Here is a 55,445-nt window from a genome sequence, read left to right as displayed (position 1 = left end):
CGTCGTGCTCTTCCCACGCTAACGCGCGTTTCACCGCTTTCTTCCAGCCGCTGTAGCGGAAATTACGCTCGGTGGTTTCAATACCCGGGCGGAACTCACGTTCAATCACCGCTTTCTCCTGCAGCTCGTCGAGATTTTGCCAGAAGCCGACCGCCAGACCTGCCAGATAGGCGGCGCCCAGCGCCGTGACTTCACGCACTTCCGGGCGTTCCACGCGGGTGCCGAGAATATCGGACTGGAACTGCATCAGGAAGTTGTTGGCGACCGCGCCGCCGTCCACGCGCAGGGCGTGCAGACGAATACCGGAGTCGGCCTGCATCGCTTCCAGAACGTCACGCGTCTGATAGGCGATAGATTCCAGCGTGGCGCGGATAATATGGTTGGCGTTCACCCCGCGGGTCAGGCCGAAAATCGCGCCGCGCGCATACGGATCCCAGTACGGCGCGCCAAGACCGGTAAAGGCCGGCACCACATACACGCCGTTGGTGTCTTTCACCTTAGTGGCGAAGTATTCAGAATCGAAGGCATCGTTGATGAGTTTCATTTCATCACGCAGCCACTGAATCGACGCTCCGGCCATAAACACCGCGCCTTCCAGCGCGTAGTTCACTTCGCCGGTCGGGCCGCAGGCGATGGTGGTCAGCAGGCCGTGGGTTGAGGTCACCGCCTTTTCACCGGTGTTCATCAACATGAAGCAGCCGGTACCGTAGGTGTTTTTCGCCATCCCTTCTTTCACACACAGCTGGCCAAACAGCGCCGCCTGCTGGTCGCCGGCGATGCCGGAGATAGGAATACGGGTACCGCCTTTACCGCCGATGTTGGTCTGGCCGTACACTTCAGAAGACTTACGTACTTCCGGTAGCATGGCGCGCGGGATATCCAGCGCGTCGAGCATTTTGTCGTCCCAGTCCAGTTCATGGATGTTGAACAACATGGTACGCGAGGCGTTGGTGTAGTCGGTGACGTGCACGCGCCCCTGGGTCATTTTCCAGATAAGCCAGGTATCAACGGTACCGAACAGCAGCTCGCCGCGCTTGGCGCGCTCGCGGGCGCCTTCGACATGGTCAAGGATCCACTTCACTTTGGTACCGGAGAAGTACGGGTCCACCACCAGGCCGGTGGCTTTGCGGATGTACTCTTCCATGCCGTCGCGCTTGAGCTGCTCGCAAATATCCGCGGTGCGGCGGCACTGCCAGACGATAGCGTTGTAAATAGGCTTGCCGGTCTCACGCTCCCATACGATGGCGGTTTCACGCTGGTTGGTGATGCCGATGGCGGCAATTTCGTCGGAGTTGATATCGGCTTTTGCCAACACTTCGACCAGCGTAGAGCTCTGCGAGGCCCAAATCTCCATCGGGTCGTGCTCAACCCAGCCTGGCTTCGGATAAATTTGTTCGAATTCACGCTGTGACACGCTGACGATATTGGCGTCGTGATCCATCACGACGGCGCGGGAGCTGGTAGTGCCCTGGTCGAGCGCAACGATATATTTTTTCTCGGTCATAATTGGTGTCCCGTAGTCAGATTACAGCGAAGCTTTTTGTTGCGACGCGGAAGAAGCGGATTCTTTTTCTTCCTCGACGCAGGTGTCGCAAGGCAGATGGCGGCCAATGAATTTGCGGTAGCTGAATGCGCCCAGCGCCGCGCCGACCACCGGTGCGCACAGCGGCACCAGGAAATAAGGAATATCTTTGCCGCCGGTGAAGGCGACGTTGCCCCAGCCTGCCAGCCAGGCGAAGGCTTTCGGTCCGATATCACGCGCCGGGTTCATCGCGAAGCCGGTCAGCGGGCCCATGGAGGCGCCGATAACGGCAATCAGCAGGCCAATCAGCAGCGGCGCCAGCGGGCCGCGCGGCACGCCGTTGCCGTCGTCGGTCAGCGCTAAAATCACGCCCATCAGGATAGCGGTAATCACCATTTCTACCGCGAAGGCCTGCACAAAATTGATATGCGGGTTAGGGTAGGTCGAGAAGATACCGGCGAGCTCAAGGCTTTCCACGCTGCCGCGTACCATATTGTGGGTGTGTTCGAAATCGAAGAAAAGATTGTAATAAAGCCCGTAAACTAATGCCGCAGCGCAAAAGGCGCCAGCGAATTGCGAAATAATAAAAGGAACAACTTTGCGCCCATCAAAGCAGGCGAATAACCATAAGGCGATGGTGACCGCCGGATTAAGGTGCGCACCGGATACGCCCGCGGTCAGGTAGATAGCCATAGCCACCCCCAGACCCCAGATGATGCTGATTTCCCACTGACCGAAGCTGGCTCCTGCGACTTTGAGCGCAGCTACGCACCCAACGCCGAAAAAGATCAACAACCCGGTACCGAGAAACTCTGCGATGCACTGGCCTTTTAATGTTGATGTCTGGCTCATAATCGGATCCTGAAGCGAAGTGATTATTGTAAGTATGTTGGTCGTGGACGACCACGGTGCCTTGTAGGCATAGTGTTAATTTATCGTTAACGAGCATAAACGAGAAATATCGAAATTTAAATTTGTGTCCCTCGTCAAGAAAATGAGCGTTTTCGCGCCATAAACGCGTGTTGCGGCACATTTACCCACCTTTTTCTGCGTATTCTGTTATCTCATTGATTAACAATCGCCAGAGAAGTTCGGGGCAATTGCCGCGAACGCACCAGGTAAAGACTGAAAAGTGTTGCAAACCGCAATCTGCGCGGGTTGTCGCTGGACAGGTGAGGCGGGGATTCATACAATCGACGACAACACCGCTATTGTGCGCTAATTCGTTAAGGCGGGACCGCGTATACGAAACACGAGTTTCTATCAACGCCTTGCAAGATCAGGAGAGGTATGACGATGTCATTAGAAGTGTTTGAGAAATTAGAATCTAAAGTTCAGCAGGCGATTGATACCATCACTCTGTTGCAGATGGAAATCGAAGAGCTGAAAGAAAAGAACACCACGCTGGCGCAGGAAGTGCAGAGCGCGCAGCACGGTCGTGAAGAGCTGGAGCGTGAAAATAGCCAGCTGAGAGAACAACAGCAGGGCTGGCAGGATCGTCTGCAGGCGCTGCTGGGCCGCATGGAAGAAGTCTAATCGCTTCTCGCCCCTTCCCGTCCGGGAGGGGGTTTTCTTTATCCTCCGCTTTATATCTCCAGGTTATAGCCAATCTTTTTTTATTCTTTAATCATTGATTCGCTTTCTGGCACGCTTAGTTCATCACAACACGACATAAAGAGAGCGGTGCGATGAATAAGTGGGGCGTAGGGTTAACTCTGTTGCTGGCATCCGCCAGCGTGCTGGCAAAAGATTATCAGCTGTTAAACGTATCGTACGATCCGACGCGCGAGCTGTACGAACAGTATAATAAAGCGTTTAGCGCGCACTGGAAGCAGGAAACCGGCGATAACGTGGTGATTCGTCAGTCGCATGGCGGCTCCGGCAAACAGGCGACGTCAGTTATCAACGGGATTGAAGCGGATGTCGTCACCCTGGCGCTGGCCTACGACGTAGACGCCATTGCTGAACGTGGCCGTATCGATAAAAACTGGCTGAAGCGCCTGCCGGATAACTCCGCGCCGTATACCTCAACCATCGTGTTCCTCGTCCGTAAGGGCAACCCAAAACAGATCCATGACTGGAACGACCTGATTAAACCTGGCGTGTCGGTCATCACCCCGAACCCGAAAAGCTCCGGCGGCGCCCGCTGGAACTACCTGGCGGCATGGGGCTACGCCCTGCATCAGAATCACGGCGATCAAGCTAAAGCGCAGGAGTTCGTGAAGGCGCTGTATAAAAACGTGGAAGTGCTGGATTCCGGCGCGCGCGGTTCCACCAACACCTTCGTCGAACGCGGGATCGGCGATGTGCTGATTGCCTGGGAGAACGAAGCGCTGCTGGCGACGAAAGAGCTGGGCAAGGACAAGTTTGAAATCGTGACGCCGAGCGAGTCTATTCTGGCCGAGCCGACGGTTTCCGTCGTCGATAAAGTGGTGGATAAGAAAGGCACTCGTCAGGTGGCGGAAGCGTACCTGAAATATCTCTACTCGCCGGAAGGCCAGGAGATTGCGGCGAAGAACTTCTATCGTCCGCGCGATCCTGATGTGGCGAAGAAATATGCCAACGAGTTCCCGAAATTGAAGCTGTTTACCATCGATCAGGAGTTCGGCGGCTGGACGAAAGCGCAGAAGGAGCACTTCTCCAACGGCGGTACCTTCGACCAGATTAGCCAGCGTTAATCCTCTTGTCCCTGCTGGCGCTACGCTTAGCAGGGATACAGTTCTGCGCCATTTGGTATCCCGGGTAAGGCGACAGCCGCCACCCGGGATAACTCCCCGCCCGCCATCTGTTTTTATTTAGTCATCAAATTACGTTACTCTTCCGGTTCAGGCTTAACAGGGAACAATAATGAGAAGAGTAAGATACCTTTTATGGGCGCTGCTGGTGGTTATTCTGGCGGCGCTGGCTGGCGGCTACTATTGGCTGCATTCCGGCAACCCGAACGCGTTACGTCATATTGTCCTGCAGCAGTGCGTACCCAATCAGCAGCAACATCAAAATCCGTCGCCGTGCGCGGAAGTGAACCTGAAAGGCGGCTACGTGTTGTTTAAAGATCGCAACGGCCCGCTGCAATATCTGCTGATGCCGACCTACCGTATTAACGGTACCGAAAGTCCGCTGCTGTTGGATCCGCTGACGCCGAATTTCTTCTGGCAGGCGTGGCAGGGGCGCGAAATTATGAGCCAGCGCCGCGGCGCGCCAATTGATGATAACGCGGTATCGCTGGCTATTAACTCGCGCAGCGGGCGCACGCAAAACCACTTCCATATTCATATCTCCTGCCTGCGTCCCGATGTCCGCGCGCAGTTAGATAATGATGCGGCGACAATTAGCAGCCGCTGGCTACCCTTGCCGGGCGGTCTGCAGGGCCATCAATATCTGGCGCGTCGGGTAACGGAAACCGAGCTGGCTCAGCGCAGCCCGTTCCTGATGCTGGCGGAAGAGGTACCGGAAGCGCGCGAACATATGGGGCGTTATGCGTTAGCGATGGCGCGTCAAAGCGACGGCTCGCTGGTGCTGTTGGCGACAGAACGTAACCTGCTGACTTTCAACCGTGCTTCGGCGGAAGAAATTCAGGATCATAGCTGCGCAATTCTTAACACAAACCACTAGTTCTGGCGTTTACCTGTCTTTCCTGTCGTCGTATTCTTGCTGAAAAAAACGACAGGAGACAGGCATGTCGCTCTGGCTAACCCACCCGCTGTTCCTCCCTTCGCTTATCGTCGGCATCACCATTGTGCTCTGGGCGACTTCACTGTTACCGGAATTTATCACCGCGCTGCTGTTCTTCGCGGCGGCGATGATGACCAAAATCGCTCCGCCGGAGGTGATCTTCGGCGGTTTTGCTTCCTCGGCGTTCTGGCTAGTGTTCAGCGGCTTTGTGTTGGGGAGCGCCATCCGTAAGACCGGACTGGCGGATAGAGCGGCGCAGGCGCTATCGGCGCGGCTCACCGACTCCTGGCCGCGGATGGTCGGCAGCGTCGTATTACTGAGTTATGCGTTGGCGTTCGTGATGCCGTCAAACATGGGGCGCATCGCGCTGTTGATGCCGATCGTGGCGGCGATGGCCCGGCGCGCGGGGATCGCCGACGGCACGCGCGGCTGGTACGGCCTGGCGCTGGCGGTGGGCTTTGGCACCTTCCAGCTTTCTGCGACCATTTTGCCCGCTAACGTGCCGAATCTGGTGATGAGCGGGGCGGCAGAAGGCTCTTACGGGATCCATCTGAATTACGTTCCCTATTTACTGCTGCATACGCCGGTGCTTGGCTGGCTGAAAGGGGCGGTGCTGGTGGCGTTGATCTGCTGGCTGTTTCCCGGCAAGCCGCATCCGCCGCGCGAGCTGGCGTCGCTGGCGCCAATGAGCCGCGATGAAAAGCGTCTGGCGTGGCTACTGGCGGTGGTGTTGACGTTATGGGTGACAGAGAGCTGGCACGGTGTCGGCCCGGCGTGGACCGGCCTGGCGGCAGCGGTGGCCACGCTGCTGCCGCGAGTGGGATTTATCAGCGGCGAGGAGTTCGCCAGCGGGGTGAATATGCGCACCTGCATTTATGTTGCCGGCATTTTGGGACTGGCGATTACCGTGACCCAAACCGGGATTGGCGGCGCGGTGGGTAACGCGCTGCTGCAGGTGATGCCGCTGGATAAAGATAATCCGTTCACCAGCTTCCTGGCGCTGACCGGAATTACCAGCGCGCTGAACTTTATTATGACCGCTAACGGCGTCCCGGCGCTGTATACGACTTTTGCGCAGAGCTTTGCCGACGCGACCGGCTTTCCGCTGCTGAGCGTGATTATGATTCAGGTGCTGGGTTATTCCACGCCGCTGCTGCCGTACCAGGCGTCGCCGATCGTGGTGGCGATGGGATTAGGTAAAGTCCCGGCGAGAGCGGGGATGTTGCTATGTCTGGCGCTGGCGGCGGTGAGCTATTTGATTTTGCTGCCGTTGGATTATGCGTGGTATCAGCTATTGGGGAAATTGTAGCGATAATATAAAACCCGGCTCGCGCTGCGCTAAGCCGGGTTATTACTCGTGCGAATTTGTCAGCAACCCCGGCGGCGTTTCACCACCGGGAAAGCGAATTACGCTTTTTTCGCCGCTTCTGCAGCTTTAACGATCACCGCGAAAGCGTCTGCTTTCAGGGATGCGCCGCCAACCAGCGCGCCGTCGATGTCCGGCTGGGTGAACAGCTCTGCGGCGTTGCCGGCGTTAACGGAACCGCCGTACTGGATGATGACCTGCTCAGCGATTTTAGCGTCAGCTTTAGCAATGTGGTCACGGATAAATTTGTGCACCGCCTGAGCCTGCGCTGGGGTAGCGGATTTACCGGTACCGATGGCCCATACGGGTTCGTAAGCGATAACCACGCCTTCAAAAGCGGCTGCGCCCTGAGTTTTCAGCACGGCGTCGATCTGACGCGCGCAAACTTCTTCAGTTTTGCCCGCTTCGTTTTCAGCTTCGGTTTCACCGATGCACAGAACCGGCGTCAGACCCTGCTCTTTCAGTACAGCGAATTTCTTCGCGATCAGTTCGTCGGATTCTTTGTGGTAGGTACGGCGTTCGGAGTGGCCGATGATGATGTACTGCGCGCCGATATCTTTCAGCATTTCAGCGGAGGTTTCACCGGTGAATGCGCCGGACAGGTTCACGTCAACGTTCTGCGCGCCCAGGTGGATGTGGCTGCCTTCTGCCGCACGCTTAGCCAGGTCGAGATACATTTCCGGCGGCGCGATTGCCACTGCACAGCCGCTTACGCCGGCCAGTTCAGTACGCAGGTTAGCAACCAGTTCGTTTACCATGTGGCGGCTGCCGTTCAGTTTCCAGTTACCCATCACTAAAGGATGTCGCATTTTAATTCTCCACGCTACTAAGCGAATTAAGGAATATAGCCGCCCCAGAGGGCAGCATGGTCTGTGAAACAGTATAGAGACTCGTCACTGGAAAGGCTTTGCTTTTTGTCATTTATTGTTGTCTTCCAGCGTTTCAGATAGCGCCAGCTTAATCGGTTCAATGGCGAAAGTTAGCCCCTTTTCCCCGTGATCTGCCACCACATAGCGCACCGCGCCTTCGGTTTCGGTGTAGTAGCGTTTGCCTTTGCCGGCGGTCAGCAGTTTTTGCAGCTTTTGCTGGCTCTGCAGTGGGCTTAGGGTCGGCACAAAGGCGCGAAGAATGGCGCTCATATACTCCTGCGCTTTCGCTTTCGCCGCCTTTTGTTCCGGCCCCTGAATCGGCAGCCAGGTTATCTGCATTGATTTAATCTTCAGCGTGCCGCGCTCCAGCGCGGTAGAGGCATACAGATTCTCGTTAATCTTGGTGGCGGCGCGGGTCAGGTTGGCTTTATCGCGGCTGGAGGCGATAGAACGGAACTCGTTTAGCGGCAATTTCGGATTATCGGCATTAAATTTCTCGCGGAACTCGCTGATGCTGACATCAAAAATCGGCGCGCTGGGTAGCAAATAAGGGGCGGTGGCGGCGGATTCCGTTTCTGCGGACAACGCCATCGGGCCGACAGATAACGCTGTCAGCCCAATTAAACTTAAGATTGCCCACTTCTTCATGCCCATCTTTCCTTTTTTTGCCTGCCGACGATTAAAACGGGAACCGTCACGCTTGTCAAAAAGTGACGCCTTCAGGGTAAACTACGCGAATGATGATGATAAGGAATAAAACATGACCCTACAGCAGTGGTTATTCTCAATTAAAGGCCGTATTGGCCGCCGGGATTTCTGGATTTGGATCGTTATCTGGGTGTTGACCATGAGCGCGCTGTTTACCCTCGCGGGCAGCAATTTGCTGAGTTTACAGACCGCGGCGTTTATTCTCGTCTGCCTGCTCTGGCCGACGGCGGCAGTCGTGGTGAAGCGTCTGCACGATCGCGGGAGATCCGGCCTCTGGGCGCTGCTGATGATTCTGGCGTGGATGCTGCTGGCGGGCAACTGGGCGATGTTGCCGCAGGTCTGGCAGTGGGGCGTTGGGCGCTTTGTACCGACGCTGATTATCGTCATGATGTTGATCGACCTGGGCGCGTTCGTCGGCACCCAGGGCGAAAATAAGTTTGGCAAAGAGACGCAGGATGTCCGCTGGAAAGCGGACGCCTGATTACCAGTAGTGCTCTGCCGTCATATGGCCCGGTCGGCGACGCAGATGTTTGGTCATCTGCCGGGTCTCTTTCAGCAACTGCTGGGTATCACGCACCATCTGCGGGTTACCGCACAGCATCACGTGGCTGGTATCGGCGGTCATAGCCAGGCCGACCGCCTCTTCCAGCGCGCCGGTTTCAATCAGAAACGGCACCCGGCCCGTCAGCGAACCTTCCGCTGTCTCGCGGCTAACCACGGTCTGGATACGTAATTTGCCGGCGTAGCGCTGCTCCAGTTCGCGCATTTGCGGTAAATAGCTGAGGTCGGCGGCGTAGCGCGCCGCATGCACCAGCACCAGGTTCTTGAAGCGATCCAGGTCTTTTCCTTCTTCCAGAATCGACAGATAGGGGCCGATGGCTGTGCCGGTGGCGAGCATCCACAACGTGTCGCAGTCTGGCACCTCTTCCAGCACGAAGAAACCGGCGGCTTCGCTGACAATCTGAACGTCGTCGCCGGGTTTCAGCGCGGCCAGTCGCGGGCTGAGTTTACCCTCCGGAACGGTGACCAGGTAGAACTCGAGATCGGGATTGCTGGGGGCGTTGACATAGGAGTAGGCGCGCTGCACGCGCTCGCCGTCAACATCCAGGCCCAATTTAGCAAACTGCCCTGCGGTGAACGGCTCAACGGGCGCGTGAATGGTGAGGCTAAACAGTGCATCGGTCCAGTTTTGCACTTTTACAACTTTACCTGTAACCCAGTTTGCCATTGCGTCTCTCCTTTCAATCTCGTCAGTCTATCTTCACCGCGACGGGAGAAGATTTCCAGCCCGAAAAGGCTGGAAAGCTCGATTGATCAAATGTTTTACAGGATGTGTTGCTGGACGTCCGGGTCTTTTCGGTCGAGGTAATGAATCGACTGAATACGGCGGATAGTCCGCGATTTACCGCGGATCAGCAGCGTTTCGGTGGTCGCCATATTGCCCTTGCGGGTAATGCCGTCCAGTAGATCGCCTTTGGTAATCCCGGTGGCGGAGAAGATGACGTTATCGCTGCGCGCCATCTCATCAAGACGCAGCACTTTGCCCGCTTCGATGCCCATGGTTTTGCAGCGCGCCAGTTCGTTTTCACCGATACGGCGGTTCTCTTCGCTGTCGCCCTTCACGTGGTGACGAGCCAGCAGGCGGCCCTGCATATCGCCGTCCAGCGCGCGGATCACCGCCGCCGAAACCACGCCTTCCGGCGCGCCGCCGATGCCGTACAGCACGTCGACTTCGCTATCCGGCATACAGGTCAGGATAGAGGCCGCCACGTCGCCATCGGGGATCGCGAACACGCGCACGCCCAACTGCTGCAGTTGCGCAATGACCGCGTCGTGGCGGGGTTTTGCCAGCACGGTGACGGTCAGCTCGTCGAGCGGTTTATTCAACGCGCGGGCGATGTTGCGCAGGTTCTCTTCCAGCGGCAGATTGAGATCGATGGCGCCTTTAGCGCCGGGGCCGACAATCAGCTTTTCCATATACATATCCGGCGCGTTGAGGAAGCAGCCTTTATCGCCAACCGCCATCACCGCCAGCGCGTTGGCCTGGCCCATGGCCGTCATGCGGGTACCTTCAATCGGATCGACGGCGATATCTACCGCGTCGCCTTTGCCGGTACCCACTTTTTCGCCGATATAGAGCATCGGCGCTTCATCGATTTCGCCCTCGCCGATGACGATGGTGCCGTCGATATTGACGAGGTTAAGCATAATGCGCATGGCGTTAACCGCTGCGCCGTCGGCGGTATTTTTATCGCCGCGGCCCAGCCATTTATAGCCCGCCAGCGCGGCGGCTTCGGTGACACGCGAAAATTCGATGGCCAGTTCTCGTTTCATAATCCACTCGTTGTGTAGAAAAGTTGCCCGTAGCGCGGCAAGAAGGACGCGCTACGCGTTGGAATAGCGTTCGGTTTCCGGCATCCAGCGCTCAATCAGCGCCTGTGCCTGCAGCGGATAGCGTTCGTGAATATGGCGAGCAATACGCTGAACATCGGGGATCATGGCCTGATCGCGCAGCAAGTCCGCTACTTTAAATTCGGCGTTGCCGGTCTGGCGGGTGCCGAGAAGCTCGCCGGGGCCGCGGATTTCCAGGTCTTTCTGGGCGATGACGAAACCGTCGTTGCTGTCGCGCAGCACCTGCAGGCGCTTCTGCGCCGTTTTGGAAAGCGGCGATTTATAGAGTAGCACGCAGTGGGAGGCGACGGCGCCGCGCCCGACGCGCCCGCGTAGCTGGTGCAGCTGCGCCAGACCCAGACGCTCCGGGTTTTCGATAATCATCAGGCTTGAGTTAGGGACGTCGACGCCGACTTCAATCACCGTGGTGGCGACCAGCAGGTGCATCTCGCCCTGCTTGAAGGCCTGCATCACTGCCTGCTTTTCCGCTGGTTTCATCCGCCCGTGGACGAGGCCGATATTAAGTTCCGGCAGCGCCAGTTTGAGCTCTTCCCAGGTGGCTTCCGCCGCCTGGGCTTCCAGCAGATCGGACTCTTCAATCAGCGTACAGACCCAATAGGCCTGACGACCTTCCTGGGTGCAGGCGTTGCGCACGCGGTCGATAATGTCGCTGCGGCGGGTATCCGGGATAGCGACGGTCGTTACCGGGGTACGACCCGGCGGCAGCTCGTCGATAACCGAGGTATCGAGATCGGCATAGGCGGTCATCGCCAGGGTGCGTGGAATCGGCGTAGCGGTCATGATCAGCTGATGCGGGTGGAAGCCCTGCTGCTGGCCCTTTTCCCACAGCGCCAGGCGTTGATGAACGCCAAAACGGTGCTGTTCGTCGATAATCACTAGCGCCAGGCCGTTAAACTGTACCTGCTCCTGGAAAATGGCGTGGGTGCCGACAATCATCTGCACTTCGCCGTTGGCGATGGCCTCCTGCTGCGCCTGGCGCGCTTTGCCTTTCTGCTTGCCCGCCAGCCAGCCGACTTCAATGCCCAGCGGCGCGAACCAGCTGCGGAAATTATTGGCGTGCTGCTCGGCGAGCAGTTCGGTCGGCGCCATCAGCGCCACCTGTTTGCTATGGGCGATAGCGCGCAAGGCGGCCAGCGCGGCGACCAGCGTTTTGCCGGATCCGACGTCGCCCTGCACCAGGCGCATCATCGGCACGTCCAGCGCCATATCGCGCTCGATCTCAGCGGTGACGCGCGCCTGCGCGCCCGTTGGTTTAAAGGGCAGGGAAGCCAGAAGCTGGGTTTTCAGCGTGTCGTTGGCGCTGAGGGGCAGAGCATGATAGCGCTGGGCGCCGGCGCGGAGCGCCAGCATGCTGAGATTATGCGCTAACAACTCTTCCAGGATAAGACGCTGCTGTGCCGGATGTTTACCGCTCTCCAGCTCGCTGAGCTGTAGCGACGGCGGCGGGCGATGCAGCGTGCGTAGCGCCTCCGGCAGGCTCATCATCCCCTGCGCCAGCTCCGGCGGCAGCAGTTCGCTAATCGCGCAGGTGTCCAGCAGCTCAAGCGCCTGATCGGTGAGTTTGCGCAGCGTCGCCTGCTTAATGCCTTCAGTGGTCGGGTAGACCGGAGTCAGGGTTTCCTGCAGCTCCGGGGTACTCATATCGCCCTGCACGCGATATTCCGGGTGGATCATCTCGGCGCCAAACTTGCCGCGTTTAGCTTCGCCGTAGGCCAGCACGCGACGACCGGTCGCCAGGCTGTTTTTCATCGCCGCGTTGAAGTTGAAAAAACGCATGGTCAGGATGCCGGAACCGTCACTTATCTGACAGGTCATCATCCGGCGGCCGCCGAAGGTGATATTGCTGTTGAGCACTTCCCCCTCTACGGTTGCGTAGACTCCCGGCAGCAGTTCGCCGATTTGGTACAGGTGAGTCCGGTCTTCATAGCGCAGTGGCAGATGAAGTAGCAGGTCCTGAACCGTATGCAGACCGATTTTCGCCAGTTTGCTGCTCTGTGCGGCGCCAACGCCGGTCAGCGAGTTGAGCGGGACGGCATCTAACAGGCGGCCTGACATCGGATTTACCTCGCCGCCTGCATCGTTGCCCACCACGAGGCATCGGCTTCTACTTCGCCCTGCTCGTTGACGTGGGGATAAGGCAGACCTTTTTGTTTGGCGACGCGCGCCAGCACCGGGTAACCGCCTTCAAATAACAGCCGCTGCTGCTCTTCAGGCGGCAGCATGCTATTGGCGCGTTGGTACATTCCGGCGTTCTGCCGCTGACGCTGCGCTTCGTAAAGGATCAGCGCGGAGGCGACGGAGACGTTCAGCGACTGCACCATACCGACCATAGGGATAATGATGTCCTGGTCTGCCAGCGCCAGTGCTTCTTGGGTGATGCCGGTTTTCTCTTGGCCCATCAGGATACAGGTCGGGCGCGTATAGTCGATTTCGCGAAAATCGATGGCTTTGTCGGAAAGGTGCGTCGCGAGGATTTGCATGCCCCGGCCTTTTAAGTGGCTGACGGCATCGCCGATAGTGCGGTGCGTTTTCACCTGCACCCAACTATTGCTGCCGGCTGCGGCAGAGGCCATGGTGCGCATACGGCTGCCAGGCCAGATGGCGTGTACTTCGTGTACGCCGATGGCGTCTGCGGTGCGGATGACCGCAGAGACGTTATGGGGTTTATGGACCTGCTCCATGCAGACCGTCAGATCAGGCTGACGCCTGGCGAGCATCTCGCAGATACGCGCATAACGCTGTGAATTCATTCTACTTAATCCTTCGAACTGCCTCGGCGTTAGCTGCACTCACTCACCCCAGTCACGTACTTCAGTACCTTCCTGGGGATTCGATTTTTGTAAAAGCTAATTTCGGTTACGAGTGACTTTAATCACGTCCGGCATGACGCGAATTTTGCGCATGATATTCGCCAGATGCACGCGGTCGCGCGCGGTCAGGCGGATAAAGGCGCTGTAAACGCGGCCATCTTTTTCTTCCGTATTCAGGCTCTGAATATTGGAAGACGCGGTGTTGATTGCGGCCGTCAGGTTAGCCAGCGCGCCCTGGTGGTTGAACATATCCACCTTAATTTCGGCGATAAATTCCTGCGCAGTTTCTTTATCCCATTCGACCGCCATAAACTTCTCAGGCTCTTTCTGGTAGCCGCGGATGTTACGACAGGATTCATGGTGGATAACCAACCCTTTGCCTGGGCTGACGTGGGCGATGATCGGGTCCCCCGGAATCGGACGACAGCACTTGGCGAAAGTAATCAGCACGCCATCGGCGCCCTTGATCGGCAGATGGCCGTGATTCGACGCGTTGGCCGGCACCGGTGCGGCAGAGGCTTCGCCCTGCTGCAGATTTTTAGCTACCACGACGCTCATTGCGTTACCGAGACCGATTTCCGCCAGCAGATCGTCAAGCGTGGCCAGCTTCATGCGGTCAAGTTCGCGCTGGATGTTCTCCTGCGGGATCTCTGCCAGCTTGCGGCTGCCGCCTAACGCGTGGTTGAGCAATCGGCGGCCAAGGCTGACCGAATCGTCGCGCTTAAGGTTCTTCAGCAGTTGGCGGATTTTGGCGCGCGCTTTCGAGCTAACGACAAAGTTCAGCCATGCGGCATTCGGGCGTGCGCCCGGCGCGGTAATGATTTCGACAGTCTGACCGCTGGAGAGCGGCTGCGACAGCGGATAGGGCTGGCGGTCGACGCGCGCGCCGACGCAGGCATGGCCGATATCGGTATGCACCGCGTAGGCGAAGTCCACCGGCGTGGCGCCGGCAGGCAGTTCGACAATGCGCCCTTCCGGGGTGAAAACGTAAATCTCATCCGGGAACAGATCGGATTTAACGCTCTCGATAAATTCAAACGAACTACCGGCGCTCTGCTGCAGTTCCAGCAGGCTTTGCATCCAGCGCTGGGCGCGGATTTGCGCGGTCGTGCTGCTTTCGCCGCCGTGCTCTTTATAAGCCCAGTGCGCCGCTACCCCCATCTCCGCCATCTGGTCCATATCTTCGGTACGGATTTGCACCTCGACCGGGACGCCGTGGGGGCCAATCATCGAGGTGTGCAAAGATTGATAGCCGTTCGCTTTTGGAATGGCGATGTAATCTTTGAAACGACCTGGACGCGGCTTGTAGAGGCTGTGCATTTGGCCCAGCACGCGATAGCAGATATCGGGATCGTGAACGATAACGCGGAAGGCGTAGATGTCCATGATCGAGTGAAAACGCTGCTCTTTGAGCACCATTTTGCAATAAATGGAGTACAGATGCTTTTCGCGACCGCTAACGCGGCAGGGGATCCCCGCTTCCTGTAAACGCCCTTCGATCTCAGAGAGGATCTTCTGAATCATCTCTTTTCGGTTGCCGCGCGCCGCTTTGACCACTTCTTTAATGACGCGGTAGCGGTTAGGGTACAGCGCTTCAAAGCCCAGCTCTTCGAGCTCGGTTTTGATGTGATGGATACCTAAACGGTGCGCCAGCGGGCTATAAATTTCCAGCGTTTCGCGGGCGATGCGGCGGCGTTTATCCGGGCGTAGTGAGCCCAAGGTGCGCATGTTGTGGGTGCGGTCGGCAAGCTTGATGAGGATGACGCGGATATCCTGCACCATCGCCATGATCATTTTGCGGAAGTTTTCGGCTTGCGCCTCTTTCTTATCGCGGAACTTGAGCTTATCAAGTTTCGACACCCCCTCTACCAGTTCGGCGACGCTTTTACCAAAAAGCTGTTCCATGTCCTGGTAGGTGGCAGGGGTATCTTCAATCACATCATGCAGCAGCGCGGCCATCAGCGTTTCGTAGTCGAGTTTCATCTCGGCCAGAATGCAGGCCACCGCTACCGGGTGCGTGATATAGGGTTCACCGCTTGAACGTGTCTGACCCTCGTGAGCGTCACGTGCAACGAGATACGCCTGCCGAAGGCGCTTGATTTGCTCTTCCGGCAGGTAGTTTTGAATCAGCTGATTCAGGCTTTCAAACAGATACAAGGGCGACCCGCTGTGTGATTAACGACGACCTTCAGCAATCGCGGTAACGGCTTGTAATTCAGCGGCTTCCTGCTCTTGCTGTTCCTGGCGCTCACGTACGTCGAGGATCTGGTTGTTGATCAGACCTTCTTCGATTTCGCGCAGTGCGATAACGGTGGTTTTATCGTTTTCTTCCGGTACCAGCGGATCCTTTCCGCCTACCTGCATCTGACGAGCGCGACGCGCGGCGACCAGTACCAGGTCAAAACGGTTACCAATTTTCTCTACAGCGTCCTGAACAGTTACGCGTGCCATACTTAAAATGCTCCACAGGTGAAGAAATGACTGGGCATGATACTGAATGTGGGTTCAGTCTGCCAATAGTTTGGTGATTAAAGCGCCATGTCGCTGCTTTTGGCGGCTCATGCGCAGACGTTCAGCGCGGATAATGTTTTTCAGATCGCCTAAAGCGGTATCAAAATCATCATTCACAATAAGGTAATCATATTCCGCGTAATGGCTCATTTCTGCAACTGCCTGCGCCATACGTTTTGCGATGACTTCTTCGCTGTCCTGACCGCGGCCGCGCAGGCGGCGGTCAAGCTCGTCTTTTGACGGCGGCAGAATAAAGATACTGCGCGCGCCGGGCATTTTATTACGAATTTGCTGGGCGCCCTGCCAGTCGATATCGAGGAAAACATCGACGCCAGTCGCCAGAACCTGCTCAATAGCTTCACGAGAGGTCCCGTAATAATTGCCAAAAACCTCAGCGTGCTCAAGGAAAGCGTCTTCGCTAATCATCGACCTGAATTTATCGTGATCCACAAAGAAATAGTGTTCACCGTGAACTTCACCCGGGCGCGGATTGCGCGTGGTATGCGACACAGAAACCTGGGAGTCGTACAACGGTTGGGTCTTCAATAAAGCCTGAATCAGGCTGGATTTACCCGCGCCGCTAGGGGCGGAAACAATATAAAGCGTGCCTTGAGCCATGAGTGTCTTTTGTATGTGATTGTCGAAAGAGATGCTACATACGAGCCTATTATACACGCCGCCGCTGCGTGACGCAGTCATTGTCACACTTTTTGCCGCTGTTTCTTTCATTTTGCCTGCCGCTTTCCTGATTTCTTAAGCAGTTGCAGCAACGATGCGTAAATCCTGGAAAGCCGCTCGCAGCGTAATGATTTGCCTGTCGCCGCGGCTTCGGTCTTTAGCGCACGATGCCGCAAGGTAAAACAAGGAGGTAAAGGCATGTGCAAATGGCTGATAGCGGCAGCGTTATGGATGGCGGCGGCACTGGCAACGGCGGCCTGCCCGGCGTGGTCTTCGCAACGAGCCGGGCAGGAGATAGACCGCCTGAGCCTGCAGATTGCCGACTGGAAAGCGGCCTACTGGCAGCAGGGCAGTAGCGGAGTCAGCGACGAAGTCTACGACATGCTTTCGGCCCGGTTGGCGCAGTGGCGGCGCTGCTTCGGTGAGGAGACGCCGACTGAAGACGATCTGCCGCCGCCGCGCGGCGAAGTCAAGCACCCCATCGCGCATACCGGCGTGCGCAAGCTGCCTGACGCCATGAGCGTCGGGCGCTGGATGCGCGATAAAACAGACCTGTGGCTACAACCAAAAGTCGACGGTGTAGCGGTGACGCTGGTATATCGCGGCGGCAGGTTAATACGGGCGATTAGCCGCGGTGACGGTCTGGCAGGGGAAGACTGGACGGCAAAAGTGCGCCAGATCCCCGGCGTACCGCAAACTACCGCAGGAGCGCTGGCAAACAGTGTGTTACAGGGAGAAATTTTTCAGCTGCAAGAGGGGCATATACAAAAACAGGCGGGCGGTATGAATTCACGGGCGAAAGTGGCCGGGATACTGATGCGCAAAGCGTCGTCGGCTGAGCTGAAAACGCTGGGGCTGTTTATCTGGGCCTGGCCTGATGGCCCGGCCCAGATGCCTTCTCGTCTGGCGCTGCTTGCCGCTGGCGGGTTTCCTCTGGCGCAGCGCTATTCCCATCCGGTTAAAGATTGGCAGCAGGCTGCCGCCTGGCGGGAGCGCTGGTTTAGCTCGCCGCTGCCCTTTGTCACCGACGGCATTGTGATCCGTGCGGAAAAAGAACCCGCCGGGGGCAGTTGGCTTCCAGGACAGGGGTTCTGGGTGGCGGCCTGGAAATATCTACCGTTTTCGCAGGTGGCGGAAGTGACCACTATCCAGTTTGCCATCGGGCGTAGCGGTAAAATAGCCGTTGTGGCGCATCTCGAACCGGTAAAACTGGACGACAAGCTGGTGCGGCGGGTCAATATTGGTTCGGTGTCCCGCTGGCGGCAGTTAGACATCGTCGCCGGAGACCAGGTGTTAATAAGCCTGGCCGGACAGGGGATCCCGCGTCTGGATAGCGTGGTCTGGCGGGCCAGCCAACGCGATGCGCCACAACCGCCTTCGCCTCGCTTTCATTCCTTAACTTGTTATTTTGCGACGCCCGAGTGCGCCGGGCAGTTTCTCTCCCGCCTTGTTTGGCTATCGTCTAAGCCAGTTCTGGATATTGCAGGCGCAGGAGAGGCGCTTTGGCGCACATTAATGGAAGATCGCCACATGACACATCTTTTCTCATGGTTGGCTTTGACGCCTGAACAACTACAGAGCATGCCAGGAATTAGCGGCGAGCGCGGCCTGCGTCTGTGGCATCAGTTCAATTTGACCCGTGAGCAGCCGTTTATTCGTTGGGTGTTGGCGCTGGGGGTACCGATACCTCAGGCCGCGCAGGCAAGCGTTGCGGCAGAAAACTGGCGGCAGCTGCGGGAGCGCAATGAGTCTCAGTGGCGACGATTACCGGGAGTGGGGCAGGAAAGGGCACGCCAGCTGGTCGTCTTTTTGCAAAACCCGGATATTGCCGCGCTGGCGCAGTGGCTCAGCGGGCAACGTATCCCGGGTTTCTGAGGAATTAATGAGCGTCGTGCTTGTAGTAGAAGACCGGCAGGCCGAGCTTCCAGCGCAGGGCGAGCATACGCGCGGTAAAGCCGAAGAGCAGCGTGGCGATGACCACTACGTCGTGGCTGCTGACGTAGTGCTGTAATGCGATATAGAGCACCGCGGCGGCAAAAGAGATGCCAGCGTACAGTTCTTTCTGAAACACCAGCGGGATACGCTTACAGAACATATCGCGTAGCACGCCGCCAAAGACGCCGGTGATCACAGCGGCAATAGACGCGATTATTGGCCCTTCGCCCATATCCAGCGCGATTTGCGCGCCGATAATCGAGAACACGATCAGGCCCAGGGCATCCAGCACCAGGAACAGGCGGCGCAGGTGCGGCATCACCGGCGCGGCGATGGTAGTGAGAACGGCGGCAACCGCCACAATGATGACGTATTCCGGATGCTTCACCCAACCGAGCGGATAATGGCCGAGCAGGATGTCCCGCACGGAGCCCCCGCCGAGCGCGGTGGCGGTAGCGATAATAATTACCCCAAAAGTGTCCATCCGGCGACGCCCGGCCGCTAAGGCGCCGGTCATCGCTTCCGCCGTAATACCAATCAGATAAAGAACATGAAGCAGCATAAATCCCCCACAATGTTGGGCAAAGGGTAGCGATTTGTGCGGCAGATCACGATTGAGTTTTTCTAAAGTGAGCTGATTTTCATGAAAAAAGCTAATGATGAATGATTGATATGGTCAATCACTGTGGGGCGTTTGGCTTTTGCTTTTCAAAAATGAATAAGAAAAAGTAATGCTGGCCCGCGGGGCAGGCCAGCCGGGGAAGAGATTACTCGATGTTTTGGATCTGCTCGCGCATCTGCTCGATCAGCACCTTCAGCTCAATCGCTGAATTGGTCACTTCGGCATTGATGGATTTGGAGGCCAGAGTGTTCGACTCGCGGTTGAATTCCTGCATCATGAAGTCGAGGCGGCGACCGACGGCTTCTTTCTTCTTCAGAATGTTGTAGGTCTCTTTAACGTGCGCTTCCAGGCGATCGAGCTCTTCGGCGACGTCAATACGCTGCGCCATCAACACCAGCTCTTGCTCGAGGCGGTTGTTTTCCAGCTGCACTTCGGCGTCTTCAAGCTTGGCGACCAGGCGCTCGCGCTGCCACTGCAGGATTTCTGGCATATGGGCGCGGACTTTGCTGACTTCGGCGCTGACGCCTTCCAGACGCTGTTCGATCAGCGTTTTCAGTGCCTGACCTTCGGTTTCACGGGCGACGATAAAGTCGTCCAGCGCGCCGTTCAGGGCGTTGAGGATTTCAGCGGCAATCGCATCAAGGTCCTGTTCTTGCGCCGCCATCACTCCAGGCCAGCGCAGGATATCAACTGGGTTGATCTCGCCTTCATCGCTCTGCATTTTTACCCAGTTCGCGGCGTTCACCAGCTGCTTGGCCAGGTTTTCGTTAAGAATCAGCTCACCCTGGGCGCTGGGATCCTGCTCAAAACGCAGGGTACATTCGATTTTGCCGCGAGTCAGGCGAGAGCGGATGCGCTCGCGAACCACGGGTTCCAGGCTCCGGAACTGTTCCGGCAGGCGGAAGTAGGTTTCCAGATAGCGTTGGTTTACCGAGCGCAGTTCCCACGCGGCGCTACCCCAGTCACCCTTGATTTCACGCCGGGCATAGGCGGTCATACTGCGGATCATAGACGTTCCTGTTTTTTAAGGAGAGTGGGGAGGATTATAGCTTTCGAGGCCCTTTCAGGATAGGAATAAGCGCGCATTATCCACATTGTCAGGCGCGCGTCGTCGCGATGCAACTTGGCCGAATTTGTGTATAATGCGCAGCCACATTCGTTTCAAGCCGGAGAGTAATCATGCGTCCAGCAGGCCGTAGCGCTAATCAGGTGCGTCCAGTAACCCTGACCCGTAACTATACAAAACACGCTGAAGGCTCCGTGCTGGTCGAATTTGGCGACACCAAAGTGCTGTGCACCGCCTCCATCGACGAAGGCGTGCCGCGCTTCCTGAAAGGTCAGGGCCAGGGCTGGATCACCGCCGAATATGGCATGCTGCCGCGTTCCACCCATACCCGTAACGCTCGCGAAGCCGCAAAAGGCAAGCAGGGCGGCCGCACTATGGAAATCCAGCGTCTGATCGCTCGCGCGTTGCGCGCCGCGGTGGATCTGAAAGCGCTGGGCGAGTTCACCATTACGCTCGATTGCGACGTGCTGCAGGCCGATGGCGGTACCCGTACCGCATCCATTACCGGTGCCTGCGTTGCGCTGGCCGATGCGCTGAACAAGCTGGTGGCTGCCGGTAAACTGAAAACCAACCCGATGAAGGGCATGGTGGCTGCCGTTTCCGTTGGTATCGTTAATGGCGAAGCCATTTGCGATCTGGAGTACGTGGAAGATTCCGCCGCGGAAACCGATATGAATGTGGTCATGACCGAAGACGGCCGCATTATTGAGGTGCAGGGCACGGCGGAAGGCGAGCCGTTCACCCATGAAGAGCTCCTCACTCTCCTGGCGTTAGCGCGAGGGGGAATCGAATCCATTATTGCGACGCAGAAAGCGGCGTTAGAAAATTAATGATTAAGGCGACTGAGAAGTCGCCTTTTTTTTGCGCTTTATCCCTCATGACACCTGCGAAGGATAGGGCGCGTAGTCCGACAATGATGACAGTACTAAAAGGAGCGAATCCATGAAGCCGTATCAGCGCCAGTTTATTGAGTTTGCGCTTAGCAAGCAGGTTCTTAAATTTGGCGAATTTACGCTGAAATCCGGGCGTAAGAGCCCTTATTTCTTCAACGCCGGCCTGTTTAATACCGGGCGCGATCTGGCTCTGCTGGGCCGTTTCTACGCCGAGGCGCTGGTGGATTCCGGGATCGAGTTCGACCTGCTGTTCGGCCCGGCTTATAAAGGTATCCCTATCGCCACCACCACCGCCGTCGCGCTGGCTGAACATCATGACCGTGACCTGCCGTACTGCTTCAACCGTAAAGAAGCGAAGACCCACGGTGAAGGCGGCAACCTGGTCGGTAGCCCGCTACAGGGCCGCGTGATGCTGGTGGACGACGTGATTACCGCCGGTACCGCCATTCGTGAATCAATGGAAATTATTCAGGCTAATGGCGCGGAGCTGGCTGGCGTACTCATTTCGCTTGATCGCCAGGAACGCGGCCGCGGCGAGATCTCTGCGATTCAGGAAGTGGAACGTGATTATGGCTGCAAAGTGATTTCTATTGTCACTCTGAAAGATCTTATCGCCTATCTGGAAGAAAAGCCTGAGATGGCTGAACATTTGGCATCGGTACGCGCTTACCGCGAAGCCTACGGCGTCTAATGATGAGCCCGGCAGCCAGCGGCTGCCGGTATAGCCAGAGCACGCTGAGAATGTGAATGATGAGTCATGCAGCCTTGCGGCTGCATATAAAGCTTTACTGCAGTTGCGCCGCGACCAGCGGCCAGCGGGCATCGAAATCATCCGTTGGGCGGTACTTGAACTCGCTACGCACAAAACGCGACAGCATGCCTTCGCAAAATGCCAGCAGCTGGCTTGCCAGTAGCGTCTCGTCGAGGGTGTAGCCCTCTCCCTCTCGCATTTTCTTTTCACGCATCACCTGACGTAATTGAACTTCGATGCGTTCAAATAGCTGGTTAATACGGCCCTGCAGACGGTCCTGTTCGAACATTAAGGCGTGGCCGGTGAGGATACGCGTCAGCCCAGGATTACGCTCGCCAAACCCAAGAATCAGCAGAACAATCAGGCGCAGACGAGCCGTGGTGTCCTTTTCATCTTTCAAAATCAAATTGATGCGCGTAATCAGACTGTCTTCAATGAACTCGATCAGGCTGTCAAACATGCGGGTTTTACTGGGAAAATGACGGTATAACGCCGCTTCGGAAACACCGACGGAGGCCGCCAGCTTCGCCGTGGTAATACGTTGGCTACCATCGCTGGATTCAAGCATCAGCGCCAGAGACTGAAGTATTTCTTCGCGACGATTCCTTTTCGCAGTTTGTTTTTCTGCCATGTTTTAAAATACCCCTGAAAATAAGCACTTGTCAGGCAGGCATCCACAAAGCGACCGCAAACCTTAGTTTGCGGTGATGTTATTGCATTATGCGCTTTGGGATGCGGGTTCCGTATAGCCGGGCTTATTTGCGCCCTGAGTGGCCGAAGCCGCCTTCGCCGCGGTCGGTGGCGTCAAACTCTTCCACCAGATTAAATTCCGCCTGTACCACCGGCACAAAGACCATCTGCGCGATGCGCTCGCCTGGTTCGATAGTAAAGCTCTGTTGGCCGCGGTTCCACACGGAAACCATCAGCTGCCCCTGGTAGTCGGAGTCGATAAGGCCGACCAGGTTGCCCAGCACCACGCCATGTTTATGGCCCAGACCAGAACGCGGCAGAATCACCGCCGCCAGAGACGGATCGGCGATATGAATCGCAAGGCCTGTTGGCAACAGGGTAGTTGCGCCCGGCGCCAGCTCTACGGCGTCGTCAAGACAGGCGCGCAGGTCAAGTCCGGCCGAGCCGGAGGTGGCATAAGTCGGCAATGGGAACTGCTTGCCAACACGCGGGTCCAGAATCTTAACGTCGATTTTTTTCATCATAACGGGTAACGATCTCGTCGAGTAATAATTGGCCCAGGAATTCCTTGCGCTCAAGTGGTAAGCGCTTATCCCCATCCTGCCAGAAAAGGTGTAATGCGTTGTTATCGCTATTAAAACCTTGATTTGGCTGAGAAACATCATTGGCGCAAATCAGGTCGAGATTTTTGCGGGCACGTTTTTGCCGGGCGTATTCTTCCACATTATTCGTTTCGGCGGCAAATCCAACAACGTACGGGCGGTGATTTTTTAGTGCGGCCACCCCGGCGACGATATCCGGATTTTTGACCATTTTTATTGTTAATTCATCACCTTGTTTTTTGATTTTTTCGTCGGCGACAATCGCTGCGCGGTAGTCGGCAACGGCGGCGCAGCCGATGAAAACATGCTGCTGTTGCACGCCATTCTGCACCGCAGCTTCCATTTCCAGCGCGGTACCCACATCTATACGTTGCACAAACGGCGGCGTCGGCAGCGACACCGGGCCGCTAACCAGCGTGACGTTCGCACCGCGTTGTGCGGCGGCGGCGGCAATCGCGAAGCCCATTTTGCCGGAGCTATGGTTGGTGATGTAGCGCACTGGGTCCAGCGGCTCGCGGGTTGGGCCCGCGGTAATCATGATGTTGAGATGTTGCAAATCTTTGACAGGCGAGAAATGCTGCGCCGCCATCTCCACGATAGTCAGCGGATCGAGCATGCGGCCCGGGCCAACGTCACCGCAGGCCTGGCTGCCGCTATCCGGGCCCCATACCAATAGGCCGCGTGAGGCAATAGTGGCAAGGTTGTGCTGGGTGGCGGCGGCGCGATACATCTGTTGGTTCATCGCCGGGACGACGGCCACCGGCGAGGGCGTAGCCAGGCAAATCGTGGAGACCAGATCGTTCGCCATACCGGCGGCGACGCGGGCGATTAAATCGGCGGTTGCCGGGGCAAGGATAACCAGATCGGCCCACTTGCCCAGTTCAATATGGCCCATTGCCGCTTCGGCAGCCGGATCCAGCAGGCTATCGGAGACCGGATAACCGGAAACCGCCTGCAGGCTCAACGGGGTAATAAAGGCCTTGGCGGCTTCCGTCATGGCGACGCGAACATCCGCGCCGCGTTCTCGCAGTCGGCGCACCAGTTCCGGCGTTTTATAGGCGGCGATGCCGCCGCTCACGCCAAGAACGATTTTTTTACCAGCCAGACTCATCATGATTTTGTCCTGTTGAAATACACCAGAATCCGCGCATCTTATCATAATCCCTGTGGCATCGTGCGTATGCCGGGCACTCACTTTGCGAGCGGCTACGCAGGCCCTGAAATCACCGGTCGGCAGCGCGGAAAGGGTATGCCAGGATGGGTGATGGACGGATAAGGAGACAGGGTAATGGATATACAGGAATCATTGATGCCACGGGAAAAAATGCTGCGCGACGGCATTGAAACGTTGAGTGACGTTGAGCTGCTGGCGTTGTTTCTGCGTACCGGTACACGTACCCAGGATGTGCTGGCTTTTTCACACAGCTTGCTACAGCGCTTCGGTTCGCTGTACGGACTGTTATCGGCTGAGATAGAACAATTTGCAGATATCGACGGTATCGGTATAGCAAAATATGCGCAACTTAAAGGTATTGCCGAGCTGGCGCGGCGCTATTTTAGCCTGCGGATGAGAGAAGAACCGTCGCTGGTGACGCCGCTCATGACGCGAGAATTTTTACAAAGCCAGCTCGCCGATGAAGAGCGGGAGATCTTTATGGCGATCTTTTTAGATAATCAGAACCGGGTATTGAAACATAGCCGCCTTTTTTCTGGTACTCTTAGCCACGTAGAGGTGCATCCGCGAGAAATTGTACGCGAAGCAATCAAAGTGAACGCCGCCGCGGTGATCCTTGCCCATAATCATCCTTCAGGTAGTCCTGAACCGAGTAAGTCGGATAAGTTGATGACCGACAGGGTGGTTAAGTGTTGTAGATTCATGGAGATACGCGTGCTTGATCATCTGATTATTGGCCGCGGCGCGTACGTCTCTTTTGCCGAACGTGGCTGGATTTAGCCCCGATCATGCGATCTATCGGGATCTTTGTCTGTTCGGGACTTGAGCACACCGCCGAGTCAGCGTATACTACGCCACCTTTGAGAATCTCGGGTTTGGCATTTGGGCCTGGCAATCGAGAGTTCAATAGAACTATGCGATGACCGGGCTGTAAAGCCTGACGAGGCGCCAATACCCCATACGAAGCTCGAGCTAATTTGATTTTTGGAGAATAGACATGTCCCGAGTCTGCCAAGTTACTGGCAAGCGTCCGGTGACCGGTAACAACCGTTCCCACGCACTGAACGCGACTAAACGCCGTTTCCTGCCGAACCTGCACTCTCACCGTTTCTGGGTTGAGAGCGAGAAGCGTTTTGTCACCCTGCGCGTATCTGCTAAAGGTATGCGTGTAATCGATAAGAAAGGCATCGATACAGTTCTGTCTGAACTGCGTGCCCGTGGCGAAAAGTACTAAGTACTTAGAGGAAATAAATCATGGCTAAAGGTATTCGTGAGAAAATCAAGCTGGTTTCTTCCGCTGGTACTGGTCACTTCTATACCACCACGAAGAACAAGCGTACCAAACCGGAAAAAATGGAACTGAAAAAGTACGATCCGGTTGTACGTCAGCACGTTATCTACAAAGAAGCTAAAATCAAATAATTTTAGTCTCCTTGTACTAAAACCCCGCCCCGGCGGGGTTTTTTGTTTTATGCTTCATCCTTCGAGCTACAGGTGCGTTGGCTGCATGTGTACAGCCTGGCCGCTTGCTTCGTTAAGCCTCCCGGCCACTCTTCCCGTCGCCTCCCTGTCACCCGAAACTGTGTGGTTAAGAGGAAAAAAATGCCTGAATTACCTGAAGTCGAAACCAGCCGTCGCGGCATTGAGCCACATCTGGTAGGCGCTAACATCCTGCATGCCGTGGTACGCAACGGGCGTCTGCGTTGGCCGGTATCCGAAGAGATTTACCGCCTGAGCGACGAACCGGTGCTGAGCGTGCGCCGACGCGCCAAATACCTGCTGCTGGAGCTGCGCCACGGCTGGATCATTATTCATCTTGGTATGTCCGGTAGCCTGCGCATCCTCAGTGAAGAGCAGCCGGCTGAAAAACACGACCACGTCGACCTGGTGCTGAGTAACGGTAAAGTGCTGCGCTATACCGATCCCCGCCGCTTTGGCGCCTGGCTATGGACCAAAGAGCTGGATGGTCATCCGGTGCTGGCGCATCTCGGCCCGGAACCGCTAAGCGATGAATTCAACGCCGACTATCTTCAGCAGCGTTGCGCGAAGAAGAAAACCGCCATCAAACCCTGGCTGATGGATAACAAGCTGGTGGTGGGCGTGGGGAATATCTACGCCAGCGAATCACTGTTTTCCGCCGGGATCCATCCCGATCGGCTGGCCTCGTCGCTCTCGTATCAAGAATGCGAGTGGTTAGTGAAGATGATTAAGCTGGTGCTGCTACGCTCAATTGAGCAAGGTGGAACGACGCTGAAGGATTTCCTGCAAAGCGACGGTAAACCGGGATATTTCGCCCAGGAGCTACAGGTTTATGGCCGCAAAGGCGAGCCGTGCCGGATCTGCGGTACGCCGATTATCGCCAGCAAACACGCTCAGCGCGCGACCTTTTATTGTCGCCAGTGTCAGAAGTAGTGGAGAGGGTTGGGGATTATGCCAGGCCGGGTAAGCTGGTAGCCCCGCTACGTGCAGCGCGAGCGGGGCAGGAAATGCCTACTTCAGCTTATTTAACAACGCCTGATGTACGTTAGGCGGCAGGAAGTGGGAGACGTCGCCCTGGTGGCGCGCCACTTCCTTAACCAGCGATGAAGAGATAAACGACCACTCTTTGCACGGCATCAGGAACACGCTTTCCAGCGTGGGCATCAGATGGCGGTTCATGTGCGCCAGCTGCATTTCATATTCGAAATCCGCCACTGCCCGCAGGCCGCGGATTAAAATATTCGCCTGCTGCGCGCGGGCGAAATTGGCCATCAAATCGCTAAAGCCAATCACCTCAACGTTGACCAGATGCGCCGTTGCCTGCTCCGCCAGCGCAATTCGTTCATCGAGGCTGAACATCGGTTTTTTGCTCGGGCTGGCGGCGATAGCCAGCAAAACCTTATCAAACATGCCTGCGGCGCGGGTGACGATATCGATATGGCCGTTGGTGATAGGGTCAAAGGTGCCCGGATAGATCGCTTTTGTGCCCATAATTACACTTTCTCCGAGTAGCCGCGGCTCAGTGCCCACAGCTCGGTGTATTTATTAAACGTGTATTGCGCATTGACTACCGCCAGCAGCCAACCCTGTTTTCCATCCAGCACGCCGCCGCGCAGCAGCAGCGTTTTGACGAAGGCGCCCAGCGTATGGCTGAAAATCCCCGCCATCGAGGTCTTCTTGCCCTTCTGATGGCGCTCAAGCGCCCAGGCCGCGGCATAAGCGAGCTGTTTCTGCTGGAAGCCGGAGAAATCGCGGCAGGTCAGGTGCAGCAGATCGCCGCTGAGCGGCACCACTTCGGCCCCAAGGCTATCCAAAGATTCATGCACCAGATTATCGTTATAGCGGTAACGCGCGCGTTCGTACAGGCGCATCACCCGATCGGGATACCAGCCGCTGTGGCGCATAAAGCGTCCGAGGAAGTAGTTACGCCGGGCGATACTGTAGATAACGCCGCGCTGCGGCGCGTCCAGTACCTTGAGGATAGCCTCTTTTAATTCCGGCGTAACGCGCTCGTCGGTATCAATCATCAGCACCCAGTCGTGGGTGGCGTAGTCTTGCGCGCGCTGGCGCTGAATGCCGTAGCCTTGCCAGTCGGTATTGCTATAGACCTGGGCGCCGAGGCTACGGGCCAGTTCGACGGTATTGTCGGTACTGCCGGAGTCCAGTACCACCACTTCATCCGCCCAGCTTACCGATGCCAGGCAATCGGCGAGCAGGTCGGCGGCGTTTTTGGCGATCATCACGACGGAGAGTCGGGTCGACATTAGTGGCTCCGCTGCGGCAGGTAGGGTTGCAGTAACTGTAGCAGACGCGACAGCGCGCCCTGGTTTTGATGCAGCACTTCCACCGCGTGGCGGCCGTACCACAGTCGATAATCTTCGTCGGTCAGCAGGGTAGAAACCTCTCTGACCAGCGAGTCGGCGTCCGTGACGGTGATCAGGCCATCGTCCTGCTGCAGCTTGGCGCAGATATCTTTAAAGTTGAAGGTGTGCGGGCCCATCAGCACCGGAATAGCATGGGCGGCGGGTTCGAGCGGATTATGCCCGCCGCGTTCTACCAGGCTGCCGCCGACGAATGCCAGGTCGGCAATGCCGTAGAGCAGCATCAGTTCGCCCATGGTATCGCCAATCACCACCTGGGTGCTGTTAGACGGAATTTCACCGGTGCTGCGCATGGTGAAGCTCATACCGGCCTTTTGCACCATATCGCGAGCGTCGCCGAAGCGTTCCGGATGGCGCGGCACGAGGATAAGCAGCAGGTCGGGGAAGGTTTCCAGCAGTTTTTTATGCGCCTGCAGGATGATTTGTTCTTCGCCATCGTGGGTACTGGTGGCTATCCACACTTTACGGTGCGGCGCCCACTGGCGACGCAGGGTAACGGCGCGGGCCGCCAGTTCAGGGGTGACGGAGATATCGAATTTCAAGCTGCCGGTGACCGCCAGTTGGTTACGTTTAAGGCCGAGCGCGAGGAAGCGGTTGCCGTCTTCTTCATTCTGCGCGGCGATAAGCGTGATACGGCTGAGCAGGCGGCGCATGAAGCCGCCGAGTTTGGCATAGCCTTTCGCGGAACGTTCTGACAGGCGCGCGTTGGCGATCACCAGCGGAATTTTACGCTTATGTAGCGCGCTGACCATATTCGGCCACAGCTCGGTTTCCATCACGATGACCAGTTTCGGCTGCACGCTGTTGAGGAAACGGTTCATGGCGCAGGGGAGGTCATACGGCAGATAGACGTGGTGAACATCTTTGCCAAAAGCGGACATGGCGCGTTCAGAACCGGTCGGCGTCATGGTCGTGACGGTGATCGGCAGTGACGGATAACGATGGCGTAGCGCGCGCACCAGCGGGATAGCCGCCAGCGTTTCACCGACGGAAACGGAGTGCAGCAGAATGCCATCCGGCACTACCTTGTTTTGACAGAAGCCATAACGTTCAGCCCAGCGTTTACGGTAGGCCGGCGCCTTACGGCTGCGCAGCAGCAGTCGCAGCCATACCAGCGGCTGAATGAGGTAGAGTAGGGTGGTATAAAGCAATTCCAAACTATTTATCCGTTTTAGGTTTTTTGCGGGCAAATTCTAAGCATTTAACCCGCGTAAAGCTATCTCTTTGGCGGAAACCGAGGGATTTCGGCCTATGCGGCGTTGAGATAGCGCTTAATGCGCAAATAGCGGCGTCCCAGACGCCAGCGTAAACGGAACGTGCAGGCGTTAGTCCAGATCAGGCGCCAGATGCCGCGTTCGAAGAATTCTTTGATGATAATATGCTTTTTCGACTCATCTTTCATGCAGTCGAAGGTATGAATAATCCCCAACCCCTCTTTGGCTATCTGCCAGCGGCAGGCGGAAATATGCCGTACCTTGTCCGGATAGCGTTGGTTGATGGCGCTGAGCATCTCGAGGATCTTCATATAATGGCGCGCTGAGCGCATCAGCGTATCGTCGTTGTCTGGCTTATGCGACACCGATTCCGAGTGAATGTAATAGTCGTAAAATTGCTCGCTGGTGTACTGCACGCGTTCGGCGGCCAGCAATGCTTCCGTCGTCCAGGGAATATCCTGATGGCGCAGGCCCGGCTCAAAGTGGAAATGGTGCTGGTTAATAAAATCACGGCGATAGATGTTCAGCCAGGTGACGTGCAGGAACTTACGCGAGTCGAGCGCCTGCTTTAGCCAGACGTAACCCGGCAGGACGCCAGTGGACTGCAGGCGTTCCGGCGGGAAAATTGGGTGGATATCGTCGCGGCTTTCGTACACATAGCGGCCATTACAGGTCGCGACATCGAGATTGCCCTTCTCGGCCATTTCCAGCAGCGTGCGGTACATGCCGGGATAGAACTTATCGTCAATATCCGGGAAGGCGAGGTATTTACCCCTTGCCGCCGCCATACCGGTATTACGCGCTACCGAGACGCCCTGATTCTCCTGCTCCAGCACGGTCACGTTCTGCAGCCTGTCTTTCCATTGGTCGATAACCGCCAGGCTACCGTCGGTAGAACCGTCGTTCACCAGGATCAGCTCATAGCTTGCCAACTGCTGTTGTTCGAGGCATTCAAAGAATTGCGCAAGGAATTTTTCACCGTTATACACGGCGGCCACGATGCTCAATAAAGGCGTTTGACTCATAACTCATTCGATCCTGGTTAAAAAACGACGTCAGGCGCTGCGCAGCTGACGGTACTGTTGGCAAATCGACTCTACGCTGAATTTTTCCAGCGCGGCGGAATCAATGGCCGGCGGGCTATGGTAAATGCTTTGCATCGTCTGGGCTAGCGCAGAACTGTTGAGATCGGCCAGACCGCGGGACAGTTCGCCGCTGAGGATCTCGCTGACCCCGCCAGGACAGCGGGTGCTGGCAACCGGCGTATTCAGCAGTAGCGCTTCAACAATGACGTTGCCAAACCCTTCGCTGTCGGAGCTGAGCGTTAGCATTCGCGCATGTTTAATCCACGGCAGCGGGTTGGGCTGAAAGCCTTTAAACAGCACCCGATCGCCGACCTGCAGCTGCTGCGCCAGTTGACGAAGCCGCTGTTCCTGCTCCGGTTTGCCCTGCCCGAGCAGCACCAGCGGCGCCTCGATACCGCTTTGCGCGTAGGCTTCAATCAGCCGGTCATGGCGCTTACCGGGATGGAAGCGGCCGACGTGGATAATATAGTCCCCTTGAGGAATATCGGCCGGCGCCTCTGCCGCCGCGCGAATGGCGGCGATATCGAACGGGTTATAGATGGTTTTAAGCTGTGCCGGGCGCAGTGCGAACTGCTCGACCAAATCCTTTCCAACCGCATCGGAAACGGTCACCACGTTGCGCCCCTGGTATACCCGCTTGATTTTTTGCTGCTTCATCCAGCGGTCAAAACCGCTGCGATGGCCAAGATAAGAGGTAGAGAAAACGCCGTGCAGACAGAACCAGACGTTTCGCCCCTGCAATGCCCGGCTGCGGGCGACGATGCGATCGGTTTTGTGCAGATTCGACAGTACCAGATCGAAGCGACCATGCTGTTCTGCTTGTTCAATCGCGCGATCAAGCTGGCGCGCGCGGCGGGAGAGTTCCGTTAGCTTGCGCCACGGTTTGCGGCAGCGGTCGGCGATAATCTGATAATCGAGCCCTTCCGGCAGCGGATAATCGCAGACGTCGCGCAGCGAAAACAGCGATACCTGTTCGCCCTGGCTAAGAAAATGTTCCGCCAGCGTGAGCACGACTTTTTCCGCGCCGCCGCCCGGCAGACCGTCGATAACAAACAATATACGCATCGTTATTTCACCAGATCCTGATAGAGGGAAAGCAGCTGCGTCGACAGTCGCTCGCTAGTGCAATCCATAATACGTTCGCGGGCGCGTGCGCCTTCAGCGGAGCCCAGCGCGCGCGCGGGCAGCGCCATAACAGCCTGCTGTAACGCGGCAATATCCAGCGCGTCGCAAACGTAGCCGTTATCGCCCTCGGTGATGAACTCCGCGCCGCCGCAGCCGGTGGTGGTGATAACCGGCAGACCGCAGGCCATCGCCTCAAGGATCACATTCGGGAACGGGTCGTATAGCGTTGGCAGCAGTAGACCATCGGCCATCTGATAGAACGGTAGCGTTTCGGACTGCATGCCGAAGAAGCGCACGCGATCTTCGCAGTTCAGCGATTTTGCTAGCTGTTGATAGCGGTTCTGTTCTTTATCTTTGCCGACCACCAACAGATAACGGTCGGTGGGGGCGATGGCGCGGATTGCCGCATCCAGCCCTTTTCGTTCAAATCCGGAACCGACATAAATCAGGCAGCTTGCCTGCAGCGGTAGCTGCCATTTGGCGCGTAAAGCGGCAAAGGTTTCTTCGCCTGGCGGCAGAAACCGCTGGTTATCAATAGCGTTGTAGATGACGTGGATTTTGTCAGCCGGCAGGCCGAAGTCTTCAATGATTTCCTGCTTAATCATCTCTGCATTGCAAATCACCCCGCGCAGGTGCGCGTCCTGATACATCTCGCGTTCCGCCTGCATCACATAACGGTGGTAGCGGTCGGCGAACAGCAGGCGGCTTTTCCAGGCCGGTAAAATGCGCGAGCGCTGCTGCAGCCAGCGGCGATGGACGCCGTCGCCGGCGCGGTAGAGATCGCAACCCGGAATACGCTCATGGCTTTGCACCAGGTCGAATGATTCACTCTGCCAGAGCGCGCGCGCGGCGTTGGCGAAACCGCGTTCCCGGCTGATGCGCCCCCATTTGCGCGGGTTGCAGATGTGAATATGCCAGTCCGGTTTGACAGGCCCTTGCCACTCGCGGGTGATGACGTTCAGTTCCAGATTACTGCTGTCGAGGGCTTCCAGCGCGCGGGAGACAAAGCGCTCCGCGCCGCCGTCAGGGCGATACTTTTGCCGTACCAGAGCCAGCCGGAATTTACTCATGCCAGTACCTTTTTCGCCGCCGCGATGACCGCGTCGGTAGGGATTAAATCAAGATAGCGTTCTTCGGTGTTGGTGTTGATGTCGTCAGGGTCGGGCAGCGGGCCGAAGTCGCCTGCCCAAATAACCTCGCCTTTCGCCTGCCACGGCCGCCAGAAGGTCAGCTTTGATGGGCCAAATAACGCGACGAGCGGCGTACCCAGGGCTGCCGCCATATGCATCGGCACCGAATCTACGCCGATAAACAGGCGGGCGTGATCGATAACCGCGGCCAGCTGGCGGAGCGTCAACTGGCCGGCTAACGAGTGCAGTCGCGCCTGCGGGCAGCCGCTGATGATGTTCTCTACCATCTGCTTTTCTTTGGCGTCAGGGCCAGAGGTAAGCACCACCGCGTAGCCTTCTGCTGACAGAGCATTAATCAGCGCGCTCATGCGCTCTTCGCGCCAGCATTTAAAGAACCAGCGCGAAGTCGGCTGAATCACGATGTAATTTTCCTGGAAGCCATCCGGCAGCAGCGCGCGGCTGGCGGCCCAGTCAGATTCGCTGTAGCCCATCCGCGCCGGCGCATCGTTTATCTCAAGCCCCAGCGGCGCCAGAATAGAGAGGTTTTGCTGCACCGTATGCAGCTGATTGTGCTGCTGGGTAGAAGCAAGCGCGGTGTGGCAGTATCGCCAGAACGGATGACGGCGCTTAGGGAAATCGAAACCGATGCGCGTCGGCGCGCCGGTTAATTTGCTAATGATCGCGCTGGGCCATTGATCGGCAAGGTTGAGCACCATGTCGTAGCGCTGCTGGCGCAGGCTGCGAATGAGCTGCCATTCCATCTTAAGCTGATGCCGCTTGCCCTGCTTTTTCCAGCTGCGATCGATCGCGTAAATCTGGTTAATCTCCGGGTTTGCCGCCAGCATATCCCTGGTCTCAGCATACAGCAGTACATCGACGCGAGCGGCGGGATACTGCTGTTTTAACGCGTTTACAAGCGGGGTGATCAGCAACATGTCGCCGTGGTGGCGCAGCTTAATGACCAGGATCCGCGCCGGGTTCTGCTGGCCGGGGGAGAGGGTTTCAGGCGTCATACTCTGTTCTTCATCCAGGATAAGGGTTCCGATTCTAGGGGATCGCGTAGATTGAGAGAAGCGTTGTATTGCTCTACCATGGACCGATACGTATGGCCTGAGGACGTTTTCGTGCACAATCCCGCATTTCTCATCACGATTGATACAGAGGGTGATAACCTCTGGCAAAAACATGACAGCATCACCACGGAGAATGCGCGCTATCTTCCGCGTTTTCAGCAGCTTTGCGAAAAGTATGGCTTCAAACCGGTCTATTTGACCAATTATGAAATGGCCATCGACCCTTTTTATATCGAATTTGCTAAAGATGTGATTGCGCGCGGCACCGCGGAAATCGGTATGCATCTGCACGCCTGGAACAGCCCGCCAACCGAGCCGCTGACCGCGGATGACTGGCGTCATAAGCCTTATCTCATCGAGTACAGCGATGCCGCCATGCGTGAAAAGGTCGACTATATGACCCATCTACTGGAAGATACCTTCCAGACCAAAATGGTGAGCCATCGCGCCGGGCGCTGGGCGTTTGACGAGCGCTACGCGCGCCTGCTGGTGGAGTACGGTTATCAGGTGGATTGCTCGGTGACGCCGCGGGTGAACTGGAAAACCGCTAAGGGCGCGCCGCAGGGCGATGGCGGTACGGATTATCGCCGCTTCCCGCAACATGCTTATTTTCTCGATGAAAATGATATCAGCCGCGAAGGGCATTCCCCGCTGCTGGAAGTGCCTATGAGCATTCAATACAAACACTCAGCATGGATGAATAGCGTTAAGCAAGGCTACGATAGGCTACGCGGCAAAGTCCGTTCGCCGTCCGTACACTGGCTGCGTCCGATGGGCGGCAACGTCGAAACCATGAAAAAAGTAGTTCAGCAGACGCTGGCGCAGGGTAATGATTATGTTGAGTATATGCTGCATTCATCGGAGTATATGCCAGGCGGTAGCCCGACCTTTAAGAATGAACAAGATATTGAACGTTTATATGCCGATCTGGAAGCGTTCTTTAGCTGGCTTGCGCCGCAGGTCCGCGGAATGTCTTTAGCAGAATATTATAATTTCAAGAGAAATCTTACATAAAACAATCATTACTGATAGAGGTGCGGCGTTAATCTGGTGTAATATCATCAGTCTAATGAATAATTAACGCCTGAATTATTAAGATACTGAGGTTTTATGAAGATAGCAACCGTACTACGCTCTGGCGGTGATTATAACCAAAGCCATGTGCAGTGGTTATACAAACAATTGCCAGCAGACATCGAGAAAGTGTGCTTTACCGATTTAACTATTCCTGGCGTTAACACCATTAAACTAACTGAAGATTTGCCAGGTTGGTGGTCAAAAATCGAGATGTTTAATCCGGATTCGGTTGCCGAAGATATTTTTTATCTCGATTTAGATGTCGTCGTTGTCGGCGATATTAGCGATATTCTGGCAAATAAACAGCTGACCATGCTGAGTGATTTTTTCTTTCCTCAGAAAACGAAAAACTCCGCCATCATGCGCGTTCCGCATGAGGAAAAGTACAAGGTCTGGGAAGCGTTTAAGCGCTATCCTGAGCTATTCATGACGCGCTATCAGAGCGGTGGCGACCAGGAGTTTATCAGCAAAATCTATCCACACGCCGCTATTTGGCAGGACATTTTACCCGGACAGATCGTTAGCTATAAAAAGCATGTCATTCATAAGAAGAAGAATGAACATGCCACCGGTGATGGCACCGTGCCTGCGGGGACGCGAATTGTCTGTTTCCATGGAAAACCACGTCCTTGGGACTGCGGTGAAGCCTGGGTGCCACCATTTGAGAAAGCTTAATTATTTATGAGTAAAGTGATGTCGCCTGTGACAATATTGCTTCTGGCAATATTGTCATGTGTTTTTGTGATGCCGGAGAAAATCATGGGTAGGAATCTTTTTTACCTGTCTTCGGTGATTACCTTAATTTATGCCGTAATTAACAGAAAGCGTCTTACTTTTAAAAAAGAGGAGATATTTCTGTCTCTGACGTTATTGATGTTAGGGGCCTCACAGCTTATTTGGTCATATCGCTTTCCGGGTAATCCGTCTGAAATTTATATGGCTGATGTTAGCTATCCTCGCTCAGGCGCTTATTTGATGATCGGCTCGGTGATGATGCTACTCTTGCCAGCGGTATTACGGACAACAGTAATACAATATGGCAAAAGCTTGAGTTACGCATTAGTCGCGGGCTTTTCAGTATTGACGTTGTACGCTTTACATTACCATTTTTTTGTTTCCGGCGATCGTCTGAGAATCGATAACTCCGCAACTCTAAGCGCCTATCTTTATACGATATACTCGTTATTGACGCTGTATGCTTTAGCTTGCGTCAATATCCGCTATCGCAACTATATTGCCAGCGGTGTGATATTTTTCTCGCTGTGGATTATTTTCCTGACCGAAACTCGCTCGGCGCTGCTTATTTATCCGGCGGTACTGCTCTATGCCCTACTGACCGGTAACGTGATGTCGAAGAAAAAATCAGCGTTGGCGTGCCTGATGCTGTTAGTTGCTGGCCTGGCAGTGATTGAGTTGGCGTTTCCCTCGCTGAAAGATCGGGCGAGTGAAGCGGTCACCGAGATCTCGGATTATCAAAGCGATAACAATACCTCGATGGGTTCCCGGCTCAGTATGTGGCATACCGGGATCTATGAAATTATTGCTCATCCCGGTGGCGTAAGCTCGCAGCAGCGTTTCCAGATCCTCTCGCAATTGATGTATGAGAAAGAGCAGGGGAATCCCGAGGGGTTGCGCAACATTGTTTATCATCTTCATAATGATTTGATCGAAACCATGTCGCTACAGGGCGTTATTGGCGGCCTCTTCCTGCTGGCGTTGTATGGCGCGATGCTGCTCTATGTTTACAGAAAGGCGACGCTGAAATGCGCATTGGCGTTTATTGGCGCGCCGGTGATTCTTTTTGGCTGCGTCGATACTCTGTTTATCCACGACAGATTTATCATTATGTTTATTGTGGCGTTAGCCGTTTTCACGGCGTTATCGCCGGAAAAGTCTGCGGAAGAATCGTGATGGAATGATGAAGTGGCCGTTCAGGCCACTTCATGTAGCGCTTGAGATAACGGCATTTTAGGAAATACCTGTTCAGGAATTGCGCTATTAAGGGAAAGATTAATTACCGTAATACCCTTTGCCTGTAAATGACGGCTGGCGAGTTCAAAGGCGGGGAAAACCATACCATCTACTTTATCTGCGAGATAGGATGGGAGCTTATTGTCGCCGTTTTCATAAAATCGCGGTTGCTCAAAATTATTCATATCCAGACCGGCAATAATAATTCTGTTGAATCCCAGCCAGGCGATAATCTGCAGCGCCCAGTAAGCCACCGTTCCCGCATCAAATATCCCTTTGCGAATATCGGTTGAGAAACCAATATGGCTTAAGTGCTGGTGCAAAAGCGCACTTGGGGAGCGGCTAAAGGCCGTTGCGATATCGTTTCCGGGGATCTTCGGCTGGTAAATCTTATAACAGGCATCTTCAATCAGGGCGAGTCGACACTGAATATTGTTGAGCCCGATGCGCTCAATGATTTTGGCAATACCGTGGGTAGTGGTAAAAAAGAGGATTCGCGGATTACTGACAATACCGGCGATAACCTCGGGTTTACGATCAAAAAACTCCATATCAACGATCAGATACAGAGAAAACCCTAGCTTTCCTTCGAGAAAGTAAGCGCCGTTGACGCCCATTACCGGCAACGATGACGGGATAATCGAAAAATCGACATCGTTGATCGATGGGCCGGTCGCGGTGAGCAGCATTGGCCCGGAGAAAGCGTTTTTTAATTCACTTAGGCTACACAGCGGTACCGATTCGCCCTTGTATTGTAAGGCACAAATTTCACCGCTTTCCGCCCGGCGGATCTTTACCCACGGCCACAGGTTTTCATTGTGGCGATAGGCGCGCGGGCGGGTATAGCGATAAATTTGCTTGAATAGCGATCCCATTAAACCAATCCCTGTGCTTGCAACAGTTGCTGAACATGCTCAGCGGTAATATCGCCGGTGCTGCTACCGTGCGGCGGGCGGACAATATGCTGGTTTTTACCATATCCGCCAATCAGTCCCGGATCGGTTGGGCCGTAGAGCGTGAAATTGGGTTTATCGAGCGCCGCGGTCAGATGGCTCAACCCGGTGTCGACGGAAACCACGCCGCGTGCGCCAGCCAGAATCTGCGCAACCTGCTCAAGGCTCATGCGCGGTAGTACATCGACGTTATCGCGTCCTTCCGCCAGCCGTTTTGCCCGCGCCTCTTCGTGCGGCGCGCCCCACGGCAGCTTAATACGTACGCCGCTACCTGCCAGTAGATCGAGAAGCGCTTGCCAGCATGCTTCCGGCCAGTGTTTATCATCGCGGGTGGTGGCGTGCAGGAAGACCAGATACGGCTCTGTTGCCGGTGCGTCAGGGCGAATAAAGTGGCGCGCGATGGCGTAATCACCCTGCGCTTGCGGCCTGGCATAGCCCAGGCTTTTGGCGAACAGTTCGCGCGTACGCTCTACTGCGTGCTGCTCGACAGCAATATGGTGGCGACGGTTATAAAACAGGCTTGCCAGCGGCTCGCGGGCGGACTGCCAGTCCATGCCATGTTTGACGCCGTGCGCCAGACGCGTTACCAGCGCGGCGCTTTTCACCAGCCCCTGCGCATCAATAATGGCATCGTAGTTGACGGCCTTTACGGCATCGCGAAAAGCCTTTCTTTCCGCTTTGATAGGCGCGGAAAACCAGGCTTTGCGCCAGCGGCGAATCGCCACCGGAATCACCCGCTCGACGGCGGCATGCCATGAAGGGATCTGCGCGAAGCCTTCTTCAACCACCCAGTCAAAGCGGATACCGGGGATGGCCTGCGCGGCGTCGGTTAGCGCGGGCAGCGTGTGTAGCACGTCGCCCATGGACGAGGTTTTTACGATCAATACCCGCATCCGCTACGCTTCCTCGTGCTCGGTTTTTTCCGCTAACAGTTCGTTCAGCTCTTGCAGGACGCGTTCTGGAGTGATGTCGATCAGGCTTTGATGATAGCCCTCAGCGGCATCGCCTTTGCGCACCTTGTGGTAGCCGCTAATCAGGCGAATAACCCGCGCTTTATGCGACAGGGGCGGGGTAAAGTCCGGGCTGCTCGGGCCGTAAAGCGCCACCAACGGGCGGTCCAGCGCGGCGGCGACGTGCATCAACCCCGAATCGTTGCTGACCACGGCCTGACAGGCGGCAATCAGAATCACGGCCTGTTCCAGCTGGGTTTCGCCAGCCAGGTTACGACACCAGGCCTGCTGCTCGCTGCTAAGCGCGGCGATGATCTCTTTGCCGGCATCGTTATCTTTCGCCGAGCCGAAGAGCGCAATCTGATAACCATCGTCAATGAGCTTTTTCGCCAGCGCGGCGTAGTGGTAATGCGGCCAGCGTTTGGCAGGGCCGAACTCTGCGCCGGGGCAGAAGCCGATAATGGGCCGATCGTTTGAAAGATTAAAGGCGTTGCAGGCCTGTGATTTTTCGCCGTCGTTGACCTGCAGCTGCGGCCATAGCAGCGGCTGCGGAAGGTCTTTAGCGCAGCGCATGACGCCGTTGTCGTAGGCCAGCGCCACGTAGCGCTCCACCATCAGCGGCCAGGCGTCTTTATCCAGCACGCGGGCGTCGTTAAGCAGGCCATAGCGCATCTCGCCGCGCCAGCCGGTGCGCAGCGGGATGTTGGCAAAGAATGGCACCAATGCCGATTTAAACGAGTTCGGCAGCACGTAAGCGCGATCGTAGCGACGATCGCGCAGACTGTGGCCGAGTTTGCGGCGTTCGCCGATAGCCAGCGCGCCGTGGCCGAGCGGCATGGCGATCGCTTCGTTGACTTCCGGCATGCGCGATAACAACGGACGGCACCATGCCGGCGCCATCACGTCGATAATCGCCTGGGGATAGCGCGCCCTGAGCGTACGATAAAGACTTTGCGACATCATCATGTCGCCCACCCAAGACGGGCCTATCACCAATATTTTCATGCTTGTTTCTTACGCGTCGCGGTTGAGCCAGGCCATATATTCCGTTACGCCTTCGGCAACGGTTTTGAACGGTTTGTCATAGCCCGCTTTACGCAGGTTAGTCAGGTCGGCCTGCGTGAATGCCTGATAGCGGCCTTTCAATTTGTCCGGGAACGGGATGTATTCAATGCTGCCTTTCTTATGGTACGCCAGGGTCGCATCGGCGACGGCCTGGAAAGATTCCGCGCGGCCGGTACCGAGGTTGAAGATACCGGAAACGCCATTTTCCCAGAACCACAGGTTCACCGCGGCGACGTCGCCGACATAGACGAAGTCGCGTTTGAAGCCGTCGCTGCCTTCGAACAGTTTCGGACTTTCGCCATTATTCAGCTGGGTATTGAGGTGGAAGGCCACGCTCGCCATGCTGCCTTTGTGCCCTTCGCGCGGCCCATAGACGTTGAAATAACGGAACCCGACGATCTGCGAATCCGCTTCCGGCAGGATCTGACGGACGTATTCGTCGAACAGGAATTTAGAGTAGCCGTAGACGTTCAGCGGTTTTTCAAATTCGCGGGACTCGATAAAGTCGCTGGTGCGCCCGCCGTAGGTGGCGGCGGAAGAGGCGTACAGGAACGGGATTTCGCGCTCCAGGCAGTAGTGCAGCACCTCTTTGGAGTACTGATAGTTGTTATCCATCACATACTTGCCGTCCCACTCGGTAGTGGAAGAGCAGGCGCCTTCGTGAAATACCGCTTCAATCTCGCCAAACTCTTCGCCGGCCATAATCTGGATCAGAAAATCTTCTTTATCCATGTAGTCAGCGATGTCCAGATCCACCAGGTTTACGAATTTGGTGCCGTCTTTCAGATTGTCTACAACCAGAATATCGGTGATGCCTTTGTCATTCAGGGCTTTAACGATGTTGCTGCCGATAAAGCCTGCGCCGCCGGTTACGATGATCATAACTGTACCTTTGAAGTAGAAAGCCCGGAAACAATCCGGACATGAATACTCCTATCATATCACTACATCCGAAAGGCTTCAGCCATTCGCCGAAAAGGTGCTGGCCGTGCGTGATTTATGCTGCAAATTATTCATTCAGGCATGCATCATCTCGTATCAACGTATAGCTTTGGGTAATATGTGCCAAATTTTGCCGAATCTGGAGAGTTGCAATGCGTGGTGATTTCTACAAACAGTTAACCAATGACCTGGATACCGCGCGCGCGGAAGGGTTGTTTAAAGAAGAGCGTATCATTACTTCGGCTCAGCAGGCGGACATCACCGTCGGCGACAGCCACGTCATTAACTTCTGCGCCAACAACTATCTGGGCCTGGCGAACCACCCGGAACTGATTGCCGCGGCGAAATCCGGCATGGACAGCCACGGCTTCGGGATGGCCTCGGTGCGCTTCATCTGCGGTACCCAGGACACACATAAGCAGCTCGAGAAGAAGCTGGCGGATTTCCTCGGTATGGAAGACGCGATTCTCTACTCCTCTTGCTTTGATGCCAACGGCGGCCTGTTTGAAACGCTGCTGGGGCCGGAAGATGCCATTATCTCTGATGCACTGAACCACGCGTCGATCATCGACGGCGTGCGCCTGTGTAAAGCTAAGCGTTTCCGCTATGCCAACAACGATATGCAGGAGCTGGAAGCGCGTCTGAAAGAAGCGCGCGAAGCCGGCGCTCGCCACGTGCTGATCGCTACCGATGGCGTTTTCTCGATGGACGGCGTGATCGCCAACCTGAAAGGCGTCTGCGACCTGGCGGATAAATATGATGCGCTGGTGATGGTCGATGATTCTCACGCCGTGGGCTTTGTCGGCGAAAACGGCCGCGGTTCCCATGAATATTGCGACGTGATGGGCCGCGTCGACATCATCACCGGCACGTTGGGTAAAGCGCTGGGCGGCGCGTCAGGCGGTTACACCGCCGCGCGCAAAGAAGTCGTTGAGTGGCTGCGCCAGCGTTCTCGTCCCTATCTGTTCTCCAACTCCCTGGCGCCGGCCATTGTCGCCGCTTCCATCAAGGTGCTGGAGATGGTGGAAGCGGGCAGCGAACTGCGCGATCGCCTGTGGGCTAACGCGCGCCTGTTCCGCGAAAAAATGACCGCAGCAGGCTTTACCCTGGCAGGCGCCGACCACGCGATTATCCCGGTGATGCTCGGTGAAGCTACCGTCGCCCAGGAGTTCGCGCGCGAATTGCAAAAAGAAGGTATTTACGTCACCGGTTTCTTCTATCCGGTGGTTCCAAAAGGCCAGGCGCGTATTCGCACCCAGATGTCGGCGGCGCATACCCCTGAACAAATTGAACGTGCGGTGGAAGCCTTTACCCGCATCGGCAAACAACTGGGCGTCATCGCCTAATAAGGGTGTGAGATGAAAGCGTTATCCAAACTGAAAGCGGAAGAAGGCATCTGGATGACCGACGTACCGGAACCGGAAGTCGGCCATAACGATCTGCTGATTAAAATCCGTAAGACCGCGATTTGCGGTACCGACGTACACATCTATAACTGGGACGAATGGTCGCAGAAAACCATCCCGGTACCAATGGTGGTGGGGCATGAGTATGTCGGCGAAGTCGTGGGTATCGGTCAGGAAGTTCGCGGCTTTAAGCTTGGCGATCGCGTTTCCGGCGAAGGGCATATCACCTGCGGACACTGCCGTAACTGTCGCGGCGGTCGCACGCATCTGTGCCGTAATACCATCGGCGTGGGGGTAAACCGCCCGGGCTGTTTCGCTGAATATCTGGTGATCCCGGCCTTCAACGCTTTCAAAATCCCGGACAATATCTCTGACGATCTGGCATCCATCTTCGACCCGTTCGGCAACGCTGTGCATACCGCGCTCTCCTTCGACCTGGTTGGTGAAGATGTTCTGGTTTCCGGCGCTGGCCCGATTGGCGTGATGGCCGCGGCGGTGGCGAAACATGTCGGCGCGCGTAACGTGGTGATTACCGATGTTAACGAATATCGCCTGGAGCTGGCGCGTAAAATGGGCGTCACCCGTGCGGTTAACGTCGCCAAAGAGAATCTGAACGATGTGATGGCGGAGCTGGGGATGACCGAAGGCTTCGACGTGGGTCTGGAGATGTCCGGCGCGCCGCCGGCGTTCCGCACCATGCTTGATACCATGAACCACGGCGGACGTATTGCGATGCTGGGTATTCCTCCGTCGGATATGTCTATCGACTGGACCAAGGTCATCTTCAAGGGGCTGTTTATCAAAGGGATTTACGGCCGCGAAATGTTTGAAACCTGGTATAAGATGGCGGCGCTGATCCAGTCTGGCCTCGATCTTTCGCCAATTATCACCCACCGTTTCGGTATTGATGACTTCCAGAAAGGCTTTGACGCGATGCGCTCCGGTCAGTCTGGCAAAGTGGTACTGAGCTGGGATTAAACTTATTATCGTCAGGATGACGCTAATAAGCATTCTTGCTGCCCATAGTTTATGGGCAGCATATTCTTCACATATATATTGATAATAAAGTTTTTGTTATTACCACAGCCACTATTGAACTGAACCCAGTTTTATTTATATTCTGCCATATCTTCATTTAACAAGGATGGTATATATGGCGCACCCTATTTTTATCAACCGTCTTTGGCAATTGAAGAGTATTGTTTTACCGGCATTACTGTTTTTTATGAGTTTCAGCATCCTGGCTGAGCAAAGGCTTGAACATGGCGTGCTGCAAGCCTACTGGAAGGCGCAATGGAGCGATAATGCGACCATTAATGTTCCGGCCCTCGGATTTCGCTATTATTGGCTGGATGACCAGGGGAAATTTAAAAAAGTCATCAATATATATGTTAAGGGAACGCTGAAAGAACAGTTGCTGTTTATTCGGCAGAACTTTAGTGATATCCCAGAAAATTTTATCAGATTTCGCGAGTGGTACGTTAACCAGCAGGGCAGTCTGCTGGTTAATAATATCGCGCAGTATACTGAATGCAGCAGTGAGAATTATAGCGCCGTATTGCTTTCTTTTGTTCCTGCGCAAAATAAACCTGTATCCAATATCGACGATATGCATGCTCAGGTCCCCTGCGGCGGGGACGGACGCTATCCCTGGTTAACGACATATCATTTACAGCATGAATGGAATCAGCATTCATTCAAAGAATGGCCAGATGATAATGCGAATAATACATATTCCGTTATGGCTGATGACGTGGTGGTTAAAATACGCACTATTAACAAATACTGGATCTATGCCGCTCTTTACGATGACAGCAAAGCGGACCGTATGAGTGATAAACGGGGGTACATCAGGAGGGAGCATCTCAAACCCGATAACTGACACCTGGCGGTATCGGGCAAGGTGATGAAATTTATCTCAAGGTAGATTTATTTAGATTTGGATAACATTTCTAAAATAATACGTATCTACCGCACTATTTCCGCATCGATCTTTTGCCTATTCGTTTATACAGTTGGTTTACTCTTCGTTTAATCGCATAAACCCTATGTTTAAGCTCTCAGTATGCTTGCTTACCTGTAATTCGGCCCGCTTATTACGGGAAGTCTTGCCGCCGCTGTTGCGGGTGGCGGATGAGTTTATTGTCGTTGATTCAGGCAGTACGGATGAAACGCTGCAGATATGTCAGCAGTTTGGCATAACGGTTCATCACCACCCCTATGCCGCCCACGGCCTGCAGATGAACTATGCGACCTCGCTGGCGACCCATGACTGGGTGCTATGTATGGATAGCGATGAAATTCTGGATGAACAAGTGGTTGCGGCGATTCTGGCGCTTAAGGCGGGAGAGGAGCCGGACCCCAGTTGTGCATGGCGCCTGCCGCGCTACTGGTTCGTGCTTGGCGAACAGGTGCGGACTATTTATCCCATCTCATCGCCGGATTACCCGGTACGCCTGTTCAACCGCCAGCGGGCCAGTTTTAACCAGCGGCCGGTAGACGATCAGGTGGTCGGCCATCTGACCTCGATAAGGCTGCCGGGCTTTGTCCGCCACGACACCTTCTATTCACTGCATGAGGTGTTTAACAAGCTCAACAGCTATACCACCCGGCTGGTGAAGGCGCAGAAGGTCAGGCCGTCGCTCAGTCGCGGGATCATCAGCGCTATCGGCGCATTTTTTAAGTGGTATCTGTTCAGCGGCGCGTGGCGCAGCGGCAAAGTGGGGGCAGTAACCGGCTTGTACGCCACCTTGTACAGCTTCATGAAGTATTTTAAAGCCTGGTATGCTCACGACGGTAAGCGGCAGGGAACCGTGACGGAGAAGCGCACGGATCCCTGATGAAGATTAGTTGGTGGGGCTATCCCAGCCCTGCCATTTAAGCTGGTAATACTGGACCAGTGCGCTCTGGCTAATGCTTTCGCTCAGAATGCTAAAGAAGCGGCTGGCGTTCACCGGCTCCAGCGGACGCTTCGGTTTGCAGTACTTCACGCCGTGGAACGGGTTACGCGGCTTCTGCTGCTGCGGCACGTTTGGCTGGGCAGGCGTGTTCGGCGTCGAGTTGTCGACCTGCGGTTCGTTTAGCAGGCTGCTCGGGCGCACCAGCGTGATATCTGGCGGCAGGTTATAAACCATTTGCTGTAGTACCCGCACCGTTGAAGGATGGGGATGACCAATGGCGATAGCCGAACCGTTACGCCGCGCCAGCGCGATGGCGCGATTGAACTGAGTGCGGATGTCCGCCTCGTTCTGGGTGTCGTCGAGAAACACTTTGCGTTTAATTACCTTCACGCCGGTTCCCTGAGCGGCACGCATGGCCTGGGTGTTGCCGATAGTCACACTATCGAGAAAATAGAGATTGTAGCGTTCCAGCGCCTGCATCACCTTCTGCATGCCGAACAGGTTAGAAGTCATGGCGCTACCCATGTGGTTGTTCAACCCGACCGCGTAAGGCACTTTACCGTAAGCCTCACGAATAATACGTTCGATCTCATCGCTGCTCATATCCGGGCGCAGGGTGTCTTTTTCCAGCGGTTGCTTGCTGAGCGGCGCCATCGGCAGGTGGATCAATACTTCATGGCCCAGATTATGTGCTTTGGTGGCCATTTCCCGGGCGTGGGGGGCATTCGGCAGCACGGCAACGGAGATGGTGGGCGGCAGCGCCAGCACCTTATTTTCCGTCTGCGGACGGTAGCCGAAATCATCGATAACGATAGAGAGTTTACCGGCGAAAACCGGCGCAGCAATAGCCAGTGAACCGGCTACAGCAAGTGCAATCATGCGAAATTGAAGCAAAACTTATCTTCCCAACCACGGCTGTGGATTGACCGCCTGACCCTGGCGGCGAATTTCGAAATAGAGCGACGGACGACCCTGACCGCCGCTACTGCCTACCAGCGCGATAGCCTGGCCCGCGCGGACCTGGGTACCGACGCTGACCAGCGCGCTTTGGTTATAGCCGTAAAGACTCATGTCGCCTTTGCCGTGTTCAACGACGACCACCAGGCCGTAGCCCTGCAGCCAGTCGGCGAGGATCACCCGACCGTCGGCAATGGCTTTGACTTCGGTGCCCTCAGACGCAGCGATAACCATCCCTTTCCAACGTAGTTCACCTTGCAGCTGTTCGCCATAACGATGAAGAATTGTTCCGCGAACCGGCCAGAAGGCCTGACCGCGCGGCGCGCCGAGGCCGCCGGTTCGCGACATCAATGAACGTTCGCTTTCGGTTGGTTTATAGGTGGTGCCTTTGCGCGAGGCTTCCTGCTGACGGTCGCGTACCGCCTGGGCATCACGAGCCTCGCGATCGGCGCGGGCTTTGGCTGCCGCTTCCGCCTGGGCGATGCGGCCGCGCAGGCGCGATTCGTTAGCGCGCAGTTCGCTGAGCTGCTGTTGGCCTTTCTGAATGGAGGATTCGAGGCTGGAGAGCGTCTTTTTACGCTCGTTGCGCGCCTGCTCAAGCTTGGCCTGCTGCGCTTTTTGCTCGTAAACCAGCGTTTGCTGCTGGCTTTGTTTTTCTTCCAGCATCGATTTCTGCACCGCGACTTCTTCGCGCGTCTGCTTGAGCTGGGCGATGGTCTCCTGACGGGCCTGGTTAAAGTAACCAAAATAGGCCTGCAGGCGCTGGTTGCGCTGCCCCTCTTCGCCGCTGAGGATCATCTGCATGCCAGTATGCGGCCCCTGGCGGAAGGCGGCGTCAAGCTGCGCGGCGAGGTTACGTTCCTGGGAGGCACGCTGGCGCTCCAGCTTAGCGATAGACGCGTTCATCTCGTCGATCTGCTTATTGAGCTGGTTGAGGGTATCCTGAGTTTCACGCAGCTTACGCGCGGCGGCGGAGATCGCCTCTTCCTGCGCTTTTAGCTGGGCGAGCAGAGAGGAACGTTGCTGCTGCTGTTGCTGAATCGCGCGCTGTTTGGCGGCGATATCGGCCTGAATGGATTTCAGCTGGTCGCGGTCATCGGCGTGAGCGGATGCGGCGCACAGCAATACGCCAGCGCTAAGCGCGCTGGCGTAAAGAACGGATCGAACAGCCGTTGCGATCCATGTATTTGAATAAGTCGCCTTTCCCCTCATGGGGAAGGATTATTCCACGATGAACAGCGGCTTGCCAGTCATCTCTTGCGGGATTTCCATTCCCATCAGCGATAGCATGGTTGGCGCGATGTCGGAAAGCTTGCCGCCTTCGGCTACTTTCACGGTTTTGTCGCCAACGTAGATGAGCGGAACCGGCAGGTTAGTATGCGCGGTGTGCGCCTGTCCGGTCGCCGGATCGCGCATTTGCTCGGCGTTGCCGTGGTCGGCGGTGATCAGCAGCTGACCGCCGACGGATTCAACGGCCGCGGCCACTTGTTCGATACAGTGATCCAGCGCTTCAACCGCTTTCACCGCCGCTTCCATCACCCCGGTATGGCCAACCATATCGCCATTCGGGTAGTTACAGATGATGGTGTCATACTGGCCGCCTTTGATGGCCGCAACCAGTTTTTCGGTCAGCTCGGCAGAGCTCATTTCCGGCTGCAGGTCGTAAGTGGCGACCTTCGGCGAGTTAATCAGAATACGGTCTTCGCCTTTGAACGGATCTTCTACGCCGCCGTTAAAGAAGAAGGTCACGTGCGCATATTTCTCGGTTTCGGAGATGCGCAGCTGGGTTTTGTCGTGCTTCGCCATCCACTCGCCGAAAGTGTTAACCAGTGAAGCTGGCGGATAAGCGCAAGCGACTTTGATGTCGGCGGCGTATTCGGTCAGCATCACGAAATCGAGGTTAACAACTTTCTTACGCGCGAAGCCGTCGAAGTCGGCGTTAACGAAGGCGCGGGTGATTTCGCGCGCGCGGTCAGCGCGGAAGTTCATGAAGATCAGCGCGTCGCCGTCTTCCATCGCGGCATCGGCCTGGCCCGCGGCGCGGATAACGGTCGCTTTAACGAACTCGTCGTTTTCATCACGGGCGTAGGCTGCCTGCAGGCCCGCCACCGCGGTGTCGGCCTGGAATTCGCCTTTGGCCAGCGTCATCAGGTCATAGGCTTGTTCTACGCGATCCCAGCGGTTGTCGCGGTCCATGGCGTAGTAGCGGCCGATGATAGAGGCGATACGGCCTTTGCCCAGCGCGGTGAATTTAGCTTCGAATTTAGCCAGCGTGGCTTCAGCGCTGCGCGGCGGCGTGTCGCGGCCATCGAGGAAAGCGTGCAGATAGATTTTCTCTGCGCCGCGTTCGGCGGCCAGTTCTACCATCGCCATGATGTGGTCTTCGTGGCTGTGAACGCCGCCTGGCGACATCAGGCCCATGATGTGTACCGCTTTACCGGCGGCGACGGCTTTGTCGACCGCGCCGGTCAGCACCGGGTTGGCGAAGAAGGTGCGTTCTTTGATTTCAACGTCCAGACGGGTCAGATCCTGATACACGATACGACCCGCGCCGAGGTTTACGTGGCCCACTTCGGAGTTACCCATCTGGCGGTCAGGCAGGCCGACTTCCAGACCGGATGCGTCAATCAGGGTGTGCGGACGTTTTGCCCACAGCGCGTCCATTACCGGCGTTTTCGCGCTATAAATGGCGTTATCCTGTTGGTCTTCACGGTAGCCGTAGCCATCCAGAATCACCAGTACCATAGGTTTTTTAGTAACCGACATTGCGACAACCTCATGCTCAAAGACAGAAAATTTGCGTAATTTTACTACAGCTGAATCGATCAAATCACCGTAAAAGATCAAAGAAAGGGAAGGGGTGACGCCACAGTCGATGGCGAAGTCGGTTTTTTTTTCGTGACGGGCCGCAGAAAATACATTACATCGCGCTCACTGGCTGTATTTGCCGCAATGCACAGGTATACTCCTTCCCTGGTTTTTTTATCACTTAGTCGGGAGTTGTAACCCCCCATGCAAGAAATTATGCAATTCATCGGCCGTCACCCGGTCCTGAGCATCGCGTGGATCGCGCTGCTGGGTGCGGTACTGTTCACCACCTTTAAAGGCTTGATGTCAAAAGTTAAAGTCATTACTCGTGGTGAAGCGACGCGTCTTATCAACAAAGAAGAAGCCGTTGTTGTCGACCTGCGTCAGCGTGACGACTTCCGTAAAGGCCATATCGCCGGCGCTATCAACCTGCTGCCTGCCGATATCAAAGCAAATAACGTCGGCGAGTTGGAAAAACACAAAGCACAACCCATTATTGTTGTGGATGGGTCCGGCATGCAGGCGCAAGAGCCTGCCAGCCTGCTGAATAAAGCCGGATTCGAAAAAGTCTTTGTACTGAAAGAAGGCATCGCAGGCTGGAGCGGCGAGAACCTTCCGCTGGTACGCGGCAAATAATTTACCCCCGCGTCGTTATGGCGCAGCGGTTCCCCCGATAACCCCTCAGGCGGCGGGGGAGCATCTGCGGCGTAAAATCCCTCGGGGTAAAAACAGGAGTGAGTCATGGCCAATATTGAGATCTATACCAAAGCGACCTGCCCGTTCTGCATCCGCGCCAAAGCGCTGCTGAACAGCAAGGGCGTGACGTTCAACGAACTGCCTATCGATGGCGATGCCGCGAAGCGCGAAGAGATGATCCAGCGCAGCGGCCGGACGACGGTTCCGCAGATTTTTATTGATGCGCAGCACATTGGCGGCTGTGACGACTTGTATGCGCTTGATTCACGTGGTGGACTTGATCCCCTCTTGCGCTAATTTTTACGCTTTCCCCATTCAGGGGCGCGTATTTAAGGACAACACGAAAGGGTTTTACTATGTCAGAACAAAACAGCACCGAAATGACTTTCCAGATTCAGCGCATCTACACCAAAGACGTTTCCTTCGAAGCGCCAAATGCGCCGCAAGTTTTCCAGAAAGATTGGCAGCCTGAAGTTAAACTTGATCTGGATACCGCTTCCAGCCAGCTGGCTGAAGGCGTTTATGAAGTGGTGCTGCGTGTCACCGTAACTGCTTCGCTGGGCGAAGAAACCGCATTCCTGTGCGAAGTACAGCAGGGCGGCATCTTCTCCATCGACGGCATCGATGGCAACCAGATGGCGCACTGCCTCGGCGCGTACTGCCCGAACATTCTGTTCCCGTACGCTCGCGAGACCGTTACCAGCCTGGTTTCCCGCGGCACCTTCCCGCAACTGAACCTTGCGCCGGTGAACTTTGACGCGCTGTTTATGAACTATCTGCAACAGCAGGCTGGCGAAGGTGCTGAACAACATCAGGATGCCTGATGAACGCGCTTAATGCTGCAATGACTGTGATCGGTGCCGGCTCTTACGGCACCGCTCTTGCCATCACCCTGGCAAGAAATGGCCACGAGGTCGTCCTCTGGGGTCATGACCCGAAACATATCGCGACGCTGCAACACGATCGCTGCAACGCCGCGTTCCTTCCCGATGTGCCCTTCCCGGACACGCTGCGCCTTGAGAGCGATTTAGCGACGGCGCTGGCCGCCAGCCGCGATATCCTCGTGGTGGTGCCGAGCCATGTCTTCGGCCAGGTTCTGCGCCAGATTAAACCGCTGATGCGTTCCGATGCGCGGCTGGTGTGGGCGACGAAAGGTCTGGAGGCCGAAACCGGCCGTCTGCTGCAGGACGTGGCGCGTGAAGCGCTGGGCGATGACATCCCATTAGCGGTCATCTCCGGTCCGACTTTCGCCAAAGAGCTGGCCGCCGGCCTGCCGACGGCGATTTCGCTGGCGGCGACGGATCCGCAGTTTGCGGAAGACCTTCAGCGCCTGTTGCACTGTGGTAAAAGCTTCCGCGTCTACATCAACCCGGACTTTATCGGCGTACAGCTGGGCGGCGCGGTGAAAAACGTTATCGCCATCGGCGCCGGAATGTCTGACGGTATCGGCTTTGGCGCGAATGCCCGTACGGCGTTGATCACCCGTGGGCTGGTGGAAATGTCCCGTCTCGGCGCGGCGCTGGGCGCCGATCCGGAAACCTTCATGGGCATGGCCGGCTTGGGCGACCTGGTACTGACCTGTACCGATAACCAATCGCGAAACCGCCGTTTTGGCATGATGCTCGGACAGGGCATGGACGTGCAAAGCGCGCAGGACAAGATTGGCCAGGTGGTTGAAGGCTATCGCAATACCAAAGAGGTTCGCGTTCTGGCGCAGCGTTTAGGCGTCGAAATGCCAATAACCGAGGAAATTTATCAGGTATTGTATTGCGGAAAAATTGCGCGCGAGGCAGCATTGACCTTATTAGGTCGCGCACGCAAGGACGAACGCAGCGCCAACTAGCCGCAGGGAAAGTCTGTTACCTGTATGACCCGGTCAGCGAAGAACTGACCGGTCATAATTCTTACCGTCTGGAGTATGCAATGCCGTGTGAAGAACTGGATATCGTCTGGAACAATATTAAAGCCGAAGCCCGGGCTTTGGCCGACTGTGAGCCGATGCTCGCCAGTTTTTACCACGCAACGCTACTCAAGCACGAAAATCTGGGCAGCGCCCTGAGCTATATGCTGGCGAATAAGCTGGCCTCGCCGATTATGCCCGCTATCGCCATTCGCGAAGTGGTGGAAGAGGCCTATGCCGCTGACCCGGAGATGATCGCTTCCGCCGCCTGCGATATCCAGGCGGTACGTACCCGTGACCCTGCGGTCGATAAATACTCAACGCCGTTGCTCTACCTGAAAGGCTTCCATGCGCTGCAGGCCTACCGCATTGGCCACTGGCTGTGGAATCAGGGGCGTCGCGCGCTGGCTATTTTCCTGCAAAACCAGGTCTCCGTCTCTTTCCAGGTCGATATCCATCCGGCGGCGAAGATTGGCCGTGGGATCATGCTCGACCACGCCACCGGTATCGTGGTCGGTGAAACGGCGGTGATTGAAGACGACGTATCCATTCTGCAGTCCGTGACCCTCGGCGGTACCGGCAAAACTAGCGGCGACCGTCACCCGAAAATTCGCGAAGGCGTGATGATTGGCGCCGGGGCGAAGATCCTCGGCAATATCGAAGTCGGGCGCGGGGCGAAGATTGGCGCCGGTTCCGTGGTGCTGCAACCTGTGCCGCCGCATACCACCGCCGCAGGCGTACCGGCGCGCATCGTCGGCAAGCCGGAGAGCGACAAGCCGGCAATGGATATGGATCAGCATTTTAATGGCATCCACCATACCTTCGAGTACGGCGACGGGATTTGATTTATTGCCATTTGCCGCTGTTAAGCTCAGAGAGGTAGCCCGGATAAGGCGCAACGCGCCGCAATCCGGGAACCGCTCAGGTTAGCTGCGCAACACGGCTCCAGGGTATCCCAACTGACGCCAGGCTTCATACACCACCACCGACACCGCGTTTGACAGGTTCATGCTGCGGCTGTCCGGCATCATCGGAATACGGATTTTTTGCTCCGCCGGTAGGGCATCGAGAATGCTGGCCGGTAGGCCGCGCGTTTCCGGACCAAACATCAAGAAATCACCATCCTGATAGCTTACCGCGCTGTGGGCGGGCGTGCCTTTGGTGGTGAGGGCGAACAGCCGCTGCGGCTTCGCGCTGGCGACAAATGCCGCGTAATCCGCGTGGCGCTGTACGGCGGTGAACTCGTGATAATCCAACCCGGCGCGTCTCAGGCGTTTATCGTCCCAGGTAAAGCCCATCGGCTCAATGATATGTAAATTGAAGCCGGTGTTGGCGCACAGGCGGATGATATTGCCGGTGTTCGGCGGGATTTCTGGTTCGAATAATACGATGTTCAGCATACTGCCCCCTTAATTGCGGGGGGCAGAATAGCAGATATTTGTTGAACCCTCACCCTGACCCTCTCCCTGAGGGAGAGGGAGAAAACCGATTCCAGCAGGGGCGGTGTAAGGGAAAACGCGGGGAATTACGCGGCGTTGCCCTGCTTGAGCGCATCAAAGGTCTGCAGCGCTTCGGCATTCTGCACCAGCGAATCGCGGCTGATTTCGCTGATGGATTTCGCCCCGGTCAGCGTCATCGCCACTTTCATCTCTTTCTCGATAAGAGTGAGCAGATTCGCCACCCCTTGCTTGCCGTGGGTCGCCAGCGCGTACAGATACGCGCGGCCCAGCAGCACGCTGTCAGCGCCCAGGGCGATCATCCGCACCACGTCGAGACCGTTGCGGATGCCGCTGTCGGCGAGAATAGTGATGTCGCCTTTAACCGCATCGGCAATGGCGGGCAGGGCGCGGGCGGAAGAGAGCACGCCGTCAAGCTGACGGCCGCCGTGGTTAGAGACGACAATACCGTCAGCGCCGAAGCGCACCGCATCGCGGGCGTCCTCCGGATCGAGGATCCCTTTGATCACCATCGGGCCGTCCCAGAAGTCGCGGATCCACTCCAGGTCTTTCCATGAAATCGACGGATCGAAATTATTCGCCAGCCAGCCGATGTAATCCTCAAGCCCGGTCGGTTTGCCGAGGTAGGCGGAGATATTGCCCAGATCGTGCGGGCGACCGTTGAGACCGACGTCCCATGCCCACTGCGGATGAGTGACGGCCTGCCAGTAGCGGCGCATGGCGGCGTTCGGACCGCTCATGCCAGAATGGGCGTCGCGATAGCGCGCGCCGGGGGTCGGCATATCCACGGTAAAGACCAGCGTGGAGCAGCCCGCGGCTTTGGCGCGCTCCAGCGCATTGCGCATAAATCCGCGATCGCGCAGGACATACAGCTGGAACCACATTGGGCGCTTGATGGTCGGGGCGACCTCTTCAATCGGGCAAACGGAAACGGTAGAGAGGGTAAACGGGATGCCTTTGTCGTCCGCCGCGCCCGCCGCCTGCACTTCGCCGCGGCGCGCGTACATGCCGCACAGTCCGACCGGCGCCAGCGCCGTCGGCATCGCTAGCTTCTCGTTGAATAACGTGGTCTCCAGGCTCAGATCCGACATATTGCGCAGAATGCGCTGACGGAGCGCCACGTCGGAGAGGTCTTCAACGTTGCGGCGCAGGGTATGTTCGGCGTAGGCGCCGCCGTCGATATAGTGGAACAGAAACGGTGGCAGGATACGCTGTGCGGCGGCGCGATAGTCGCTGGCGGCGGAAATAATCATCACGAGTTCTCCCTGGAATTTTCATTGTGGTCACCGGGCAGGCGGGTAATGCGCGCCTGGCGGGCCTGGTCTTCATCAAAACGTTTAATGGTGGCGTGGACAAAACCGAGGTGGGCCATCATCGCCTGGCGGGCGCCTTCCGCGTCGCCGGCGAATATCGCTTCCATCACCGCCTGATGTTGTTCGGTCAGACGCGCGAACACCGGCGGCACCAGATACATGCGCTGACGGCTCTGCTTCACCGAGGATTGCAGAAGCTCGAAGAAACCGCGCATGGTTTGCAGCAGCACCACGTTATGCGAGGCTTCAGCGATCGCCAGGTGGAAGCGAACATCCGCCTGTGAGGCGAGATCCGGGTCATCGCTGAGGGTGGCTTCAAAACAGAGGCGGATTTTTTCTTTTTCGGCGTCGGTGGCCCGCATCGCCGCGTGCCAGGCAGTGCTGGCTTCAATGGCGTGGCGGGCTTCGAGAATATCAAAACTGTAGTCGGGGTCGTCGGCGAGCAGCGTTTTCAGCGGCTGGACGATGTTTTGCTCCGACCAGGGTTCATGCTGCCAGCGCACGAAGGTGCCGCCGCCGCGACGGCTAAGCAGCACCCCTTCGTTGACCAGCATCGCCAGCGCTTCACGTAGCGAATTGCGTGAAACACCGAGCTGGACGGCAAGCTGGCGCTCGGCGGGCAAACGCATGCCCGCCTCCAGCTGTTGTTCTTCTATCAGCGCCCGGACGCGGTTTGCGACGTCGTCAGCCAGGCGTTTTGGCATCACTTTCACGGAATCATCCAGGTTAAGACATAAGCCTGCAGGGTGGTAATCAGGCCCACCATGCAGGTGAATATCAGGCTGTGCTTGACGGTAAAGCGGAACAGGTCCGACTCTTTACCCACCAGGCCTACCGCGGCGCAGGCAATGGCGATCGACTGCGGCGAAATCATCTTGCCCGTCACCCCACCGGTGGTATTCGCGGCGACCAGCAGAATATCGGAGACGCCGATTTGCTGGGCTGCCGTCGCCTGCAGCGCGGCGAATAGCGCGTTAGACGAGGTATCCGAACCGGTCAGGAAGACCCCCAGCCAGCCGAGGAACGGCGAGAAGAAGGTAAACGCGTGGCCGGTATGCGCCAGCGCCAACGCCAGCGTCGATGACAGCCCGGAGTAGTTTGAAATAAAGGCGAACGCCAGCACCATGCCGATGGAGTAAATCGGTAGCGCCAGCTCTTTCAACGTCCCGGCGAAGGTGGTCAGCGCATCCTTTGGCTTCATACGCAGCCAGACGATAGACAGTATAGCGGCGAACAGAATGGCGGTGCCGGTCGCCGACAGCCAGTCGAATTTATACACCGC

Annotated in this window: 58 protein-coding genes (2 of these 58 cut by a window edge); 24 read left to right on the top strand and 34 right to left on the bottom strand. The window is 56.3% G+C overall.

Translation table 11 applies throughout. The features are described 5' to 3' along the window. A protein-coding gene (gene glpK / locus PGR10_RS21115) for a glycerol kinase GlpK (protein WP_047040291.1) crosses the window boundary here: on the bottom strand, positions 1-1,504 show its 5' portion. The gene continues 5 nt to the left of window position 1, outside the view; 1,504 of the gene's 1,509 nt are visible here — the first part of the coding sequence; the start codon lies at positions 1,502-1,504; its stop codon lies off the left edge, out of view. Between the two features lie 21 nt (positions 1,505-1,525). Then, positions 1,526-2,374 (bottom strand): MIP/aquaporin family protein, encoded by an 849-nt coding sequence (locus tag PGR10_RS21110; RefSeq protein WP_015369132.1) that lies wholly within the window; start codon positions 2,372-2,374, stop codon positions 1,526-1,528. A gap of 438 nt (positions 2,375-2,812) precedes the next feature. On the opposite strand from PGR10_RS21110, the gene zapB reads away from it, so the two are divergent. The 4 genes from zapB (at position 2,813) to PGR10_RS21090 (ending at position 6,503) form a co-directional block, all read left to right on the top strand. Further along, a complete protein-coding gene (zapB, locus tag PGR10_RS21105) occupies positions 2,813-3,058 on the top strand; it encodes a septal ring assembly protein ZapB (RefSeq protein WP_020077673.1) in 246 nt (81 codons plus the stop codon). 152 nt (positions 3,059-3,210) lie between these two features. Next, positions 3,211-4,200, top strand: a complete 990-nt coding sequence (locus PGR10_RS21100; RefSeq protein WP_015369134.1) for a sulfate ABC transporter substrate-binding protein — start codon at positions 3,211-3,213, stop codon at positions 4,198-4,200. A gap of 169 nt (positions 4,201-4,369) precedes the next feature. Next, positions 4,370-5,134, top strand: a complete 765-nt coding sequence (locus tag PGR10_RS21095) for a CDP-diacylglycerol diphosphatase (RefSeq protein WP_411325307.1) — start codon at positions 4,370-4,372, stop codon at positions 5,132-5,134. 64 nt (positions 5,135-5,198) lie between these two features. Further along, positions 5,199-6,503: an SLC13 family permease gene (locus tag PGR10_RS21090; protein ID WP_430924053.1), complete on the top strand. Its 1,305-nt coding sequence runs from the start codon at positions 5,199-5,201 to the stop codon at positions 6,501-6,503. A gap of 98 nt (positions 6,504-6,601) precedes the next feature. Here PGR10_RS21090 and tpiA read toward each other — a convergent pair whose 3' ends face one another. Further along, a complete protein-coding gene (gene tpiA / locus PGR10_RS21085; protein WP_002922909.1) occupies positions 6,602-7,369 on the bottom strand; it encodes a triose-phosphate isomerase in 768 nt (255 codons plus the stop codon). Between the two features lie 108 nt (positions 7,370-7,477). Then, a complete protein-coding gene (locus tag PGR10_RS21080) occupies positions 7,478-8,077 on the bottom strand; it encodes a DUF1454 family protein (RefSeq protein WP_015369137.1) in 600 nt (199 codons plus the stop codon). 112 nt (positions 8,078-8,189) lie between these two features. Between PGR10_RS21080 and PGR10_RS21075 the strand changes: the two genes are divergently transcribed. After that, positions 8,190-8,618 (top strand): DUF805 domain-containing protein, encoded by a 429-nt coding sequence (locus PGR10_RS21075; RefSeq protein ID WP_015369138.1) that lies wholly within the window; start codon positions 8,190-8,192, stop codon positions 8,616-8,618. Here PGR10_RS21075 and fpr read toward each other — a convergent pair whose 3' ends face one another. The 7 genes from fpr to gmk form a co-directional block, all read right to left on the bottom strand. Beyond that, the gene (fpr, locus tag PGR10_RS21070; protein WP_015369139.1) at positions 8,619-9,365 is read right to left on the bottom strand and encodes a ferredoxin--NADP(+) reductase; all 747 of its coding nucleotides are present in this window, start codon (positions 9,363-9,365) and stop codon (positions 8,619-8,621) included. Positions 9,366-9,460: 95 nt separating this feature from the next. Beyond that, positions 9,461-10,471: a class II fructose-bisphosphatase gene (gene glpX / locus PGR10_RS21065; RefSeq protein ID WP_308957643.1), complete on the bottom strand. Its 1,011-nt coding sequence runs from the start codon at positions 10,469-10,471 to the stop codon at positions 9,461-9,463. Between the two features lie 51 nt (positions 10,472-10,522). Beyond that, positions 10,523-12,604: an ATP-dependent DNA helicase RecG gene (recG, locus tag PGR10_RS21060; RefSeq protein WP_430924052.1), complete on the bottom strand. Its 2,082-nt coding sequence runs from the start codon at positions 12,602-12,604 to the stop codon at positions 10,523-10,525. Between the two features lie 5 nt (positions 12,605-12,609). After that, positions 12,610-13,299 (bottom strand): tRNA (guanosine(18)-2'-O)-methyltransferase TrmH, encoded by a 690-nt coding sequence (trmH, locus tag PGR10_RS21055; protein ID WP_015369142.1) that lies wholly within the window; start codon positions 13,297-13,299, stop codon positions 12,610-12,612. A gap of 96 nt (positions 13,300-13,395) precedes the next feature. Next, the gene (gene spoT / locus PGR10_RS21050) at positions 13,396-15,516 is read right to left on the bottom strand and encodes a bifunctional GTP diphosphokinase/guanosine-3',5'-bis pyrophosphate 3'-pyrophosphohydrolase (protein ID WP_087858926.1); all 2,121 of its coding nucleotides are present in this window, start codon (positions 15,514-15,516) and stop codon (positions 13,396-13,398) included. An 18-nt stretch (positions 15,517-15,534) separates the two neighbouring features. Beyond that, entirely contained in the window at positions 15,535-15,810 is a 276-nt protein-coding gene (gene rpoZ / locus PGR10_RS21045; protein WP_000135058.1) for a DNA-directed RNA polymerase subunit omega, read from the bottom strand. Between the two features lie 54 nt (positions 15,811-15,864). Beyond that, positions 15,865-16,488 carry a guanylate kinase gene (gmk, locus tag PGR10_RS21040; protein ID WP_015369144.1) on the bottom strand — a complete coding sequence of 208 codons (624 nt, stop codon included), beginning with the start codon at positions 16,486-16,488 and terminating at the stop codon, positions 15,865-15,867. Between the two features lie 258 nt (positions 16,489-16,746). Between gmk and ligB the strand changes: the two genes are divergently transcribed. Beyond that, a complete protein-coding gene (ligB, locus tag PGR10_RS21035) occupies positions 16,747-18,423 on the top strand; it encodes an NAD-dependent DNA ligase LigB (protein ID WP_430924051.1) in 1,677 nt (558 codons plus the stop codon). Positions 18,424-18,427: 4 nt separating this feature from the next. Here the strand turns inward: ligB and PGR10_RS21030 are convergent, their stop codons facing one another. Together PGR10_RS21030 and PGR10_RS21025 are read right to left on the bottom strand one after the other, a co-directional pair. Next, positions 18,428-19,045: a trimeric intracellular cation channel family protein gene (locus tag PGR10_RS21030; RefSeq protein WP_015703812.1), complete on the bottom strand. Its 618-nt coding sequence runs from the start codon at positions 19,043-19,045 to the stop codon at positions 18,428-18,430. A gap of 205 nt (positions 19,046-19,250) precedes the next feature. Continuing rightward, positions 19,251-20,114 carry a YicC/YloC family endoribonuclease gene (locus PGR10_RS21025; protein WP_045390591.1) on the bottom strand — a complete coding sequence of 288 codons (864 nt, stop codon included), beginning with the start codon at positions 20,112-20,114 and terminating at the stop codon, positions 19,251-19,253. A 170-nt stretch (positions 20,115-20,284) separates the two neighbouring features. Here PGR10_RS21025 and rph point away from each other — a divergent pair, with 170 nt between their 5' ends. After that, the gene (gene rph, locus PGR10_RS21020; protein WP_015369149.1) at positions 20,285-21,001 is read left to right on the top strand and encodes a ribonuclease PH; all 717 of its coding nucleotides are present in this window, start codon (positions 20,285-20,287) and stop codon (positions 20,999-21,001) included. A 112-nt stretch (positions 21,002-21,113) separates the two neighbouring features. Continuing rightward, on the top strand, positions 21,114-21,755 hold the full coding sequence (gene pyrE / locus PGR10_RS21015; RefSeq protein ID WP_015703811.1) for an orotate phosphoribosyltransferase: 642 nt from the start codon (positions 21,114-21,116) through the stop codon (positions 21,753-21,755). A gap of 94 nt (positions 21,756-21,849) precedes the next feature. Here the strand turns inward: pyrE and slmA are convergent, their stop codons facing one another. The 3 genes from slmA to coaBC form a co-directional block, all read right to left on the bottom strand. Then, a complete protein-coding gene (gene slmA, locus PGR10_RS21010; protein ID WP_015369151.1) occupies positions 21,850-22,446 on the bottom strand; it encodes a nucleoid occlusion factor SlmA in 597 nt (198 codons plus the stop codon). Between the two features lie 124 nt (positions 22,447-22,570). Beyond that, positions 22,571-23,029 carry a dUTP diphosphatase gene (gene dut, locus PGR10_RS21005; RefSeq protein ID WP_020077682.1) on the bottom strand — a complete coding sequence of 153 codons (459 nt, stop codon included), beginning with the start codon at positions 23,027-23,029 and terminating at the stop codon, positions 22,571-22,573. Further along, positions 23,007-24,218, bottom strand: coding sequence for a bifunctional phosphopantothenoylcysteine decarboxylase/phosphopantothenate--cysteine ligase CoaBC (gene coaBC / locus PGR10_RS21000; RefSeq protein ID WP_087859090.1), 1,212 nt, complete (start codon positions 24,216-24,218; stop codon positions 23,007-23,009). The genes dut and coaBC overlap by 23 nt, the downstream gene beginning before the upstream one ends. Positions 24,219-24,395: 177 nt before the next feature. Between coaBC and radC the strand changes: the two genes are divergently transcribed. The 4 genes from radC to mutM all read left to right on the top strand — a co-directional run bounded on the left by radC (position 24,396) and on the right by mutM (position 26,693). Continuing rightward, positions 24,396-25,061, top strand: a complete 666-nt coding sequence (radC, locus tag PGR10_RS20995) for a RadC family protein (RefSeq protein ID WP_045390599.1) — start codon at positions 24,396-24,398, stop codon at positions 25,059-25,061. Between the two features lie 217 nt (positions 25,062-25,278). Continuing rightward, entirely contained in the window at positions 25,279-25,515 is a 237-nt protein-coding gene (rpmB, locus tag PGR10_RS20990; protein ID WP_002436699.1) for a 50S ribosomal protein L28, read from the top strand. A 20-nt stretch (positions 25,516-25,535) separates the two neighbouring features. Further along, positions 25,536-25,703: a 50S ribosomal protein L33 gene (gene rpmG / locus PGR10_RS20985; RefSeq protein WP_002922510.1), complete on the top strand. Its 168-nt coding sequence runs from the start codon at positions 25,536-25,538 to the stop codon at positions 25,701-25,703. Positions 25,704-25,883: 180 nt separating this feature from the next. Further along, positions 25,884-26,693, top strand: coding sequence for a bifunctional DNA-formamidopyrimidine glycosylase/DNA-(apurinic or apyrimidinic site) lyase (mutM, locus tag PGR10_RS20980; RefSeq protein ID WP_087858928.1), 810 nt, complete (start codon positions 25,884-25,886; stop codon positions 26,691-26,693). A 78-nt stretch (positions 26,694-26,771) separates the two neighbouring features. On the opposite strand, the gene coaD is transcribed toward mutM, so the two are convergent. From coaD to rfaQ, 7 genes are all read right to left on the bottom strand, one after another. After that, positions 26,772-27,251, bottom strand: coding sequence for a pantetheine-phosphate adenylyltransferase (gene coaD / locus PGR10_RS20975; protein ID WP_015703808.1), 480 nt, complete (start codon positions 27,249-27,251; stop codon positions 26,772-26,774). 2 nt (positions 27,252-27,253) lie between these two features. Then, positions 27,254-28,024 carry a glycosyltransferase family 2 protein gene (locus PGR10_RS20970; RefSeq protein ID WP_213317606.1) on the bottom strand — a complete coding sequence of 257 codons (771 nt, stop codon included), beginning with the start codon at positions 28,022-28,024 and terminating at the stop codon, positions 27,254-27,256. Continuing rightward, a complete protein-coding gene (gene waaA / locus PGR10_RS20965; RefSeq protein WP_087858931.1) occupies positions 28,024-29,298 on the bottom strand; it encodes a lipid IV(A) 3-deoxy-D-manno-octulosonic acid transferase in 1,275 nt (424 codons plus the stop codon). Before waaA ends, PGR10_RS20970 begins: the two co-directional genes overlap by 1 nt. Positions 29,299-29,390: 92 nt before the next feature. Continuing rightward, positions 29,391-30,380 carry a glycosyltransferase gene (locus PGR10_RS20960; RefSeq protein WP_087858932.1) on the bottom strand — a complete coding sequence of 330 codons (990 nt, stop codon included), beginning with the start codon at positions 30,378-30,380 and terminating at the stop codon, positions 29,391-29,393. 30 nt (positions 30,381-30,410) lie between these two features. Beyond that, the gene (locus PGR10_RS20955) at positions 30,411-31,505 is read right to left on the bottom strand and encodes a glycosyltransferase (protein ID WP_430924050.1); all 1,095 of its coding nucleotides are present in this window, start codon (positions 31,503-31,505) and stop codon (positions 30,411-30,413) included. Positions 31,506-31,507: 2 nt separating this feature from the next. Then, positions 31,508-32,635 carry a glycosyltransferase family 4 protein gene (locus PGR10_RS20950; protein WP_087858934.1) on the bottom strand — a complete coding sequence of 376 codons (1,128 nt, stop codon included), beginning with the start codon at positions 32,633-32,635 and terminating at the stop codon, positions 31,508-31,510. Further along, positions 32,632-33,708, bottom strand: a complete 1,077-nt coding sequence (gene rfaQ / locus PGR10_RS20945) for a putative lipopolysaccharide heptosyltransferase III (RefSeq protein ID WP_395226701.1) — start codon at positions 33,706-33,708, stop codon at positions 32,632-32,634. Before rfaQ ends, PGR10_RS20950 begins: the two co-directional genes overlap by 4 nt. A 111-nt stretch (positions 33,709-33,819) precedes the next feature. On the opposite strand from rfaQ, the gene PGR10_RS20940 reads away from it, so the two are divergent. The 3 genes from PGR10_RS20940 (at position 33,820) to PGR10_RS20930 (ending at position 36,756) form a co-directional block, all read left to right on the top strand. Then, positions 33,820-34,782: a polysaccharide deacetylase family protein gene (locus PGR10_RS20940; protein ID WP_045390617.1), complete on the top strand. Its 963-nt coding sequence runs from the start codon at positions 33,820-33,822 to the stop codon at positions 34,780-34,782. Between the two features lie 96 nt (positions 34,783-34,878). Then, positions 34,879-35,520: a hypothetical protein gene (locus PGR10_RS20935; RefSeq protein ID WP_045386549.1), complete on the top strand. Its 642-nt coding sequence runs from the start codon at positions 34,879-34,881 to the stop codon at positions 35,518-35,520. 6 nt (positions 35,521-35,526) lie between these two features. Next, a complete protein-coding gene (locus tag PGR10_RS20930) occupies positions 35,527-36,756 on the top strand; it encodes an O-antigen ligase family protein (RefSeq protein ID WP_430924048.1) in 1,230 nt (409 codons plus the stop codon). 20 nt (positions 36,757-36,776) lie between these two features. Here the strand turns inward: PGR10_RS20930 and PGR10_RS20925 are convergent, their stop codons facing one another. From PGR10_RS20925 to rfaD, 4 genes are read right to left on the bottom strand one after another with little or no spacing between them, the layout of a single operon-like run. Beyond that, the gene (locus tag PGR10_RS20925) at positions 36,777-37,691 is read right to left on the bottom strand and encodes a sugar glycosyltransferase (protein ID WP_087858937.1); all 915 of its coding nucleotides are present in this window, start codon (positions 37,689-37,691) and stop codon (positions 36,777-36,779) included. Beyond that, the gene (rfaC, locus tag PGR10_RS20920; RefSeq protein WP_430924047.1) at positions 37,691-38,662 is read right to left on the bottom strand and encodes a lipopolysaccharide heptosyltransferase RfaC; all 972 of its coding nucleotides are present in this window, start codon (positions 38,660-38,662) and stop codon (positions 37,691-37,693) included. Before rfaC ends, PGR10_RS20925 begins: the two co-directional genes overlap by 1 nt. Positions 38,663-38,665: 3 nt before the next feature. Then, entirely contained in the window at positions 38,666-39,724 is a 1,059-nt protein-coding gene (rfaF, locus tag PGR10_RS20915; protein ID WP_015703797.1) for an ADP-heptose--LPS heptosyltransferase RfaF, read from the bottom strand. Positions 39,725-39,733: 9 nt separating this feature from the next. Next, positions 39,734-40,666 carry an ADP-glyceromanno-heptose 6-epimerase gene (gene rfaD / locus PGR10_RS20910; protein WP_045390625.1) on the bottom strand — a complete coding sequence of 311 codons (933 nt, stop codon included), beginning with the start codon at positions 40,664-40,666 and terminating at the stop codon, positions 39,734-39,736. Positions 40,667-40,878: 212 nt separating this feature from the next. Between rfaD and kbl the strand changes: the two genes are divergently transcribed. The 4 genes from kbl to PGR10_RS20890 all read left to right on the top strand — a co-directional run bounded on the left by kbl (position 40,879) and on the right by PGR10_RS20890 (position 44,972). Further along, positions 40,879-42,072, top strand: coding sequence for a glycine C-acetyltransferase (kbl, locus tag PGR10_RS20905; RefSeq protein WP_113374040.1), 1,194 nt, complete (start codon positions 40,879-40,881; stop codon positions 42,070-42,072). A gap of 12 nt (positions 42,073-42,084) precedes the next feature. Beyond that, the gene (gene tdh / locus PGR10_RS20900; RefSeq protein ID WP_015369171.1) at positions 42,085-43,110 is read left to right on the top strand and encodes an L-threonine 3-dehydrogenase; all 1,026 of its coding nucleotides are present in this window, start codon (positions 42,085-42,087) and stop codon (positions 43,108-43,110) included. 175 nt (positions 43,111-43,285) lie between these two features. Next, entirely contained in the window at positions 43,286-44,014 is a 729-nt protein-coding gene (locus PGR10_RS20895; protein ID WP_213317601.1) for a hypothetical protein, read from the top strand. Positions 44,015-44,180: 166 nt separating this feature from the next. After that, on the top strand, positions 44,181-44,972 hold the full coding sequence (locus PGR10_RS20890; protein ID WP_087858941.1) for a glycosyltransferase family 2 protein: 792 nt from the start codon (positions 44,181-44,183) through the stop codon (positions 44,970-44,972). A 6-nt stretch (positions 44,973-44,978) separates the two neighbouring features. Here the strand turns inward: PGR10_RS20890 and PGR10_RS20885 are convergent, their stop codons facing one another. Genes PGR10_RS20885 through gpmM form a run of 3 tightly spaced genes read right to left on the bottom strand, consistent with a single transcriptional unit; the run spans position 44,979 to position 48,755 of the window. After that, positions 44,979-45,926 (bottom strand): divergent polysaccharide deacetylase family protein, encoded by a 948-nt coding sequence (locus tag PGR10_RS20885; RefSeq protein ID WP_045390634.1) that lies wholly within the window; start codon positions 45,924-45,926, stop codon positions 44,979-44,981. Positions 45,927-45,929: 3 nt separating this feature from the next. After that, positions 45,930-47,201: a murein hydrolase activator EnvC gene (envC, locus tag PGR10_RS20880; protein WP_045390637.1), complete on the bottom strand. Its 1,272-nt coding sequence runs from the start codon at positions 47,199-47,201 to the stop codon at positions 45,930-45,932. A 9-nt stretch (positions 47,202-47,210) separates the two neighbouring features. Then, the gene (gpmM, locus tag PGR10_RS20875) at positions 47,211-48,755 is read right to left on the bottom strand and encodes a 2,3-bisphosphoglycerate-independent phosphoglycerate mutase (protein WP_020077692.1); all 1,545 of its coding nucleotides are present in this window, start codon (positions 48,753-48,755) and stop codon (positions 47,211-47,213) included. Between the two features lie 246 nt (positions 48,756-49,001). On the opposite strand from gpmM, the gene PGR10_RS20870 reads away from it, so the two are divergent. The 5 genes from PGR10_RS20870 to cysE all read left to right on the top strand — a co-directional run bounded on the left by PGR10_RS20870 (position 49,002) and on the right by cysE (position 52,238). After that, positions 49,002-49,433, top strand: a complete 432-nt coding sequence (locus PGR10_RS20870; RefSeq protein ID WP_015369178.1) for a rhodanese-like domain-containing protein — start codon at positions 49,002-49,004, stop codon at positions 49,431-49,433. Between the two features lie 105 nt (positions 49,434-49,538). After that, positions 49,539-49,790, top strand: a complete 252-nt coding sequence (grxC, locus tag PGR10_RS20865; protein WP_015369179.1) for a glutaredoxin 3 — start codon at positions 49,539-49,541, stop codon at positions 49,788-49,790. Between the two features lie 59 nt (positions 49,791-49,849). Next, positions 49,850-50,317 (top strand): protein-export chaperone SecB, encoded by a 468-nt coding sequence (gene secB, locus PGR10_RS20860; RefSeq protein WP_015369180.1) that lies wholly within the window; start codon positions 49,850-49,852, stop codon positions 50,315-50,317. After that, a complete protein-coding gene (gene gpsA, locus PGR10_RS20855) occupies positions 50,317-51,336 on the top strand; it encodes an NAD(P)H-dependent glycerol-3-phosphate dehydrogenase (RefSeq protein ID WP_015369181.1) in 1,020 nt (339 codons plus the stop codon). Before secB ends, gpsA begins: the two co-directional genes overlap by 1 nt. Positions 51,337-51,416: 80 nt before the next feature. Further along, the gene (gene cysE / locus PGR10_RS20850) at positions 51,417-52,238 is read left to right on the top strand and encodes a serine O-acetyltransferase (RefSeq protein ID WP_004106845.1); all 822 of its coding nucleotides are present in this window, start codon (positions 51,417-51,419) and stop codon (positions 52,236-52,238) included. Positions 52,239-52,319: 81 nt separating this feature from the next. Here the strand turns inward: cysE and trmL are convergent, their stop codons facing one another. From trmL to lldP, 4 genes are all read right to left on the bottom strand, one after another. Next, positions 52,320-52,793 (bottom strand): tRNA (uridine(34)/cytosine(34)/5-carboxymethylaminomethyluridine(34)-2'-O)-methyltransferase TrmL, encoded by a 474-nt coding sequence (gene trmL / locus PGR10_RS20845; RefSeq protein WP_015369182.1) that lies wholly within the window; start codon positions 52,791-52,793, stop codon positions 52,320-52,322. A 125-nt stretch (positions 52,794-52,918) separates the two neighbouring features. Continuing rightward, positions 52,919-54,103, bottom strand: coding sequence for an FMN-dependent L-lactate dehydrogenase LldD (lldD, locus tag PGR10_RS20840; RefSeq protein WP_113374036.1), 1,185 nt, complete (start codon positions 54,101-54,103; stop codon positions 52,919-52,921). Beyond that, complete coding sequence (lldR, locus tag PGR10_RS20835) at positions 54,103-54,876, bottom strand: transcriptional regulator LldR (protein WP_015369184.1); 774 nt, start codon at positions 54,874-54,876, stop codon at positions 54,103-54,105. Before lldR ends, lldD begins: the two co-directional genes overlap by 1 nt. Then, positions 54,873-55,445: the final stretch of an L-lactate permease gene (gene lldP, locus PGR10_RS20830; protein WP_430924046.1), read on the bottom strand. It continues 1,083 nt past the right edge of the window; the window shows 573 of its 1,656 coding nt (coding positions 1,084-1,656); its start codon lies off the right edge, out of view; its stop codon occupies positions 54,873-54,875. The genes lldR and lldP overlap by 4 nt, the downstream gene beginning before the upstream one ends.

The sequence above is a fragment of the Klebsiella sp. 141198 genome, from assembly GCF_050600785.1.
Lineage (GTDB): Bacteria > Pseudomonadota > Gammaproteobacteria > Enterobacterales > Enterobacteriaceae > Klebsiella > Klebsiella aerogenes.
The sequence above is the reverse complement of the archived record's forward strand: the minus strand, read 5'-3'. Positions and strand labels throughout refer to the sequence as shown.

Excerpts from the sequence above, each read along its gene's own strand:
- PGR10_RS21110 (WP_015369132.1), bottom strand. The coding sequence starts at position 2,374 with ATGAGCCAGACATCAACATTAAAAGGCCAGTGCATCGCAGAGTTTCTC.
- zapB (WP_020077673.1), top strand. The coding sequence starts at position 2,813 with ATGACGATGTCATTAGAAGTGTTTGAGAAATTAGAATCTAAAGTTCAG.
- PGR10_RS21100 (WP_015369134.1), top strand. The coding sequence starts at position 3,211 with ATGAATAAGTGGGGCGTAGGGTTAACTCTGTTGCTGGCATCCGCCAGC.
- PGR10_RS21095 (WP_411325307.1), top strand. The coding sequence starts at position 4,370 with ATGAGAAGAGTAAGATACCTTTTATGGGCGCTGCTGGTGGTTATTCTG.
- PGR10_RS21090 (WP_430924053.1), top strand. The coding sequence starts at position 5,199 with ATGTCGCTCTGGCTAACCCACCCGCTGTTCCTCCCTTCGCTTATCGTC.
- tpiA (WP_002922909.1), bottom strand. The coding sequence starts at position 7,369 with ATGCGACATCCTTTAGTGATGGGTAACTGGAAACTGAACGGCAGCCGC.
- PGR10_RS21080 (WP_015369137.1), bottom strand. The coding sequence starts at position 8,077 with ATGAAGAAGTGGGCAATCTTAAGTTTAATTGGGCTGACAGCGTTATCT.
- PGR10_RS21075 (WP_015369138.1), top strand. The coding sequence starts at position 8,190 with ATGACCCTACAGCAGTGGTTATTCTCAATTAAAGGCCGTATTGGCCGC.
- fpr (WP_015369139.1), bottom strand. The coding sequence starts at position 9,365 with ATGGCAAACTGGGTTACAGGTAAAGTTGTAAAAGTGCAAAACTGGACC.
- glpX (WP_308957643.1), bottom strand. The coding sequence starts at position 10,471 with ATGAAACGAGAACTGGCCATCGAATTTTCGCGTGTCACCGAAGCCGCC.
- recG (WP_430924052.1), bottom strand. The coding sequence starts at position 12,604 with ATGTCAGGCCGCCTGTTAGATGCCGTCCCGCTCAACTCGCTGACCGGC.
- trmH (WP_015369142.1), bottom strand. The coding sequence starts at position 13,299 with ATGAATTCACAGCGTTATGCGCGTATCTGCGAGATGCTCGCCAGGCGT.
- rpoZ (WP_000135058.1), bottom strand. The coding sequence starts at position 15,810 with ATGGCACGCGTAACTGTTCAGGACGCTGTAGAGAAAATTGGTAACCGT.
- gmk (WP_015369144.1), bottom strand. The coding sequence starts at position 16,488 with ATGGCTCAAGGCACGCTTTATATTGTTTCCGCCCCTAGCGGCGCGGGT.
- ligB (WP_430924051.1), top strand. The coding sequence starts at position 16,747 with ATGTGCAAATGGCTGATAGCGGCAGCGTTATGGATGGCGGCGGCACTG.
- PGR10_RS21030 (WP_015703812.1), bottom strand. The coding sequence starts at position 19,045 with ATGCTGCTTCATGTTCTTTATCTGATTGGTATTACGGCGGAAGCGATG.
- PGR10_RS21025 (WP_045390591.1), bottom strand. The coding sequence starts at position 20,114 with ATGATCCGCAGTATGACCGCCTATGCCCGGCGTGAAATCAAGGGTGAC.
- rph (WP_015369149.1), top strand. The coding sequence starts at position 20,285 with ATGCGTCCAGCAGGCCGTAGCGCTAATCAGGTGCGTCCAGTAACCCTG.
- pyrE (WP_015703811.1), top strand. The coding sequence starts at position 21,114 with ATGAAGCCGTATCAGCGCCAGTTTATTGAGTTTGCGCTTAGCAAGCAG.
- slmA (WP_015369151.1), bottom strand. The coding sequence starts at position 22,446 with ATGGCAGAAAAACAAACTGCGAAAAGGAATCGTCGCGAAGAAATACTT.
- dut (WP_020077682.1), bottom strand. The coding sequence starts at position 23,029 with ATGATGAAAAAAATCGACGTTAAGATTCTGGACCCGCGTGTTGGCAAG.
- coaBC (WP_087859090.1), bottom strand. The coding sequence starts at position 24,218 with ATGAGTCTGGCTGGTAAAAAAATCGTTCTTGGCGTGAGCGGCGGCATC.
- radC (WP_045390599.1), top strand. The coding sequence starts at position 24,396 with ATGGATATACAGGAATCATTGATGCCACGGGAAAAAATGCTGCGCGAC.
- rpmB (WP_002436699.1), top strand. The coding sequence starts at position 25,279 with ATGTCCCGAGTCTGCCAAGTTACTGGCAAGCGTCCGGTGACCGGTAAC.
- rpmG (WP_002922510.1), top strand. The coding sequence starts at position 25,536 with ATGGCTAAAGGTATTCGTGAGAAAATCAAGCTGGTTTCTTCCGCTGGT.
- mutM (WP_087858928.1), top strand. The coding sequence starts at position 25,884 with ATGCCTGAATTACCTGAAGTCGAAACCAGCCGTCGCGGCATTGAGCCA.
- coaD (WP_015703808.1), bottom strand. The coding sequence starts at position 27,251 with ATGGGCACAAAAGCGATCTATCCGGGCACCTTTGACCCTATCACCAAC.
- PGR10_RS20970 (WP_213317606.1), bottom strand. The coding sequence starts at position 28,024 with ATGTCGACCCGACTCTCCGTCGTGATGATCGCCAAAAACGCCGCCGAC.
- PGR10_RS20960 (WP_087858932.1), bottom strand. The coding sequence starts at position 30,380 with ATGAGTCAAACGCCTTTATTGAGCATCGTGGCCGCCGTGTATAACGGT.
- PGR10_RS20955 (WP_430924050.1), bottom strand. The coding sequence starts at position 31,505 with ATGCGTATATTGTTTGTTATCGACGGTCTGCCGGGCGGCGGCGCGGAA.
- PGR10_RS20950 (WP_087858934.1), bottom strand. The coding sequence starts at position 32,635 with ATGAGTAAATTCCGGCTGGCTCTGGTACGGCAAAAGTATCGCCCTGAC.
- rfaQ (WP_395226701.1), bottom strand. The coding sequence starts at position 33,708 with ATGACGCCTGAAACCCTCTCCCCCGGCCAGCAGAACCCGGCGCGGATC.
- PGR10_RS20935 (WP_045386549.1), top strand. The coding sequence starts at position 34,879 with ATGAAGATAGCAACCGTACTACGCTCTGGCGGTGATTATAACCAAAGC.
- PGR10_RS20930 (WP_430924048.1), top strand. The coding sequence starts at position 35,527 with ATGAGTAAAGTGATGTCGCCTGTGACAATATTGCTTCTGGCAATATTG.
- PGR10_RS20925 (WP_087858937.1), bottom strand. The coding sequence starts at position 37,691 with ATGGGATCGCTATTCAAGCAAATTTATCGCTATACCCGCCCGCGCGCC.
- rfaC (WP_430924047.1), bottom strand. The coding sequence starts at position 38,662 with ATGCGGGTATTGATCGTAAAAACCTCGTCCATGGGCGACGTGCTACAC.
- rfaF (WP_015703797.1), bottom strand. The coding sequence starts at position 39,724 with ATGAAAATATTGGTGATAGGCCCGTCTTGGGTGGGCGACATGATGATG.
- rfaD (WP_045390625.1), bottom strand. The coding sequence starts at position 40,666 with ATGATCATCGTAACCGGCGGCGCAGGCTTTATCGGCAGCAACATCGTT.
- kbl (WP_113374040.1), top strand. The coding sequence starts at position 40,879 with ATGCGTGGTGATTTCTACAAACAGTTAACCAATGACCTGGATACCGCG.
- tdh (WP_015369171.1), top strand. The coding sequence starts at position 42,085 with ATGAAAGCGTTATCCAAACTGAAAGCGGAAGAAGGCATCTGGATGACC.
- PGR10_RS20895 (WP_213317601.1), top strand. The coding sequence starts at position 43,286 with ATGGCGCACCCTATTTTTATCAACCGTCTTTGGCAATTGAAGAGTATT.
- PGR10_RS20890 (WP_087858941.1), top strand. The coding sequence starts at position 44,181 with ATGTTTAAGCTCTCAGTATGCTTGCTTACCTGTAATTCGGCCCGCTTA.
- envC (WP_045390637.1), bottom strand. The coding sequence starts at position 47,201 with ATGAGGGGAAAGGCGACTTATTCAAATACATGGATCGCAACGGCTGTT.
- gpmM (WP_020077692.1), bottom strand. The coding sequence starts at position 48,755 with ATGTCGGTTACTAAAAAACCTATGGTACTGGTGATTCTGGATGGCTAC.
- PGR10_RS20870 (WP_015369178.1), top strand. The coding sequence starts at position 49,002 with ATGCAAGAAATTATGCAATTCATCGGCCGTCACCCGGTCCTGAGCATC.
- grxC (WP_015369179.1), top strand. The coding sequence starts at position 49,539 with ATGGCCAATATTGAGATCTATACCAAAGCGACCTGCCCGTTCTGCATC.
- secB (WP_015369180.1), top strand. The coding sequence starts at position 49,850 with ATGTCAGAACAAAACAGCACCGAAATGACTTTCCAGATTCAGCGCATC.
- gpsA (WP_015369181.1), top strand. The coding sequence starts at position 50,317 with ATGAACGCGCTTAATGCTGCAATGACTGTGATCGGTGCCGGCTCTTAC.
- cysE (WP_004106845.1), top strand. The coding sequence starts at position 51,417 with ATGCCGTGTGAAGAACTGGATATCGTCTGGAACAATATTAAAGCCGAA.
- trmL (WP_015369182.1), bottom strand. The coding sequence starts at position 52,793 with ATGCTGAACATCGTATTATTCGAACCAGAAATCCCGCCGAACACCGGC.
- lldD (WP_113374036.1), bottom strand. The coding sequence starts at position 54,103 with ATGATTATTTCCGCCGCCAGCGACTATCGCGCCGCCGCACAGCGTATC.